We start from the raw sequence: 52776 nt of genomic DNA on the forward strand, positions 1-52776 counted from the left end.
AAAATGATGCTTGAAGCTCATATTGATTGCTAGCGAATAATTATTCACTAATTTTGTTACTGTTGACTTAGCACTGCTAAGTCACCCTCACATTTGGTTCGTCTTACTTTGTTTAGTTTTCAAAGGTCTAAAGCGTGTTGTTTCGTTTGTGACAACTCATTAATAATAGCATCTAGCGAATCATCTGTCAACAACTTTTTTCATTTTCTTTTCCGCTGTGTCGGTTTGTTTCAACCTGTCTCAGCGACATATATTAATATAACAGGGATTCAGAGTATCGTCAATGTTTTTTTTACAAAAAAAACACATTTCTATTAACCACAAACATTAATTCGTTGTTTCTAAACTCTCAACTCTTTTTTTTAAGTAAACACGAACTAATTAAGTCTTTTCTCATTGCATCATCCGCTAGGTCTAAGGAATATTTATTCAATTAAATAAAAATCTATTCATAATTTAAAGTTCAATTAAAAAAAGTAGAATCAAACCCTTTTCAGGCCTATCTGATTCTACTTTTTATTAATTTTTTTTAGTTGATTCTCAATCCATAATACAAATGATCGTGTAACACTCCGTCAAATTCAGCAATTTTTGGCATTCTTCCCCATTGTTTAAAACCAAATTTCCCAAGAATGTATTCACTTGCTCCGTTGCCTTCTACAATCATTGCAATAACATTTTGATAACCAATCTCTTTAGCTTGCTGTAGCGCATAATCAACTAACTTTGATCCAATACCACGATTCCGGTAATCACTATTTACATAGTAACTAATTTCAGCGACCTGATCTACCGCTCTTCTTCCTACTCGGTATCCACTTAAATGACTATATCCAGCAACCTTTCCATCAACTTCATAGACGAACAGCGGATATTTTTCTATTTGATGAGAATCAAACCATGATTTTCTTTCTTCTATTGTAAAAGGATCAAGATCACAGGTGATTCCTCCTGTAAGTATTGCCTTATTATAGATATCTACCATTTCTGGCAAGTCTACTAAACTTGCTTCTCTAATAAGTGCTTTTTGCTTGGTAAAAGTTACCTCTATCATTTAAGCTTCCTCCAATCCTATCTAAAAATCCATTTTATTGTAGCATTCATTGAACCGTTTACATTGCTGTCTCACTAGCTTAAGAAGACATAAATTATCTCTTACAAATTATACGGCAAGCATTATTATATACTTTGAGTTATGCTTCGACAATCTTTTTTTTGAAAATTTTATGTATTGTTTGTGTGTCTTTAAAAATAGTCTGTCTATTACTTTAACGAATGCGTTTCTTTGCATGTTGAAAGGTATCTTTGCTTTACAATTTTATTTACATTCACTAAACTTACAGTATCTAAATAACGAAATTTTTGGAGGTGAAAACGAGATGCAACGAATCTTATTTTGGATTTTCACTAGCTCTTTATTGTTTCTAGGCTATTTCTCTTATGATGTCATCACAATGCAAGGGCCTATTAACGATGCCATTGAAAAGCCTAGCAGTGAAGTCATTATTGAAGAGGGGGATGCTTACCTTAATGAAATAAAAGAACTTATTGGCGATCCATTAGACTTCACATCTGGAGCTCCTACAAAAGCTGGTAGTAACATAGAACAAAATCAAAGTGCTTTAATCCAAAAATCAACTATTGTCACCTACCAAGTAACTAATGATGCTCTTTCCAACGGAATCATCAATACTGCTAATACTAATCAGACTAAATATGCTAGAAATACGATTGCTCATAATCAACTATGGGACACCTTTAGGACTATCATTCCGAAAGATTTACGCACAAACATTTATTCTTTCTCCGTTTTCTCAGATGGAGCTAACAATCTTTTAGGCTACGTTGAACCGTTAGACTACAATGGAGATACTTGGCAACTTGGCGTTGACTTTGTGGACAGCACTGATGAAAAAAACTTTTATTACACTTTAATTCATGAATATGGCCACCTTCTAACTTTAAATAACAAGCAAATGGTCAGCAATTACGATTGGAAAACCTCTAGTCAAAAAGAAACTACTTACTCTTCTTTCTATGGAGAAAGCACTCCTGATTCGTATATGAATTTATATTATGAAGAATTTTGGATTGATTATTACAAAGAGTGGCAACACCTCAATGTCCAATCAGACTCAGAAGCTCAACAAGCCTTTTACCTTGAACATGCTGATGATTTTTTAACAAGTTATGCTGTTACACATCCTGAAGAAGATATTGCTGAATCATGGTCTTTTTTTATTCTTTCTCCTAAGCAAAGTAATGATACCATTGCTCAAAAAAAGCAAAACTTTTTTTATCAATTTCCAGAATTAGTTGAAACACGAACTGAAATTCTAAAGAACCTTTTAACTGAAGCAAAAAAAGACTAAGCCTCAATTAAGGTTTAGTCTTTTTATTTTTAACTTAAAATTCTCTATTACAATTAATCTAAATTTTTATTGTGCTGCAGCTGGTTTCAAACGAGCCCATACATTTTTTACTGAGTTTCTCATTTTTCCAGTCAGTGGAACAGCAACTTCTTTTACTGCACAATATTTATCAACAAACGTTACAATGTAACTTTCTTTATATTTTGGAAGAGCTACAGTAGCTAGCCACATGTGTTTGATAATAATATCGCACTCTAATTCACTTAGTTCCGTTATTTTTTTTGCATTTTCGCAAGCCATGCGAGGATGTACATATGCATGAGTTCCTTCATCAAATTTCGTTGTTCTCCAATCATAATAAAACAAATCATGAAGCAAACCTGCACGAGCTGTGGCTCTAGCATCCAAATTATGTTTTTTAGCAATACAGTAACTGATATAAGATACGCTAATTGAATGATCTAGTCTTGTAGTAAAATGATGTTGAGTATAGTCATTAAGTTTCTTTACTTCTTCACATTCCAATAAATCCTCGATGAGTGCAACGTATTCTAAATCTTGCTTCCATTTTGGTTCGGTCATTAAACAACTTCCTTTTCGAAATAATATATAATGTATTCTAACTGATTTCCATCATACATTGTATGCTTCGGCTTTTAAAGCAGAACACTTCAAATTTAAAGAAATATTAGGAAAGTTCATTTTTTTGACATAGTTTTGTAACACTTATCTTTCAATCTTAGTTAATGAAAACATGACTATCCCAGCAGCTACTGCAACATTTAAAGACTCAGCTTGTCCTACAATCGGGATATAAAGATTTTTTGTTGTACGTTTTAAAAATTCGTCCGACATTCCATTGCCTTCATTACCCATAACTAATCCATATATAACTTGAGGGGCAATTTCTCGATAAGAAATTGCCTCTTCATTTAATTCAGTACCAAAAACTGGAAACTTATGTTCAAAAAATAAATCAAACCATTCATTTAAATCTCCCTGGTATACAGGCAAATGAAAATGACTCCCTTGCATAGAACGCAACACTTTACTATTATAAAGATCGACAGACCCTTTTCCTAAAACTACTCCTCCAAAACCGGCAGCATCTGCTGTGCGGACCATCGTTCCGACATTTCCTGGGTCTTGAACATTGTCCAAAAATAAGAAAGGCTTCGTAAGAACAGGTTTATCTAATGGGTCTATTTTTTTTACAACTGCAAAAATACCTTGAGAAGTTTCAGTTTCACTTAAGAGTTTTGCAATTTCAGCAGAAATTTCAACTTGTTTTGCTTCATCAAATTCAGGAATATCCCCCAAAGCTACTTCTTCACTTATCATGATTTCTAAAACTATCGCTTGATTTTTTATAGCTTCTTCTATTAGATGGAAACCTTCAATTAAATAAGCATTCGCTTTTTGGCGCCCTCTTCTTGATTGAAGTTTTTTCCAATTCTTTACGCGTTCATTTTTTGTGGATAAAATTAGTTCCATTCGTAATCCTCCGCCCATTTCATCTATTGCTTATTCATTCTACTAAAAAAGTCCTCTCTTTGAAAGAGAGGACTAAAGCTATCTGTTTTAAATTCTTAATTTACATACCACTATTATAAAATCTTTCGTTTTATAAATATCCTGCTGGATCAACACGAGAACCATTTACATACACTTCAAAGTGTAAATGAACTCCTGTAGAAGATCCTGTCGTACCCATCGTTCCAATTTGTTGTCCTTGTGACACCTGTTGTCCTGACGTTACTAATAAGCTTCCAGATACCATATGAGCGTATAATGTTTGCACACCATTTCCATGATCAATCTTCACATAATAACCCCAAGAACTATGATAACCAGCAAAAACGACTGTTCCACTTTGCGCTGCTACAATCGGGCCACCGCCGCCAAAGTCAGTACCACCATGTAGTTTGTTTACGCCAGTAATTGGGTGAATACGGTAACCATAAGAAGAAGTAATATATCCGCCACTTGGATTTATAAACCCTGAACTGTTTGAAGATGATGGAGTGCTTGCTTGTGTTTTATTGCTTGATTGAGCTTGATTGCTTGATTGACTTGAAGAACTTGTTGTTTGTTTAATTTCCGCTGCTTTAGCTTCTGCTTGTGCTGCTTTAGCTTCTGCCTCAGCTTCTGCTTTTTTAGCTGCCGCTTGTGCTTTTTCTTCTTCAGCTATAATGCGTTGACGTTCTTCTTGTAATTCGCTAGACAAAACACTTGTTTGAGTCGCAATAACAGCTTGTTCTTTAACAAATTCATTTTTTTCAGATTCAGTCATGTCGTATTTAGTAGCCACTTGAACAATTTTGTCATCTAATTCTGCTTTTTGAGCAACTAAGTTATTTTTATTCACTTCAATTTCTGCTTTTAATGATTCAATTGCAACTTTTTCATCTTGTGCTGCTTTTTCATTCTTTTCTACTTCTTTTTTATCATTTTCTTGCTGAGTCACAATATCTTTGTTTGCAGAAACTAATTGGTTTACAACACCCACACGTCCGATTAAATCTGACAAACTTTCTGCAGATAATACCAAGTCGACCATATTAGAAGTACTGCCATCTGTTTGTACGTTTCTAGCTTGATGTTCTAATTTTTCTTCACGTCTAGCAATAAGATCTTTTAATTTTTCAATCTCTGCTTTTAGTTTTTCAATTTTAGCTTTTGAGTCAGCTAATTTTTGCTCTTGTACTTTCAGTTCCAATACAACAGTATCGATATTCGTTTGTAATTTTTCAACTTCTGATTCAAGATTTGCTTTTTCAGATTCTAGGTTATTTAAGGTTTCTTCTTGAGATTGGATTTTTGAGTTTAAGTCAGCTGATTTATTTTCTAATTCTGCTTTTTGGCTTTCAAGTTCTGAAACGCTCGCTGCTTCTGTCGCAGTCGGCATTACAATTGGAGCTGCAAACAACAATGTTGCAATCATCCCAGTCATCAATTTCTTATTCAAAGCATACCCTCCGTGGTTTTTTATACCCTTTTATTTTCTCACGCCAATTAGTATAGCATAGTAACCATAAGAATTTGATGTTAATTCTTTAACAAAACCATCGGTATTATTACATTTTCATTTCTGCAATCGATTACATATTGTTTTTCATTTAAGAAACGTCCGTTTTGCATATTTAGCCATATTTTGTTCATATTTAATGAGTTATTTAAATAGTTTACATTACTAGCTACTATTTTTTAATAAATAAACTTCTTACTTTTGAGTGCAATCATTCTAAAATACGAAGTGGTTTGATATTCGGTGTTATAATAATTTTATAAATCTATCATAAACGGATTTCCTCTCACTATTGATTGCCTATTTTAGATACTGGAATTTCTAAAGTTTTATTCAAGCATATTTAATAGCGAATCTTGACCTATTATTATATTTGATAGTTGAAAAAGTTAAAAGTTTAATTAGATATTACGGGAGGCGTAACATGTCAAAATTAATTAGTCTATTAATCAGTTTTATCTTTCTTATCTGGTTATTTATGGTGGGATTTCTATTTAATAAGAGTGTAAAAAAAGAAATTGTAGAAATTTTTAGCAAGATAAAACTCAATAGTGACATTGTAACTAAGGAAGATCTAGAAAATCTACCAGAAAATGTTCAAAGATGGCTTGAATATTCTGGAATTAGCGGCCGTGAAAAAATAGTAACTGTACGCTTAAAACAAAAAGCTAAGATGAGATTAGATAAAAATAAACAATGGATATCAGTTCAAGCAGAACAATATTTCACTACAGAAAAACCGAGCTTTATCTGGAAAGCAACCATTAAACCAGCACCCTTAATTCATATTATAGGAAGAGATAAGTATTTGAATGGAAAAGGAAGTATGCTAATTAAGTTTCTTTCATTATTTACTGTTGCCAACTCTGAAGGAAAAGAAATTAATCAGGGGACCTTGTTAAGGTATCTTGCTGAGATGGTATGGTTTACTACTGCAGCACTAAATAATTATATAACATGGAACGAAATTGATGGTAACCATGCACAAGCAACCATGACCTACAAAGGTGTAACTGCTTCTGGACTATTTTCGTTTAATGATAAAGGTGAAGTTATTAAATTTGAGGCCGAAAGGTATGGAGAATTTGATAAAAAATTCAGACTAGAAGTATGGTCAATTTCATTGCGCGATTATAAAGCTTTTGAAGAAATCAGGATACCTTCAAAAGGTGAAGTTACTTGGAAATTAAAATCTGGAGATTTTAATTGGTTTAATTTTGAGGTTACCGAAATTGATTATAATGTGCCCTTACCCTATTAGTGCGTCATCATAATTTTCAGGCTAAAAAATTCAGTATTATTACCACTTAAAATTGTCATGAAAATAAAATCATTGAAAGCTAATCAAACAAAAAAAGGAGCAACAGAAAAACTGTCGCTCCTTTTTTACTAATTAATCTGTCTATTAAAATTATTCGTTTCCTACTTTAATCACAATTTTCCCAACTGCATGATGTGTCTCGCTTAGTGCATGTGCATCATAAACACCTTTTTCAGTTAAAGGGTAGGTCGCTCCAATAATGGACTTAACTTTGCCTTGTTCCATTAATTGAGCCAACTGGCTAAGCTGTTTTCCATCTGGTTCCAACCAAATATTATTAAAGGTAACACCAGTTTTTTTAACTAGTTCTTTATCTGCATCCGCAACAATTGAAATAATTCGTCCCGTATGAGGTTTAACAACTTTAAAACTATTTTCTAAAACTTCTCCACCCATAGTATCAAAAATAACGTCTACATCACTTAGTAATTCAGTAAAGTCTTCATTTCTATAATCAATAAATTGATCTACTCCTAAACTCATTAGTAAGTCACGATTACTTTCACTGGCCGTTGAAATCACAAAAGCACCTTTACTTTTAGCTAATTGGATAGCGTACGTCCCTACTCCACCTGAACCTGCATGTATCAAGACTTTTTCGCCTTCAACAAGTTTGCCATAATCAAATAATGCTTGCCAAGCAGTTAATCCAGCTAATGGAGCTGCTGCTGCTTCTTCATAAGATATATTTTCAGGAATATATGCTAGTAGGTTGTCATCAACTGCAGTATATTCAGCATACGTTCCAAAACGTGTTGTATCTGGACGTGCGAATACTCGATCGCCAACTTTCCAGTCGGTTACTTCACTGCCCACTTCAACAATTTCCCCTGCTACATCCCAACCTAAAATAATTGGGAATTCCCAAGGCATCATTTGTTGTAGATATCCTTCGCGTAATTTCCAGTCAATCGGGTTGATCGAAGTTGCTCTTTCTTTTACGATGACTTGATGCTCTTTAGGCTGTGGCATCGGTACTTCTGCTTCTTTCAACTTTTCTTTTCCACCATATTCTTCGATAACAATTGCTCTCATTATTCTTTCCTCCAAACACTAATATCTTTACATGATTTTTGTTAACATACTTCTTACTAATAATAAGTATATCAAAAAACACAAAGAAATCCTAACAATTTGTTCAGGTTACAAATTTCATCTAGTTTCTTCTTTATTGAAGTGAATAAATGATATGATACTTACAGGGACAAAGAAATACAATTTTGGTTGAATGGGAAAGGAAGAATAACAACTTATGACAACAATTCGTACGCTAACCATAAAATATGCTCTGCTACAAAGCTTATACTGGATGGTATTTTGCTCCATCTATGGATTTGCTTCAGTCTTTTTGCTCTCCCGAAACTTCGAAAATCAAAACATTGGCTTTATTCTTGCCATCTCTAATATCTTATCTGTTATTTTACAACCTACTTTAGGTGTTATAGTTGATAAGTTTGAAAAATTAACATTGAAATGGAGCTTAGTTATCCTTACAATTTTATCTATTGGCTTTCTTATTTCTTTACTTCTCTCTACTGGCGCTCCTGCAATTGAAGCATTACTATTTATAGCTGTAGTTTCCTTAGTCTTATCCATGCAGCCATTCATTAATTCTTTTACCTTTGAACACATTAATAGTGGGGTAAAAATCAATTTTGGTTTAACAAGAGGAGCAGGTTCCCTAGCGTTCGCTCTAACTTCATACACGTTAGGTCTATTGTTAACACGCTTTAGTACAATTATTTTACCTATTGGCTGTATTTTTTTATTATTAGCTTTTTTGGTCCTTATTTTCACCTTTCCCCAAACTACTATTTCTGAAGTGCCATCTGCTCCAAATTTAAAGTCGAATAACCCTTTAACCAAAAAAAAAAGAAACTTTTTTCAAAAGATACCCTCGCTTTGCCTATTTTCTAATAGGAACAGCCTGTTTGTTTCTTTTTCATACTATTGTAAATACTTATTTAGTCCAAATCATTCATTCACTGGGAGGAAATGACAGTGACTTTGGTTTGTCGTTAATGATTACAGCTTTGAGTGAACTACCTGCTATGTTAGGATTCAGCTATTTATTGACTAAACGAAAAAGTGGTATTTGGTTGAAAGTAGCTGCCATCTTCTTTGTAATCAGAAGTATTCTTTTCTTACTATCAGGATCAGTATTTATGATTAATCTTACTCAATTATTTCAAGGATTAGCATTTGCTCTTTACATTCCAGCCTCAACTTATTATGTCAATCAACTAATGCAGAAAACAGATTATGTCAAAGGACAAGCGTTTAACATAGGCGCTGTTACCCTAGGTAGTGTGGCTGGAAGTTTTATAGGCGGATGGTTGCTAGACAATGCTGGTGTTCCAGAAATGTTAAGTGCTGGAATAGCCGCTTCATTTATTGGGTGTTTATTACTGTTTTATTCAGTAAAAACCGATATTTAGACATAGAAAAAAGCAATCAAAAGCTGTAAACATAACGTTTGCAACTTTTGGTTGTTTTTCTGTTACTTTCAATAATGGATAATTATTTTTTTAGTTCTTTCATTAAATACATCAAATCTTTTTCAAAAGCAATTCCATACAAGGGATCAATTTGGTCTTCAATAGTCCGTTTGACAACTCTTGAAATGTAATTTACTGCTACTTCATTAGCTCTTTTTAAGCTGTGTTTTTGAAATAAAAACCCTGCTACTACGCTTGTAAACAAATCTCCTACCCCATCAAAATGCCCCGGATAAACTTCTGAAAAAGCATAATGGATTTTTGAACTTCCTTTGGAAATAAATGCAGCACCTACTTGTCTTTCATTTCCGGTTACACCCGATAAGACAATAGTTTTATTGTTTTTATCCGTTAATTTCCTTAAAATTGGTTCGATTTTTTCTTTAGTATGTGGCTTTTCTGGGTAGTTTGTTTCCGTTAATAAGCAGGCTTCGGTTACATTTGGTATCAAGACATCTGCAAATTGACAAAGTTTACGCATCGCTTCAACATGCTCAGAGGTAAAACCCGGGTATAAAGTTCCGTGATCCCCCATCACAGGGTCTACTACAATTAGAGCTTCTTCTGTTGAAAATTGTTTAATGATGCTTTCCATCAATTTAATTTGTTCTATAGAGCCTAAATACCCAATGACTATCCCATCAAATTTTATTCCTAACGACCGCCAATGGTTTAAGATAGCTGGTATCTCAGCGCTTAAATCTAAAAAAGTATAATCTTCAAAACCTTTACCAGTATGTGTAGACAACAATGCTGTAGGCAAGATACTCACCCAGTTTTCTAAACAACTTAGAATTGGGACAGCCACATTCATTGAAATACGACAACTTGCTGAAATATCTTGGATAACTAAAATTCTGGGCTGCTTCATTTTTTTCTCCTTTTCTGCTCGTTCCTTCTCTTTATCTAGTCTAGCATAATTCTTATTATAGAATCTGTACTTTTTAGTTATTTTAATTAAAAAAATCATGACATTGTTACTAAAAAAAGATAAGATGGCTTTATACATATATATAAAGGATGAGAATTATGCGAAAAATTACTACAAAAGAAATTGTAACAGTTGCTCTATTTATGGCTATGACTATAGTAATGACGATTCTAATTCGTATACCCACCTTTCGTGGATATATTAACTTAGGAGATATGGTTTTACTATTTGCTGCATTATTTTTAGGAAAGAAAGCTGGTTTTCTTGTCGGTGGATTAGGTAGCGCACTTGCTGATATCCTTGCAGGCTATGCTTTTTATGCTCCCATTACTTTTATAGTAAAAGGACTTCAAGGGTATATTTGTGCTTGGATTTTTCAAAAAACAGGTTACCATAGACCTCTTTTAGCTACTATCCCTGCTGGTATATTTATGGCACTTGGCTATTTTATTGCTGAAAGCTTTATGTATGGTTTTGCTGGAGCAGCTATTTCTATTCCTGGAAATTTACTTCAAGGAATAGTTGGGGCATTAGGCGCGGTCCTATTGCAAAAAAGTGTAGGTTCTAAAATAAAAAAATAATTAATTCTAAAAAAAAGTGTTGCTGAGTATACTCAGCAACACTTTTTTCAGATGAATTAAAATTAAAATAACAACTTTGCATAGAAAAAATCACCTCTTTTTATATTAATTCAAAAAGTTTATCATTTATTTAGTTCAGCCGGTTTATAATTGTCTTCCAATTTTTCCATCAGCAATCCTACAGATAACCCAATAAAGAATAATACAACTGCAGCTACTATTCCTCCTGTAGATATACCACTGTATTGTTCGGGCAACGGAGCTATAATGACCGTTGAAGCTATTACAACTCCTAAAATAAAGTGAAAAATAGAAGCATAAGCGATTGCCATTAATTTGCTTACCAATTTAGACAGTAACAAAACACATAAAATCGCACCAATCGCGACAGGAATCAAGATAGAAAAGTTCAAATCTTTTATGCCTTCTGTCATGGGCTCATACAAATGCATATACATCAAAAAATTAGAGGGACTTAATCCTGGAACTATAAACCCTAAGGCAAAAATCCCGCCGGCCATTACCCATGACAATGTGGATTGTTCAACTACTACATTCATATTAAATTTTGCATAAAGTAAACCTACAAAAGCAAGAATCGCAACAACTACAGTAATCACAAGATGATAAGACTTTCGTCCATTTTTTCCAGCTTCTTTATATAAAGCAGGCAATGTTCCCAAAATACAACCAATAAAGCACCATAAAACTTGAATTTCATTATTTTTCAAAAAATAATCAATCGGATATGCCAGCACAAATATACCGAACAAACCACCAATCGCCACGGGAATAAAATAACGTACATTTTTAATAAAATCTTTGCGTATATTTGATAGAAATGCAATCATATTTTCATAGATTCCAAATACAGCTGCTAAAGCTCCTCCGCTTACACCCGGTAAGATAGCACCTGAACCAATAAACATTCCTTTCACAAAACGGAAAAACCAATCAATAATACCTTCATTTTTTTTCATAATAATTAACTCTACCTCCACTCACTTTACAAAAAGTGATTAATATTCTAATTGTACTGCTTTTAATATTATGACATATTTTTTTTTACATTTTGTTTAATTTTTAGTTATGTTTCATTAATTTAAACATATAATTGAATTTAATACCTTAAATAGCTACTAAAAAAGGAGTGAGTCGTAATGTTTTATCGAATTTCCAAACTAATAGGTGAAGAGGATTATTTAGCTATACTTAACATTCTAAAAGATTATTCAGATAAAATTGCCTTAGTTGACTATTATACAATACCGGATGGTAGAGATATGGAAGTAAGAACGACATTAATGAATTTCTATCTTGAAACAGAGTGGCTAAAAAAATGGCCTGGGACTATCAGTAGCAAAAAAGCTAGATCGACTTTTATGCATATAATCAGTCAAGTTATATTTTATTGAAAAAATCTCTTTCTCTCATTAGTGTAGATCAAGAACAGACGATTGATGTATTTTTTTTGTTAAAAGATAAATGTGTGTTTTATTCTGTTATTCATGAAGATATCCATATGATAACAAATCCTGAATTAGCAGAAGTCTTTCGGACATTGGATTATACGTTGATTAAGATATCTCCTTCAAGTTCAAAATTTTTCTAAAATATAATAAATCACGGAAAACGGATACACTAATATTTTACTTAGCTTCTAAAAAAGCATACAATAAGAAAGTAATATCTTTAAAAATGAGGAGGAAATGATTTATGATGAAAGAAAATTCTTTTGTGTTTCACAATGGTGTTGAGATTCCAAATATCGGTTTTGGTACTTGGCAGATCCCAAATGAGGAAGCTTACGATGCCGTAACAATGGCTCTTAAAAATGGCTACACACATATTGATACAGCATTAGCTTACCAAAATGAAGAAAATGTTGGAAAAGCAATCAAAGATTTTGATTTACCGCGTGAAGAAATTTTTATTACTAGTAAATTACCCGCTCAAATTAAAGGTTACGATGAAACCTTAGAGGCTTTCAATACAACCATCACTAATTTAGGTGTGGATTATTTAGACCTTTATCTTATTCATGCTCCCTGGCCTTGGAATGAAAAAGGCGCGGACTATACTGAAGGAAATATTCAGTCATGGAAAGCGATGGAAAAATTATACAATGATGGAAAGATTAAGACTATCGGAGTTTCTAACTTTTCTGTATCTGATATTCAAGCTCTCATTGATGCTTGTGATATTGTACCTATGGCTAACCAAATTCCTTTCTATGTTGGACATGATCAAGAAGAACTTCTTGCTTTTTGTAAAGAACACAACATTGTAGTAGAAGCATATTCACCTTTAGCAACGGGTCAAACATTGAACAGCCCAGAGATTAAAGAAATGGCAGATAAATATGGCGTTACTCCTGCTCAACTATGTATCCGTTATTGTTTAGAACGTGAAACATTGCCGCTTCCAAAATCAACTCATGAAGAACGCATCATTGAAAACAGACAATTAGATTTCACTATTTCACCAGAAGATGTAGAAAAATTGAATGCTGTTGAAGATGTACGTAACTAACTCTTCAACTTATTTTAAAATAGAAAAGCCGTTACTTAGTACATACTAAGTAGCGGCTTTTATTTAGGTTTTATTTTTATATGATTAGGTCTTATTTTAAAACAAATGATTGTATTGATTTATGATTTACGTGGCCTAATAAAAAAAATTAAAAGAGGTTATGATGAATATCGAACGGTAGGAACTATTTGATGAGCAATGGAATCAAATTTAATTAGCAAATATCTCTAGTCAACCTATTACTGGTAGTCTCTTTTTGGTATTGTCACTTAGATTTGGCTAAATCGCTTGAAACTGGTTTTGAGTTAGCCGAATTAGGGCTCATTGCATCTATTCAAATGAGTCTCTACTTTATACCAATCTATAACACCACGGTACGATAACTTCTCAAGTTTTATTTAGCCTTTGTCTATCTAGCGTTTATTTTCCTATTACCGAACTATTTTAACGCTTTCCCACTAATTTTATTAGCATATTCTAATTTTTATATTTTCTTATTCTTAGAATTGTGCTACGCTATTTTTGTCAAGCTATTTGAGAAGAATCTTCAGTGTATCTATTTTCTTATGGCTTTACAAAAAAGAGATAAGGACACGAATTAAATACATATTCTCTGTTCCTTTATTTATTAAGGAGATTATTATGCTATCATCTTTTTCAAAAAATATTCAATCCACATTGATTACTTCATTTTTTAGTAGTTTAGTTTATGCTTGTACAATTCCTTATCTTATCATTTATTTAGCTGGTATATTTAGCAAAGAAACTATCGGATTATTGGTTATGATAAATGTTGTTACCTCTTTTTTAGCCGGAATTATTGGCGGTTATTTAGCAGATAACTTTCAGCGGAAAAAAATTTTATTGATCTTTCAAAATTTATATGGAGTATCTTTACTTCTGGTTGCTGTAAATTTTGCGGGTATCTTACCACAAAATTTTTGGATAATCTTTGGTTACCTTATTTGTGGCATCACTTATAATTTATATTATTCTGCATTTGATGCAGTGTTACTTGATTCTACTGTCCCTAATGAACGTAAAAAGGTTTACCAACTACAATATTGGACATTTAACTTATCAATGGCTTTAGGTGCTTCAATTGGAGGCTTCTTGTTTAAGCATTATCTGTTCTATTTATTTTTAGGTGCTGCTCTTTTACAATTTATTGTTTCTGCTTTTCTGCAAAAAAATCTTAATTATAAAAATAATATTTCTCAAACTAAAGGGAAAACGCTTATGCATGATCTCTTTAACAACTACTACATTGCTGCTAAAGACAAACGATGGGTCATGTTAATTTTAGGTATAGCTCTTTATAGTGCAGCAGAATTTTCATTACAAAATTACACCGGCATTCGTTTATCAAAAGAATTTAAACCGATCACACTTTTATCTGTTTCCATCGACGGAGTGAGAATGCTTAGTATTTTACAAGTGATTAATACTATTATGGTCGTTTGTTTCACTTTCCTTGTTTCGCGATTAACTGAGAAGAAAAAAGAACGCACTGTTGTACTCATTGGATTACTGATTTATGTGACTGGATATGGCTTAATGGCTTCTGCTAATAGTATTTACTTATTGATTCCATTAACTATTTTGGCAACGTTTGGTGAGCTAGCTTCTGCACCTATTCTAAGTGCCCGTCAAGTCAGTTTAATACCTGAAGACAAACAAGCTTCTTATTTAAGTTTCGCCTCTCTTTCCTTTCAAGGATCCCAACTTTTAGCTGCTTTAGGCATAACATTAGGGGGATACTTGGCTGCCGGGTTAATTAGTGGTTACATTATTATTTTAGGAATAGCTGGAGTTTATTTTGTGATTTCTAGCTTGTACGATAATAAAAAAGAGGTTATAAAATATGATTAATGAATCTATTCAATTTTCTATGATTAAATTTCTACTATTTTAGGTTAGTTCAAAAAAACATTGTCAAATTATTTTCCTTGCTCTATAAATTTAATCAGAAAGTTTACGAACTGTTAAATAAAACAGATTCGTAAACTTTTTTGTTTGAGTACTATTATTTCATTATTTACCTTGCAACGTTTATAATTGGTTTATAGTAAAGAACTATTTTTTGGAATTGTTAGGTAGTCTATCCCATCGCTTTAGTCAATCGTTAATTGCTCTATATTATGTTTCAACAAGACGTACTTATTTCTTTACACTATCTTTATTCAAATTAAGATAATTTAGGAAGGAGAATGAAATTTATGATAATAATCGCGATTATTTTATTGGTTTTAGTTGCTATAGTAGCATTCTTAAATATGCAAATGGCTACTTTGAACCTTTACTTTATGTCTTTTGATTTACCTTTATGGTTACTTTTCATCGGCTTTTTATTACTCGGTATGTTGATTGCTGCACTATTTGCAATGTCTAAAGGGGCACGCAATAGACAAGTAATTAAAAATAAAAATGATGAATTGAAAAATGCAGAATCTTCAAGAGATGAAGCCGTTAACAGAGTTAAACAAGAATCCGAAGCACAATTGGAATTACAAAAGAAAGAGACTGAGATTCAAAGTCTTAATGCTCGTTTAGCTTCTTTAGAAGAGAATCAAACAACTCAGCAAAATGGACCAACTTCAACTATACAAACTACCGAAACAACTGGTACAAAAACAAGTCCTTCTACTAGCAAAGACATTCATGTAGAAGAATATCAAATAGATGGCACGAATACAGCTAAACCAAAAGATGACAGATCTCATAAATCTTAATCTTTACTAGATCATCGTTTCATAAACAAAAAAGAAGTCCCAAATAAGACCTCATCTTATTTGGGACTTCTTTTTGTGAAAACTTTTTACTCATTGTTTTTTTTTACTTGTGTTTTGCCGTTTGTGTCAATGATGACATCTTCTTTTTTTACTGTTCTATTAACTTGTTTTTTATCTGTTACTTCCTCTTTATTCAATGATACTTCTTCTTTAACCACTGGGTACTTCGTTACTTCAATTTCCTCTTCTGTGACAGGGATAACCACTTCTTTATTTTTTACTGCATTATCTAAATGTCCATCCTTTAAATTCTGTTGCTCAATAACTATTTCTTCGTGTCTAACAGGAACTTGAATCGTTTTAGTTTCTTCTACTATACGTTTTTTAGCTCGAACTTCTCCTGTCTGAACTTCCTTAGTGGTAACATCTAATTGCTCCTCTTTCAATTGAATCGTTTCACTTTTCGACTTTTGATGTTGTTCTTCATTTTCTGAAACTGGAGTGTCAGAAGATTCAACTGAATCTAAAACTGGTTCAGGATGAGCTAATGGATCTGCTTCTAACATAGAAAGTGGATCTAATGGAGTAACTCGATCTGTCGAATGTGATTTATTACTACTAATTTTTTGGGGTTCACCCTTTACTACAACAATGATATTGCCATTTGCAATATCTTGTTGATAAGCGTCCAAAAGATCGTCATTTGATTGAGAGGAACCGGGTTCATTAGAGTCATTTGAAGAAAAGGATTCTTTTATTTTTTTCCAAATGGAGCGATCATTCTTATCATTTTCCTTATCCACAGTGTCTATATCCGTTTCATTAGTTGTTCCTACTATATCTGTAGTATTGGAAATGGAATTTTTAGATTCTGTGCTAGATATTAAAGTGATATCTTCTTTTTGATAGCCTTCTTCTTGCAATTTATTGACTGCATTTACTGCCTCTTGAGGACTAGCATAGCTTCCTACAACATATCTTTCCATTCTTTTCCCTCCTTAATGATTATCTAAAAAATTAGTGTACCTCTAGGTTTCATCTTGCTCATCTATTTGTAAACACCAAATCGCAATAACAATACCTAACGCTAGTGGAGCATCTTTCTCGTCTTTAGTCTCTAAAATAAATGTATTCCCGTAAGAAAACCGTTTTTTCTTAAAAGAAGCAACTTCGGTAAATCCTTCTTTTATTTCATAATCCTCTTTTTCAACATTTCCTTTAATTTTCCAATTTAATTTTTCAATGTCATAATCTGGACCAAATAGATTCTTCTCTCTTTTTACTTCAGCAATCTTTTCGTTTTGTTGATAAATAACGTATTTAGGTGAAAAACCTATTTTTTTCTCTTCAATAGATACTATTATGTCATTAGTTTCATTGTAAACGTGCACTTTATTTCCTATGGATATCCGTTCACTTTTAACAGTATAAACTTTTTCATCCTGTTCATTTCGTACAACTAATTGGTCACGCCATGAAAATCGTTTTTCTTTGATATATAGTTTCATTAGTCAAACACCTGCTTTCATTTACTCGTATTCTAGTTACATTAATTATAACCATCCATTCCACTGCAAGCTACTCATAAGCAAGATGTGAACATTTATTTACACTATTGGTTCTAGATTTCTTCTTTATTTTAGATGACGTTCTCATTTAAAGTTTGTTATGCTATGATAATCTTATCAAAACTTATTAATACTAGAGGTGAGAATGTTTTGAATTTCGAGCAAAATTATACTCAACTACAAAAACAGCAATTGACTATGACACCTCAATTGCAACAATCTATTCAGATGCTGCAATATAACCGAAAAGATTTAGTCGATTTCTTAAAACAAAAATCGCTAGAAAATCCTTTTATTTCTATTTCTGTAAAGTCAGCACCCAGAACTCAGGGGACTTCTATAGAAAAATATAATAGTAATCAATCAAGAACAAATCAATCAACTAGCGGATCAATCTGGGATACATTGGCAACTACAGCATCGACCACATCTCTTTATTCTGCAGTAATTGAACAAATTCATTTATCTTTCAGAGATACTGCTTTGCGTGATCTGATCATTTGGCTGGCTCAATATATTGATCACAACGGTTATTTAACTCTTTCAATGGATGATGCGGTTACGCTCACTCAAGCAGAACCGTTAAAATTATTAGATGCATTGACACTTTTACAGCAATTGGAACCTGCTGGTGTAGGTGCCAGAAACTTACAAGAATGCTTGATGCTTCAAACAGAACGAAATGATCAAGCACCAAACCTTGCTTATTTGATTCTTGAAGAAGAGTTTGAAGCTTTTGCTAATCGAAAATGGGAACAAATCGCAAAGCATTATGGTATTTCATTAGGTGAAGTTCAAGAGATTTCTGATTTTGTCAAAACACTTACACCACATCCTGGTGCCATCTTTTCAAATGCTCCTACGCAATACATTCGTCCAGATTTATCCGTTAAAGTAACGGATAATCAAGAGATTGTTGTGCATTCTGTTAAGACTGGGCTTCCTGTTATTGTTTTCCAAAAAGAATATTATGAGGAATTAAGCTTGTTGCAGGATAAAGAAGTTTCAAAATTCATTAATGAAAAAAAATCTGAATATGAATGGCTTAAAAGGACACTTATTCAACGTGAAGAAACGATTCTCAGAATTGGCATCGCCATAGTAAATGCACAAAAAGAATTCTTTTTATCTGAAGATCGTCCAATTCAATCCTTAACTTTAAAAACAATTGCTGAAGAACTTGATATTCATGAATCAACGGTCAGCCGTTCCATTAATGGGAAGTACATCACAACAGAATTCGGTGTATTTGAATTGAAAAAATTCTTTACAAACGCTTTGGTGACAACTTCTAAAGAAGGAAATGGTTCCATATCTTCTGACCAAATAAAGAAAAAAATCGAATTTTTCATTCAAGCTGAAGATCCTAAAAAACCATTATCAGATCAAAAGCTTGTTGATCTTTTACAAAAGGACGGTATTGAAATATCAAGAAGGACAGTCACAAAATACCGCGAAGCTCTTTTAATTTCTAGTTCTCCAAAACGCAAGCGATTTGACTAATATCTTGTACTTTTTGGCTTCTATTCGTGTAACAATAGCATATTAAAATAGCTATAAAAGACCAGCTGAGATTTCTTAAGTGAAGTAGCAATTAGTTGGTCTTTATTTGTCATTCCTGTTTATTTTGAACCTATCTTACTATTTTTTCGCTCGACCTAAACCATCTCTTATGTGCACAGCTTATTATTGTACTTAATGAAATGCTTGTGTAATAATCAAATTATAACTCACACTCTTCTGAATGTGTTTTTACCCAAAAAATGAAACCGCATTCTTTTTCTTTCATTCTATTTTATCCTTTGTCAAAACAGTTCTTTTTACTATACTTTTTTTATTTACTTAATTTATAAATAATTAGGGGGAGTAATCATGAAAAAGAAATCTTTTATGTTGGTTAGTAGTCTATTTACAGTTGCAATGTTAACTGCTTGCTCAGGCTCATCTGAATCTGGAGGTGAATCAGATGAATTTGCAAGTCCAGATGATTCAACTTTAACGGTATGGGCTTGGGATGCAAACTTCAACATTCCCATTATGGAACGTGCTGGAGAATACTACATGGAAGATGGTAATGAAGAATTTAATTTAGATGTAGTTGAGATGTCAAATGAAGATACTATACAAAAACTTGTCTCTGGATTTACTTCAGGTGTTTCAGAAGGGTTACCCGATATCGTATTAGTAGAAGACTATGCTGCTCAAAATTTTTTAATCAACTATGAAGGTAAATTTGCTGAGTTATCCGATGAAATCGATTTTTCTCAATTTGCTCCCTATAAAGTTGAGGCGGTTACCCATAATGATGGGGTTTATGCTATTCCGTTTGATTCTGGTTCAGCTGGTCTTTATTACCGCACTGATTATTTAGCGGAAGCAGGATATACCGAAGAAGACATGCAAAATTTAACGTGGTCCAAATTTGTTCAAATTGGTAAAGACGTGAAAGATAAGACCGGGAAGTGGTTTGTAGCCTTTATTCCAAATCGAGGAACACACTACATTCAGATGGCTATGCAATCAGCAGGTGTCTGGTACTTTGATGAAGATGGAACAATATTTCTGAAAGACAATCCTGTCGTTCGAGAAATGGCCGAAATATTAAAAGAAATTGAAAAAAATGATTTAGCCAAACCGGTGGATTACTTTGCACCCGAAGGTATCGGAGCTGTAACGAGTGGCGAAGTTGCTGCAGTTAATTCAGCCGTTTGGTATTCCGCTACCATTAAGTCTGCCGAAGATCAAGTTGGAAAATGGGCTTACACAAATATTCCGTTATTAGAAACTGTTGAAAATGCTACACCTTACTCAAATCTTGGGGGTTCTAGTTGGTTTATCTTAGAAGATTCGCCAAACAAAGAACTTGCTATTGAATTTCTTAAATCTGAATTTGCAGGTAATGATGAATTTTACCAAGAAATTCTTGTAGATAATGGGGCGGTTGGTACTTATCTTCCATCTCAAACAGGTGAAGCCTATCAGTATGAAGACCCCTACTTTAACGATGCTCAAATCTATAAAGATTTTTCTAGTTGGGCGGAAGAAATTCCTGGAGTAGATTATGGAGTTAATACCAGCATAGCTTACGAAGCCTTAAGATCTGTTTTACAAGATTACTTTGATGATAAATTGACCTTAGATGAAATGCTTGAACAAGCTGAAGATTATTACAATATGCAAATAGGAGAATAATTTTTTTAGACTGCAGTCAGTATTATTCTTACTGACCGCAGTCTTTTCTTAATATGTATGGAGGTGAAACTTATGAAATCAAAACAGGAATCAAAAAGATCTGATTTATGGAAATTTATATCTTTTGCCGTTATCTTCAGTTCAGTATTTTTGCTTTACCCTATTTTTTATTCTATTTATATCTCCTTTCACAACTATAAAGGTCTTAATTCAGTCTTTACTGGATTTGGAAATTATATTCGCATGTTTCAAGATGACGTCTTTGGAAAAGCATTAATGAACAATTTTATTTATTTGATTTTCCAAGTTCCTATTATGCTACTATTAGGATTACTTTTAGCTTTCCTTTTAAATTCACCTAATTTAAAAGGAAAAACCTTTTTTAGATTAGCTATTTTTTTGCCTTGTGTTACCTCTTTAGTTTCCTATGCAGTTCTATTTAAAATGATGTTTCAAGTTAGTGGAGTCGTTAATAATTTTCTGCTGACAATTGGATTGATTCAATCTCCCATTGATTGGCTAAATAGTCCTTTTTGGGCAAAAGTTACCATCATTATTGCTTTATGTTGGAGATGGACAGGTTATAATATGGTCTTTTATCTTGCTGGTCTTCAAAATATATCCGTAGATACTTTAGAAGCTGCTGAAATAGATGGAGCAAATGCTTTCCAGAAATTTTTTCGAGTTGTTATCCCACAACTTAAACCTGTTATTGTTTTTACAACTATTACTTCAACTATTGGTACGATACAGTTATTTGATGAAGTAGTAAATTTAACCGGTGGTGGACCATCAAACGAAACATTAACTGCAGCTCAACTGATTTACAACCATTCCTTTGTCTATACTTCCAACTTTGGTTACTCCGCTACTTTATCTTGGGCATTAGTAGTCATCGTAGCTATACTATCCATTATTCAATTAACTATTACAAATCGAAAATAATTTCATATTAGTCAGGGGTGTAGAAGTATGAAATCAAAATCATTAACTTTTTTTAAATATACTTTTTTAATTATCTGTTCATTTATTTCCGTATTCCCTTTTTATTGGATGATTGCAGGAGCAACAAATACCTCTAATCAGATTGCTGAAGGAAAGCTTTCTCTAGGAACTCATTTTTTAAACAATCTTAGTGAATTACTAGGTGCTTACAACATTCCGTTGATTATGTGGAACTCGCTAAAAATTTCTCTCGTCACTGTTGTACTAAGCTTGTTAGTTACCTCAATGGCTGCTTTTGGTTTTGAAAAATTCAACACTCGTAGAAGTGAACTCATCTACTCTATCCTTTTACTGTTTATGATGATTCCATTTGCTACTCTCGTCATTCCATTGTTTAAAATGATGGCTGGACTGAATTTAGTTAACCAACATTTAGCTGTGATTTTGCCTTATATCTCTAATATTTTTCTTATTTTTTTCTTTAGACAAAGCTTTAAATCATTTCCAGATGATATTATGGATTCAGGAAAAATAGAAGGTGCTGGAAATTATACAATTTTCTTTAAGTTGGTTTTTCCAATGATGAAATCAACTTATGCAGCAGCTGCTATTTATGCCTTCATGAATTCATGGAATAGTTACTTATTACCTTTAATCATCTTACAGACTGAAGACAAATACACAATGACTCTTCTGATCTCTGGCCTTTCTTCAGCTTCTTATGTAGCCAATTACGGCGTTCAAATGATGGCCATCGTCATTGCTACTCTTCCAACCTTAATTCTTTTTTTGATGATGCAAAAGAGTTTCGTTGCCGGAATGACAGGTTCTTTAAAAAACTAATTATTTTTCGTTCAGCTCTAATTAATCAACCAAAAAACGTGATCGATTCCTAAAGAATCGATCACGTTTTTCACCTTATTTATTTGATATCAATAAATAGATAAAATTCAGCATCATACTGACTGTCGTAAATATTAATAGAGGTAAATACTATAGTCATTTCAGCTTCTTCATTCTCAGTTTTCACTGTTGCTTCATTAATTGTGAGCATATTCTCAGTTTCACTAGTCGAAGCAACTTCCTCCATTGTTGCTTGAAGATCAATGCTCATAATAGACTCATCACTTTCATCACTTTCATCACTTTCATCACTTAAAATAAGACTTTCTTTTCCATCTATTTCTTCAGTGTATACTGTATATCCCTCATTATCCACTTCAACCTCAATTCTTGGTTGTATGCTGGAATCATAGTAAGAAAAGATAAGCATCTTATCGTACTCTTCAATTGAAATCACAGGACTATCTTCCAAATCTAATGAAGCATAATAAGAGTCTTGCACAGATTGTTCATTCAAAAAACCGTTTTCGTCATAGATAGGTTGAAAACCAAATACCTCTTCAAATTGATAGGATAGTAACTGATTATAGGGCGCCAACCACTCGATTTCTTCATTGTAATCCATACTTATTAAATAATAGACCATTTGACTGATTTTGATTTTATCCTCTTTAGGAATAGCAGCATTTGGAACAATGGAATTTCCTTCCAACATCTGATTTTGTTCAAGTGTGCTTTCTAATAAATTCGTTTGTGACACACGGCTAATAGTGAATGCATCAATTGGCGGTACAATTGAAATCAACGAAAGTATCATAAGTACCACTGCAACCCAGCCATTTTTTCGAATAGGTAAAATACTGAACAGAACTCCAGCTATTGTAGCAAATAAGCCAAACATAATAACGTAATAGCGTCCATAAGTTAATCCTGTCTCTTGAATTCTTAAAACAGATGCAATCGTTTGGAATAAAACAATGGGAATCAAAACTTTCGGAAAAATTTTTCTAAAAAGAATAGCTGACTTTGTTTCTATATTGCTTGCTAAAACATACACTACTATAACCGTAATCGAATAAGAAACCAATATGGGCTCTAGCAAATTATTGATCCAAAATTCTCCCGTAATATTTTGTAAAAGATAGATCAATAAAATAACTGTAAAAATTGTTGTTAACGGAATGATGATATATGAAATCAACAGTTCAAGCATCTTAGGAACTGAAACGTCACTTTTTAGTTGTTTCAGTTTAGCTGTCAGTTCTTTAGGTGTTAAAGATGATTCATCCTTTTTGCTTAAATATAAAGGTGTATAAGATAGAAAAAAGATAGGTGCAAATAACGAAAGCACTAAGTTAACTGCATGCAAATTCACTTTATAATTTACTGAAAATAGTAACTGATTAATTGCTAATAGAATAAATCCAATTCCTGCATACAAAACAAGTGTGAATAAGACTGTCGTAAAAAAAGCTTTAAAAGCGGATAAATAACTTTCATTAAACGTAATTTCATTTTTTATAGTCGGAACCCATATAAATGCAATAGTTAGTATAAAAAAGATAATACCTGTTTTAATAGTCCTCTCAAGATCATAGTCAGCTGCAGAACCAACTGTAAAATAATAAACGATTGTTAAAATAATTGCACCAAACATCAATAGGATGCGTTGCGAATTTTTTTCAAAAAAGCGTTCGTAAATTTGTTGTGCTACCGCACTCAAAAATATACCAACTAGTAAACTATAAACATAGCTTGGATAAGTATCTGTTTCTTGCTGAATCAAATAAGCATTCAGCACTGCAAGAGCAAGTAAAAATACAACTGTTAACGGATACCTTCTGCTCGCTTGAATGATTCCTTGAAACTTATCCTGTATATTCTTTACCAATTTCATCATTCATCACTCCTTTTTTACTTATTGACCCTTATTATGTAGTTAATCTTTATCTTCTGTCAATCATTAGTCCTACTCAATAAGTATACAAAAAAAAAACTGACACCATCGTATCAGTTTTTCCTACATTGCTATTCTTTAATCAACATACTCTGTTTGGTCTTTATTCAACCAAGAGTACAGCAATCCAATCACTAATGCTCCACCAACATAATTACCTAGTAAAGCTAAGATCCAATTTATTGCTACAGCTCCTATGGTCATACCTGGAACCGTTCCGCCAGAAGCAAAGAAAGCCAATGAGAACGATGAAAAATTCGCAATAACGTGTTCAAAACCTAAATAAGCAAAAATAAAGATAATAAAAATCATGGCAATGATTTTTCCAGCATCATCTTTCATTCGTATGGTACAAAAGACAGCTGTATTAACAATAATATTTGCAAATATACCTTCAGAAAAAACTTGTAAAGGAGTTTTAGCTAGTTTTCCAGCCACTGCTGTGAAAAGATAATGATCGCTCGGAAGAGCATGGAACTTATATGTGAAAGATATAACTAAACTTGCAATAATTCCACCAATTAAGTTGAATAAAATACAATAAAATAATATCGCTAACGCTTTTTTAGGCTTTAGCCACTTCCGTTGGACCGCAACTGTCATATACATCATATTTGAAGTCCCTAATTCAGCATTCATATAAATAATCATGACGAGTGACCAACTAAACATAAACGCATAAAGCATTTTACCTAGGCCAGGCACAATCTCTTCACCTGCTTGGCCAATCATCACAGCAACTGCTGTTCCCAATGTTAAGAATAAACAAGCTAACATCGCACGTACAAAATAACGTGATTTACTGTTATCAAATAAATTTTGTTTTTTCATAATACTTTTTTCAATGTTGTACATTAAGCCAGTGTTTTGAGTTTCCATTATTTATTTACCACCTTTAGTTTGTTATCTTTTTAACAATATAATTATTATACCGCATTTAAAATCATTTAAAAGAAGAAATACGCTTTCACAAACTTTTTTTTTGGGATAAACGTCAAATTTTATTCACGACTACTGATTGTTGTTAAAACTATTTACTAATAGGAAATCTAAAAAGAAAAATAAAACGACACTAAATGAATTAGTGTCGTTTTGTTTCTTCAATATTTAAACTTGTTTCTCACCTTCAACTATCCAAACGTATTCATTCATTTGCTCAATAGATACGTTAAATCCTGCTAGATTGAACAGATTTAATAAAGTTGGAATGAGAGTATAATATTCTCGTTCTAAATCATCTGCTAATGTATAAAATTTATGTTCTTTAGCCTGTACAATTTTTTGATTGAGGACTTCTTGTGATTCAAACATCGTATCGGCAAAGACAACTTTGCCTCCTTTTTCAAGTTGATCAGCGTACTTCTTCAAAGCAATTCCTTTTTCTGTATCTGTCAAATGATGGAACACATAGGAACTAACAATGGTATCCACTTGCCTTGTCGGTTTTGGATAGTTTTGTAAATCCCCATCATAAATCATGATTTCACTTGGTAACTTCTTTTTAGCTAATTCACGCATTTCTTTAGAAGGTTCTATTGGGAAAACCCATTTGCCTGACGAGAGTAAACGCTGCGTTAGATTTCCAGTTCCAATCCCAAATTCTAAAACATTCATTCCACTTCTTTGAACAATCTCTTTCAAGATATTACTGTATCCTTCAAAAACAGCTTTGTATTCTGGGTCATTCCCTTCAACAAAATCATCATAGTCACTTGACCAGTCTGTAAAAATATCTAAAAATTCACGTCCCATACTTTTTATTCTCCTTTGTTTTTCGATACAAATGCTAATGCTTGATCCAAGTCATCAATGAGATCTTCTATATCTTCTAAACCAACGGACAAACGAACCAATTCATCTTTTATTCCTGATTTTAAACGAACTTCTTTCGGAATAGATCCATGTGTCATCAAAGCAGGTATTTCAATCAAACTTTCAACTGCTCCCAAGCTTTCGGCTAGTGTGATGATCATTAGTTTTTCGACAAAGTTCTTAGCAGAAAATCCTTCTTTTAATTCAAATGAAATCATTCCACCAAAACCACTCATTTGTTTTTTAGCAATCTCATGACCCTGATGGTTCTCTAATCCGGGGTAATAGACTTTTTCAATACTCGAATGATCGATTAGGTATCGCACTACTTCCTGAGCATTTTTTTCATGTTCTTCCATTCTGATGCCTAACGTTTTAATCCCTCTTTGTAAAATCCAGCTATCTTGCGGCCCTAAAATTCCGCCGATTGCATTTTGTAAAAAGCCAATTTTATCAGCTAGTTCTTCATTGTTCGTCGTAACTAATCCTGCAACAATATCGCTATGTCCGCCTAAGTATTTAGAGGCACTATGAACAACAATATCTGCTCCTAGTGTAAGCGGACGTTGATGATAAGGCGTAGCAAAAGTATTGTCAACAATCGTTATCAAGTTAGATTCTTTTGCAATTTTAGCTACAGCCTCGATATCGGTTATTTTTAGCAAAGGATTGGTTGGTGTCTCTAAAAAAATTGCTTTAGTTTCTGGACGAATAGCTGGTTCAATAGTGCTTAAATCACTTGTATCTACCGTGGTAAATGTTATTCCAAGATGCACAAGTACTTTATTCATTAAACGATACGTTCCTCCATAAATATCATCTCCCACAATGATATGGTCTCCTTTAGAAAATAATGACAGCACCGTATGTGTCCCTGCTGAACCTGACCCAAAAGCAAAACCTCTAACGCCTTCTTCTAAGTCCTTGATTAATTCTTCTACTGCAAAACGAGTAGGATTTCCTGTTCTTGAATACTCATACCCTTTGTGTTTGCCTACTTTTTCTTGTTTATAGGTTGATGTTTGATGAATGGGTACATTTACCGAACCTGTTGCTTCATCATGACTGATACCACCATGGATTAACTTCGTTTTCATTTTCATTTTTGACACTCTCCTATTGATATATTTTTTTGCTTAAATAACGCTCACTACTGTCTGGGAAAATTGTAATGATCGTGCTTCCTTCAGGTAACACTTTGGCTTCTCTTAAACAGGCAGCAAACGCTGCTCCGCTTGAACTTCCAACAAACAACCCATTTTTTGCGGCTAACTGTTTAACATAGTAAAAAGCTTCCTCATCAGAAATCGTATAAACGTGATCAATTAATGAATTATCTAAAAACTTAGGTATGAATTCCATTCCTATCCCTTCTGTTTTATGTCCATGAGGCATTCCACCACCTAGAATCGATCCTTCAGGTTCAACGATAAGTGTACGGGTCAAAGAATTGTTTTCTTTTAAATAAGCTGCAGTTCCAATAAAAGTTCCACCACTACCTGCCCCAGCTACAAAAGAATGAATCACTTGCCCATCCATATCTTTTATAATTTCTGGTCCAAGGGTTTCATAATAAGTTAATGGATTCGCTTGATTTTCAAATTGCATTGGGATATAGCTATTCTTAATTTCTTCAGCCAACGATTGGGCTTTTTTTATTGCTCCAATCATGCCTTTTTCAGTAGGTGTAAAAATTAATTCCGCTCCAAGGGCCTTCATTAATTCTTGTTTTTCTTGACTAAATTTCTCTGGTACTGTAAAAACAACTCTTAATCCAAATTCTTGAGCTGCTAATGCTAACCCAATGCCTGTATTCCCGGCAGTGGGTTCAATAATCGTTGTATTTTTGTTTATTAGCCCTGTATCAAGAGCTGTTTTTATTAATTTGACTCCTAAGCGATCTTTGATGCTTCCACCAGGATTGAACATTTCTAATTTTGCAAATATTTTACTCTTATTTGGTAGGTCGAAACCTTGAATTTCTAACAATGGAGTGTTTCCTATCAAGTCTTGTGTTTTTCTGAATAGCATATTTTTTCTCCTTATCTTTATTCTCAATTTCTAAAAAAGGGACAAAAAAAGTGCATGAGTTTTACACTCATGCACAAATCATCTAATTTAATTTAGTTTCTTCTAATGAAAGCCATTTCAATACACCTACTCATAAACTGTTTCCTAACAGCAATTCATCAAGTATAGCAAATAGTTGTGTTCACAAAAAAGAAGAAGCTTGATTAAAAGATGTCACTTGTCGACATGAGTGGTCTATACAACATAAACAACAACACACGTCTAAACAGTTCATCTTTTTCATTAGGCTTCTTCCTTTCTTAATTTATTTTTTTACTTCAGTGTAAGTGAAGTCTTACATCGGTATAGACACATACTATCAATCCATTTATTATTTGTCAACTAAATAATAAATAAACCTAGACCAATTTCACTATTCTGCCCTACAGTTATTTTAAAAAACATGATTGCAATACGGAGGTTTTTTTGAGAAAATATACAAGGAAGAATAGTTGCAGCGTTTAGTAACACTTCCTATAATCCAAAGCGACAGGAGCTACCTTTATGTGGACATACAAAACGTTTGATGAATTGACCAAAGAAGAACTGTATTTATTTTTAAAAGAACGCAGTGCAATTTTTGTTTTTGAGCAACAATCTCCTTACCAGGACATTGATGGTAGAGATCCTGACAGCATACATATTTCTTATATTGAGGATGGAGATTTACTTGCTTATTCCCGCATATTCGTCACTGATAATGGAAATATTCGTATAGGACGTGTTCTCGTTACAGAAAAGAGTCGCGGAAAAGGCTTTGCTCGTACATTATTCCATAATGCACTAACCTATTGCCAAGAGCATTACCCAGAAAAAGCAATTGAATTAAATTCTGAAGAATACATCAAAGATTTCTATGCTTCATTTGGCTTTAAAGAAATCGCGGATCCTTACCTTGAATCCGGTGTTATCCACGTCACCATGTTACTAGAATAAAATGAGGCTGAACTACACTTACTTAGAGTAGTTCAGCCTCATTTTTTTAAACTAACTGATACAAATCTTCTGCTGTGACAAATCTTTCTATTAATGTTGCTTTTTTTTCGTCACCTGTTGTTATCAATAAACAGGATGGTGTATCTGTTGCTCCCATAGAACTTGAAACATCTTGGTCAAGATCAAATAGATATTGAACAAACGGAGAATGGAAATCAAACAAGAACGTTTCCATATCTAAATTAGCCTGTTCAGCTGACTCAATTAGTAAATCTTTTGAAAGACCTTTTTTTTGAATAATCATTTTTTGTTGAATAGCCAGTAAAAATTCTCTACCTTTTTTCTTTCCTTGGATAGTAGCTGCGATAAAAGCCAACGATAAGTGAAAACTTTCATTATATAGCTTATTCCATACTGCTATTTCAGTTGGAAAATCATTTTCTTTCATATATCGGTAAAGAGTCTGCTTGTTGAGATAAGGATAAATTGTTATTTGTGTGTTTTCTTCATAAGCATCCACAAACTTAAGCACTTCATCTTCCATTTTCAAAGAAGCTTTACAAATTGGATTAACAAATAAGAAAATTTCAACTTGCTTAGTTCTTTCTACCATAAAATGAATCACCTCAATTCCATATCAACCTATGCTTATATAGTAACAGTAATCGGCTTTCACTAAAAATCATTTGCTCAATACTGCATGGAGGGTAGGTTTTTGAGTTCTCTTTTCCCAATTTTGATAATGTTATTCCTCTTCAAAAAGAGTTCCTTTACGTAAGTAGACTTGCTGAGTTTCGTAAATACCTTGATTACCTGAAAAGAGATAACTGATTACACATGTCAAAAAGAGATAAGGCAATGCTCCAGAACCAAAAATTTCTAATCCCATAACAAAACAGGCAACTGGTGTATTGCTTGCAGCTGCAAAAACACCAATAAATCCAAGCCCTGCTAAAAAAGGAATCGAAATATGGAAAAGCTGAGCGAGTGTACTGCCTAAAGTGGCCCCAATCGTAAATAAAGGTGTCACTTCTCCTCCTTGAAACCCAGAACCTAATGTAACAGCTGTAAAAATTAATTTACCCAAGGAATCAAACGGACCACTTCCCCCTAGAAACGCTTGGTCAATTAAAGGCAGACTTAGACCTAGAAACTCTCTAGTATCAACAAGGATAACAAGAAGAATAACGATTATTCCTCCAATAAAACTTTTTATGACCGGATTATTGAACCAGTTAGACATAATAACTTTTGTCATTCGTGTAGTCCAACTAAATAAACGTCCAGTAAATCCAAAAAGAATGGCTGCAATAACTATTTTAATAATAAGACCAGAAGTTGCTTCAGGTATAATCCCCATACTATAATGCGTATGCGAAACACCAAGAAAAGTCGTCACCCAATTGCCGACCAACGCTGCCCATAAGCTTGGAAATAGTGCCTCTTGACGGACAAAACCAATAGCTAATACCTCCATAGCAAATAATGTTCCAGCTATAGGGGTTCCAAAAACAGAACTAAAACCAGCACTCATTCCAGCAATTAATAAAATACGTCTTTCATTTTTTGCCATATGAAACACGCGACCTACCGCATCGGCCAATGTTCCTCCCATTTGGACCGCAGTACCTTCTCGTCCAGCAGACCCACCAAATAGATGGGTAACCAATGTTCCAAAAAGAGTAAGCGGAATCAGTCTTTTGGGAATCGATTCTACTTCCTTATTAGTACCACGAGCTTCTTGAATGATCAAGTTATTGCCTCGTATAGCATTGCCTCCTAGTTTCCAATACAACCCACTAATAACTGCTCCACCCAGTGGCAATAAATAAAGTAGCCAAGGAAATGTCATACGAGTATTTGTTACAAATGTTAAACTGATAAGAAAAAATGCGGATAAACTCCCTACTCCTATCCCTACTAAACTGCTATACCATAACCATTTAAAAAAATAGTACACTATTAGTACAATCTCTGTAGTTTTTAATTTTTTTAGTATAAGTACCATTAAAATCCCTCTTTATTTTCGCATTATATTCACTTTTTCATTTTACCATTAGTCCATAATAGTTTCCTATTTTATTTAAAAAAAGATGGACAGCCAGCCTTGGCGGTCCATCTTTCCTAAAATTAATTAGATTGAATCAAATCTTCATAAAATGCAACTTTTGTAGCATTTTGGTAAGGAAGTAGCCATAATAACCCTATACCTAGAGATAAAATAGATAGTATACCCCAACCTAAAAAACTTAGATCAAGGACAAAAAGACGCCACTTATGACCCTTCATTAAGTTTTTACTTTCCGTAATACAGTCTAGAGAAGAAATTTTTTCATTGGGTGATAGGTTAGAACGATCCTTATATATTAAGTAAGCTTGTGAGTACGCATACGATTTTATAATTCCTGGAATAATAAATAACAAGGTCCATAAAGTAGTAAAAATAGTGGATATAATATAAATCAACAGTACTCTAAGAAAATATTTTTTCGAAAATACTTGTAATCCCATTTTTACTGGTTGAATCTCCATACTGGGATTTCTAAACCAATCTAAAAATGTAAATGAAATACCCACTGTAAAGAGAGTTGATAAAATTCCGCTACCAATATTGCTTGTTCCATTTCCAGTTCCATCGTCAGACATCATAGAATTATTTACCCAATAATTAGAACCTGCATCAGAATAATTAACTAATGCAATTACCAAAGCTGCAAAGAGTAAAGTAATAAGGATTGAAATTATTGTTGGAATAATGTTCAATAGAATAGCATCTTTCCATCTTCCCTTAAGCAACGCTTTTGTATCATTTTTTAATTCACTTCTTGTTTTATAGTTTTGCATTTCTTCCAGCCTCCTCAGGCAGATGATTTCCTATAGTTTACCAAAAATGAATAGTGATTGTTATTTATTTTGAAATTTCAGTCAAAATAAATAACAACTTTTTCTTTTCATTACAAAGACTTATCTTCTGTCTCAGATGAATTTCCTATAATTCGCTTTTTTAGAATAGCTTTATAATTTTCTTTATACAAACTGTTATTATCCTGCAAGAATTTTATGCCAACTTTATAATAAATTGGAATTTTTTTATCGTTAGCTATTTCTTCTTGATAAAGCCGAATGTCTTGTTGAAGCCTTTGTTTAAAGACTTCAGTATCAATATTCTCAGGAGCCTGGCTTAATTTAAACCCTACAGAAATCATACTTTCCATCAGTTTTTGCAAACCTAAATGTTTTAACTGTGGAAAATCTATTTTTAGTAATGCGTATAAATGTTCTGTCTCGGTTAGAATATCATAATATTCTGGTGAAAAACTACTACTGACGATTGTATTCGAACTTCTCACATAATGATAACCAACTTCGCTTGTTATGACAGTTTTACTAGATTTTTTTGCTAATTGATAAGTGGTCACGATATCTTCAAAGATTTTTCCCTCTGGAAAAGCTATTTTTTGAAACAAACTATGATGATAAATTTTATTCCACGTATAGAAAGCTACCCCAGAAGAATTAAAAATCAGTTCAATGAGTTCATTTTTGTCAACGATAACTTTATTTTTATTTTTCTTTTTAGGTAGACTGATATTGCCGTATACTTTATCAAAATTCATGACATACAAAGTCATGTCTTTGTGTTGAACACTCGCTTCATAAAAGTTCAAAAAAGCCTCATTATCAAATCGATCGTCGCTATCAATAAAGGCAATAAAGTCACCTGAAGCTACTTCTATACCTTTATTTCTAGCTGCTGATAATCCTTTATTCTCTTGATGAACAACTTTAATACGCTTATCTGTTTTCGCTAATAGGTCACATATTTCTGGAGAACTGTCTGAAGAACCATCATTAATTAAGATCAGCTCAAATTCAGGATAACTTTGCTGCAATACACTTTTCACAGCATCTCCTAGGGATGAGCTTGTATTATACACCGGCATGATGACACTTATCAGCATTTTAGAACCTCCTTTAAAACGTTCAACTGCTTAAAATCTGTCCAGGTTACACTGAAAGTATAATTCAATAGTTTAAAATTAATCTTTTTGCTAAATCGCTTTGATACTTCCACCGTCGATCATTAAAGATGATCCAGTAACGTACGTATTTACATCTGATACAAGAAAAGCAACAAATTTTGCAAATTCTTCCGGTGTTCCATAACGGCCAAGTGGAATAGCTTCTTGAGCTTTTTTTGTAATTTCTTCCATAGATACATTTTTATTTTTAGCTGTAATTTCATCTAGAGTTGTTATACGATCTGTTGCTATTCGTCCTGGCGCAACCGTATTGATTAAAATATTAAATGGCCCTAACTCTTCTGCTAACGTTTTACTAAGACCAACAATTCCTAAACGAAACGTATTTGAAAGAATCAAATTCGAAATTGGTTGCTTGATGGAAGAAGAAGCAATATTAATAATCTTTCCTCCTTTTTCTTTTAAATCCGGCAAAACTGCTCGTATCGTTCGAATGTAGCTTAATAAATTTAAATGAAAAGCATTTTCCCAATCTTCATCTGAAAAATCTTCAAAAGAACCAGAGGGTGGCCCCCCAACATTATTAATCAAAATATCAATTTTGCCAAAATTTTTGTGTGTTTCTTCTATGAGTTGTTGAATGTCTTCGTTTTTAGTAAGATCAGTGGGGCAAAAGGCAATCTTTCCTTTTCCAAAAGTCATCAATTCCTTTTGAACCTTTTGTAGTTTTTCATAGTTTCGACTAGCGATCATAACATTCGTTCCTTCTTTTACTAATTCTGTCGCTATAGCTTTACCTAATCCTTGACTAGATGCCAATACTAAAGCTGTTTTACCTACCAAATTTAAATCCACTAAAACTCCTCCTGTTCTTTCATTCATCGTTTGTGTACTCTTATGTCATTTTTTCATAACCCAGCAAAAAAGTAAACTCTTTCCTTTTCGTCTCTTTTACATATCTTTCGCTTTTACCAGATAATCATGCTATAATTTTGTCATTTAAGAAAACGTTTTTATAAAATAGACCACTATCTTCGTTTGACATCCTCAATGCTTACTATCTCTTATCTTTTTCCTTGAAAGGACTGTTTACTTATGCCAACTGCTATTGAATTACAGCCTTTTATTCCCATTATTTTAGGAGGCAATCTAGGTGCCTATAGTACAGCAAGGTCATTTTATGAAGCTTACAAGACAACTTCTCTTGTTTTGTGTACGATGATTACTGGGCCTATAGATCATTCTATCTTTATTGACCATATAGTTGAGCCTAACATGATGCAACCAAAAGTTCTAGTTAACTTGTTAACCGATATTGAAGACCGCTACCCCAATAAAAGAAAAATCATTCTGGCCAGCACAGACAATTACGTTGAATTGATCATCAATCATAAAACGCTATTTCCTAATAGTTGTGTTATCCCTTATGTGGATAAAGAACTCTTTTATCCCGCAACAAATAAAGCAAGCTTTTATAAAATTTGTGAACAAGAAGGAGTTCCCTACCCTAAAACCTTAGTAATAACAGATTATGAAGCACAATTGCCATTTGATTTTCCAATTATCATCAAACCTACTGATAGTATGAAATACCATTCAATTGAATTTCCTGGTAAAGAAAAGGTTTATATTTGTAGAAATCAAGAGACTTACAAAAAAATCATCCAAAATATGAAAAATAATGGATACGATGATGAAATTATCTTGCAAGAGTATATTGCAGGAGATGATTCCTTTGTCGGAGTTGCTACTGTCTATTCTTCTCATAGGACAGGTGAAGTGAAAGTTATTTCGTTTGGCCAAACTCTACTTGAAGACCACACCCCATCAGCTATTGGAAATCACCTTGCTATTTTAACAAAAAATGACGATCAAATTGTTCGAGACGTAAAAAAATTGGTCAAAGCTACCGGATGGACTGGATTTTCTAATTATGATGTCAAATACGATTCGCGTGATCAAACATATAAATTTTTCGAACTGAATGCCCGCCTTGGACGCAGCAATTATTATGTGACTGCTGCCGGGGAAAATACCGCTATGTATTATGTTAAAGACTTTATTGAAAATAGTCCTATTGACTATTCTGTAGCAGATAAACAAATTCTGTATTCGACCGTTCCAAAAAAATTATTACTGGATAACATTCAATCAATAGAATTGAAAAAAATCGTCAAACAATTGTACAAATCCAAAGAAGTTTACCATCCTTTAGCAAGTCAAGAAGAACCAAGTATGAAACGAAAATTGTACGTAAATATTGCTACATTAAATTATTTCAAGAAGTTTAAAGCTTATCCTCAACTTACTCAACTTTATGATCCTATCTAATTAATAGAAAGGTCGGTCTTAGTCATGAAGAATTTCTTTGCTATTTTAGGCGGCATGGGTACATTGGCTACCACTAATTTTTTAATTGAATTAAACAAAAGGCACACCCCTACAAAGGATCAAGATTTTTTTAATTACATGTTGTTCAATCACGCTGAAATTCCTGATCGAACATCGTATATTCTTGATAATTCAGCCCCTAATCCCCTACCCGCATTATTAGCAGATATTGAGCAACTGAATGTCTTAAAACCTGACTTTATTGTTATGCCCTGTAACACTGCCCATTATTTTATTAACGATTTGACAGATGCAACCTCTATTCCTATCGTCAATATGATTAAAGAAACAGTAGCCTCGATCCCTTTAAATACTACAAAAAAAATCGGATTAGCGGTAACTCAAGGAACATTAGACAGTCAATTATACGAACGTGAACTTCTCTTTAATGGATATGAGGTTATCCTGCCCAATGCTACCTTGCAACATAAGATCAACGAATTAATTTATACTTATATAAAAGAACAAGCTATCATCAATCTCTTACTCTATGAAGAAATTCTCGAAGAATTTCAGCAATTGGGGAGCGATATTACACTGCTTGGATGCACCGAACTCTCCTTAACTAATAGCCATGATCCATTAAGAAAATTTCCAGTCATTGATGCTGAAAAAATACTCTTGGAACGAACTTATCAACTTGCCCAACAATTAAAAATGAAAGTTTAAAAAAACAAGATCTCTTTTGAGAGATCTTGTTTTTTTTAATTATTTATTTAATCAATTCGTAGATTGCTTCTGCGTATATACTCATTGCATTCATCAAGTCATCAATAGCCATAAATTCATTGGCTTGGTGCATTGTGTCAATACTGTTAGGAAACATTGCCCCATAAGCTACTCCACGCTCTAACAGGCGTCCATACGTTCCGCCACCGATTGTTTGTTCATGAGCCTCTAGACCAGTTTGTCTTTGGTAAACGTCTAGTAATGTTTTCACTAGTGGATCTTCAGCAGATACATAATGCGGCATTTGTTCTTTGCCTCGGCTAAGTGTTACTCCAAATTCAGCAAGCTTGCTTTCCATTTTGATTTCGATTCCTTCAGGTGTCACACCTTTAGGGAAACGAAAATTCACTGCAATCAATCCACCGTCTTCAGGTGTAAACGTAAATACCCCTGAATTCATTGTCACATCTCCCATAATGTCATCAATATAGTTCAATCCTATTTTTTCTGCTTTTGTATCTTCGTGTAAATATTCTGTTGTTAGTTGTAAGAAGTTTTTAGCATCTCCACCAAATGAATAGCGGTTTAAGAATGCAGCTAGATAAGTTCCAGCATTAACACCTAGATGTGGAGCCATACCATGAGCCGCTTTTCCTCCTACTTCAATCGTAACTTGATGACCAACTACTTTTATCGTTCCAGTAATTGGAGAAACTTCAACAAAATCATAAAAGTCTTTTTCAATTTGTTCAGCTTCTTGAGTTGTAAAAATAGCAGTAGCATCTTGTGGTACCATATTTTCACGCAAACCAGCATCAAAACTGATCAACTCATTTTTTCCACCCTTATTATTTCCTTTTGTATTAACATAGACAGTTAAGATTCCTTTTTCACCGTTAATGATAGGAAATTCTGCATCTGGTGAAAAACCAAAATCTGGAATCGGTTCATGTGCTAGATAATGATCCATGCACATCCAGCCGCTTTCTTCATCTGTTCCAATAATAAAGCGAATTTTTTTAGATACTGGAAGTTCTAAATCTTTAATCATTTTCAACGCATAATATGCAGCCACACCAGGTCCTTTATCGTCACTAGAACCACGAGCATAGATACGGTTATCTTTGATTACAGGACTAAATGGGTCAGTTTCCCATCCTGTTCCAACTGGTACTACATCCACGTGAGCAAAAACACCCATTGTTTCGTCTCCACCACCGTATTCAATATGCCCAGCTAAATTTCCCACGTTCTTAGTAACAAAGCCATCTCTTTCTCCTAAAGCCAAGAATGCTTCCAACGCTTTTTTCGGTCCCGGACCTACTGGTGCATCGGATGTAGCTTTTGTATCATCACGGACGCTGTCAATTTTAAGTAATTCTATTAAGTCTGCTAAAAAATCTTCTTTTCGATTAGCAGCTTCTTTTTTCCAATCAATTGCCATTTATACAACACTCCTTAATATTTTATCAACACGTCTATCATATCACTTTTCGATTCTAAGACCAACGACTAGTCTTAATTTTTATTCCACTATTGCTACAAAGAAAGATTCGTGCAAAAAATACCTATTCGTTCTATAATCAATTGGAACATATTACAAATTATTTGTCGTTAATGGAGGGTCTTAAGTGAAAGAAATAAATAGAGAAACAATTCAAGGTATGATCCCAAAAAGAAGTAAAGATAGCTATAAAGCTGATTATGGGCGTGTACTTGTGATAGGTGGGAATGAAGATATGGGTGGAGCAATTATCCTCACAGCTAGCTCGGCTGTCTATAGTGGGGCTGGATTAGTCACAGTGGCCACATCTAAGGTGAACCATGCCGCTTTACACGCTCGGCTTCCCGAAGCAATGGTAATTGACATGTACAATGAAGATCGTTTGCTTAAACAATTGTCAACAGCTACAGTAATCGTCATTGGACCTGGACTGGGTCTCTCTGCAGAGTCACTAAAAATTTTGAAGTCTGTTCTAGAGACTGTCACAAAAGAACAACGGTTGATTATTGACGGCAGCGCCATCGCCTTAATGGCTAAAAATAATTTAAAAACACCTGTAGCTAAAACAACATATACACCTCATTTAGGAGAATGGCAAAAACTCTCTCGCTTAAAACCTGCTGAGCAAAATGAGACTTTAAATATCCAAGCCAGAAAAGAACTAAAAGCGAACGTTGTTTTGAAACAATCTCGAACTGAAATTTATTTTTTAGATGAAGTTTGGAAAAATAGTGTTGGAAATCCTGCAATGGCAACTGGTGGCATGGGAGATACATTAGCCGGCATGATAGCAGGTTGTAGTGCTCAATTTAAAAATTATCGTTTTGCAATCATTACCGCTGTTTTTCTACACAGTAAACTTGGAGATGATTTAGCAAAAAAACAATATGTTGTGCTTCCTTCACAAATTATCGAGTCTATTCCTTTTGCAATGAAAGAATTTTCCACAAAATTTATTTTTTAAGGGTGTTCATCAAGCTAATTAAATTTTTGTCAAATAGTTATTTCTTCATTCTATTTATTCCGATTGGCTAGCCTTACCTTATTAATTGTATTCTCTTTTCTTTACAAGTATACTCACTATAACTAAATAACAGTTAAATTATTTATAGGAGAAAGAGGAGTGATATATATGGCAAAAAGCGTTATTGGAAGTTACTCATCTGAAGCAGCAGCTTTGCAAAAAGTCGATCAACTCTTATCTGAAGGCAGCTTAAAGGAATCTATTACGCTAGTGACAAATGCTAAAACAGGCCAATCGATTCGCACTCAAACCGATATAGATGTATTTATTCAGCCCTCTAAAACAGCTACTGACAACTCACTAGGAGATAAAATAAAAGCTGTCTTTTCTTCAGGTTCTGATGATGATACAAAACTTTATTCACTAAAACATCGTGAAGATAGTTTTGCGGATTATAAAGATGCTATTGCACAAGGTGATATCGTTGTTCTTCTAGATAATGAAGCTTCTATTGCCGGCAGTAGCGTCACACCATACCCTATTGATACAGATACTATGGAAGAAGATGCAGCTGGTATTTTTCCTACAGATTTCTACTTTGAAGATGCTCCTTCTGATTTAGCTCGAGGTGAACGTCAACCGCGTTCCATTAGAAATCAGTATTTAGAATTTGATTATGACGAAACTGATTTAGATCCAGGCATCGTCAAGGATGGCGATTTAGAAATTGAAGATGATTTTCCACCTACGGAATCTCCAGATAGATCTGATTTTTATTAACGAACTTAAAAAGAGGAAGCTGACATGAAAACTCAGCTTCCTCTTTTTTCTTATGCATCAATTAACGACTCTAGTTCTTCTTTTGTTAGAGGCCTATAGTTGCCTAACTTTACTGTTTCATCTAGTTGCAGCTTGCCCATAGACAATCGTTTCAAATAATTGACTGGTTTATCTACTGCTTCAAACATACGTTTTACTTGGTGAAATTTCCCTTCATGTATCGTGACTTGAATAAGAGATTGTTTTTTTTCAAGATCTTTAGATAGAATCTCTAATTTAGCTGATTGACAGATAAACCCGTCATTCAGCGTTATACCATCCTTGAAAAACTGAACGTCTTGTTCATTCACGAGGCCTTCTACAATCGCTTCATAACATTTATCCACATGTTTTTTTGGCGAAAGCAAGTTATGCGCCAATGTTCCATCATTAGTTAATAGCAATAATCCTTCTGTATCTTTATCTAATCTTCCTACAGGAAACGGATCAAACACTTGATCTTGTGGCCGTAACAAATCAATCACCGTTTCATGTAAATTATCTGTTGTTGCACTGACAACTCCTTGAGGTTTATGCATCATGAAGTATACAAATTCTTGATAATGAACAGCTTCTCCAGAAACAAAAATAACATCTTTATCTGGATCCACTTGCGTTTTACCATCTTTTTCAATGGTTCCATTTACCGTGACTTCTTTAGATTTCAAAACATTTTTCACTGTTTTTCTTGTTCCAAAGCCCATATTGGCTAGTAATTTATCTAATCGCATTTACGCTCCTCCAATTTCATATGTTTCAAGTAAAAAGAACTAGTTGAAGCCTTATAAGGGTTCCAACTAATTCCTTTTATTTGATGCGTAGCTTGGTTCTCATACTCGCGACACGAGCTCCTAATAAACGATCCGCTAAACGGGTTTTTAAAGAGGCATACATGTAAACAAATCCACCAAATCCAGCTGATATGGCTATCACAAAAAGTGCACTAGTACGATTTTTTGGATCAATCACTAAGTAAAGAACTTCTTTAACTGCAAATGTTACAGCAGCCATTGCTAAAGTAATGATCAACATCAATAAAACACGTCTTAAAATCAATCCGATATCAAAACGAGTAACCTTGTACATTTTTCTTAGCATCAATAAGACTGTAACGCCAAAGCCAAATATATTAGAAAGAAACATTCCATTCGTACCAGCTAATGCCAGCATTGGATATTGCATGGCTAATTTTACAATTAAACCAACTACAAGAGCCAAAAGTGCAGGTCTTGTTTGATTTGCAGCTTGCATAGTTGACCCCATAAGAACGAATAAACCTAAGAATAAACTCATAAAAGAAGCAACTTGTAGTACTGTAGTGCCAAAAGCACTATACCCATAGAAAACTGTATATAAAGGTTCCGCTACTATCATCATTCCAATAGAAGCAGGCAACATGATAAAGAAAAATAACTGCAAGCTATCACTAATTTGACGGGCAATTTTTTTCAAATCATTTTTTGCGATTAACTCAGAAATCAGAGGCACAGAGGTAATGGCCATTGATCCTCCAAAGGAAATAACGATCATGATTAGCTTATTGACATTACCTGAAGCCACTCCGTAATTATTCACAATTTGTTTTGGCGATAATTCAGAGATAGACGTCATAATTTGTTGGAAAGTAAATTGATCGATCATCTGAAAAAGAGTAATACCTGAACCAATAATAATAAAAGGAACAGCTGTACGAATAATCGATTTAAAAATTTCGGTTGTAGAAATAGAAACTTTATTCAAACTCTGAGCTGCTCTTTCATCCAACTCGGGCTTTTTACGCCAGATAATGTAAAACAAGTACCCAATACTAAATACAGCTCCGATAACGGCTGCAAATGTAGAAGCTGCCACAGCATTTACTACAGAACCATTCCATACTTGACGAATTAAGTAAACAGCCGCAAGCATAAAAATAACACGCGCTAATTGTTCAATAAATTGTGAAATTGCTGAGTACTTCATCACGTGATGCCCTTGGATATATCCACGTGTTACACTCATACAAGGAATAATCAACAATGCCCAGCTTAGCGATCGAATAACTTGTGTTGCATTATCAACAGATATATTTGGACTGCTTGCTGCTATAAATGGTGCCGCAACATACATTATCAACGCTGAAATAACACCTGTAACAGCCATGATTTGTAGCCCTTTTTTGTAAATATTTTGACTTATTTCATATTCATTTAAACTATTGTAATAAGAAACTTGTTTAGCAATTGCTGAAGGTACACCAGCTGTTGCAATATTTAAAAATAATGCATAGGGCGTATATCCAATTGTATAAAGAGCATTCGCAGATTCTGCTATATCTTGATTCCCCATCCAAGCCATCCAAGGAATGATGTAGAGAGCTCCTAATAATCTGGATAAAATACTTCCACCTGTCATCCAAGCTGATCCATTAATCATTTTATCTTTGGAACTTATTTCTTTTATTGGTTGTTCAATTTTATTATCACTGACTGTGTCTTTTGACATGACTCAAAAACCTACTCTCATCCTTTTGTATATCAAGCTCTATTTTACTTCTTAAGTAAGTGGGTTGCAATGCTTAATGCCCCTCTAAAATCGAACTTTAAAGAAAAATTAAAGTCTGTTCAGATTAAATAAGTAAAAAGGAGACAAGACCAAAGTCTCATCCCCTTTCTATACGTGCAATACAACTAAAGTATCATCTATATGAAATAGTTAGTTTGCTACAATATTTACCAATCTTCCAGGAACAACAATAACTTTACAAATTGTTTTTCCTTCAATCGCTTCTTTGATTTTTCCGTTATTCATAGCTAATGTTTCTAAATCTTCTTTAGAAATTTCTTTTGAAGCTTGAGCTTTTGCTTTTAACTTTCCATTTACTTGGAAAACAACTTCGATTTCATCTTCAACTAAGAATTTTTCATCAAACGTTGGCCAAGCAACATAAGAAATACTTTCACCACTATGAGTCAAATTAGCCCATAGTTCTTCTCCCATATGCGGAGCAATTGGTGCTAGCAATTGAACAAAAGATTTAATGTAATCTACTGGTAAAGCAGTTGCTTTATATGCTTCATTAACAAAAACCATCATTTGAGAAATAGCCGTATTGAAACGTAAATTTTCAAAATCTTCCGTTACTTTTTTAACAGTCTGGTGATAAACCACATCTAAAGATCCATCATTAAATGTCGTGATGCGGTCACGTACTTTACCATTTTCATCCATGATCAAACGCCATACGCGATCCAGAAATTTACGACTTCCTTCAAGTCCGTTTTCACTCCAAGCAATCGAAGCATCTAATGGTCCCATAAACATTTCATACATACGCAATGTGTCTGCCCCAAATTTTTCGACAACATCATCAGGGTTTACAACATTTCCTTTTGATTTAGACATTTTTTCATTGTTTCCACCTAATATCATTCCTTGATTGTATAACTTTTGGAATGGTTCTTTTGTTGGAACTACACCGATATCATAAAGGAATTTATGCCAAAAACGTGCGTACAGTAAGTGCAATACCGCATGCTCAGCCCCACCAATATAGATATCAACAGGAAGCCACTGTTTCAATTTCTCAGGATCAGCCAACATTTCTTTATTTTTAGGATCGATAAAACGCAAGAAGTACCATGAACTTCCAGCCCATTGCGGCATTGTATTTGTATCGCGACGGCCTTTCATTCCTGTTTCAGGATCTACTACATTTACCCATTCAGTAATGTTTGCTAATGGAGATTCTCCTGTTCCACTTGGCTTGATTTCATCTGTTTTAGGCAATATCAATGGCAATTCTGATTCAGGTAATGTTGTTGATGTGCCATTTCCCCAATGTATAACGGGAATAGGTTCACCCCAATAACGTTGACGAGCAAATAGCCAATCACGCAAACGATACGTCGTTTCTTTTTTACCAACACCATTTTCTTCTAGCCATTCATTCATTTTATCGATTGCTTCTTCTTTGCCAAGCCCGTTCAAAAAGCCAGAGTTGATGTGTGGACCATCTTCTGTAAATGCAGCATGTGCTACATCTCCACCTTCAAGTACTGGGATGATTTCTAGTCCAAACGTTTTAGCAAATTCATAATCGCGTTCATCATGAGCTGGAACAGCCATAATCGCTCCTGTTCCATATGAAGCCAAGACATAATCTGCAATCCAAATCGGGATTTCTTTCCCATTTACTGGATTAACTGCATAGGCACCTGTAAACACTCCTGTTTTGTCTTTGTTTAAGTCTGTACGATCTAAATCGCTTTTTAAGCTAACTTTTTCAATATAAGCGTTAACTTCTGCTTCTTGTTCCGGAGTAGTAATTTGTTTAACTAAATCCAGCTCTGGAGCCATTACACTGTAAGTTGCTCCAAATAATGTATCAGGGCGTGTCGTAAAGACAGTAAATTTATGATCCGTTCCTTTAACTTTAAAGTCAACATTTGCTCCAATTGATTTCCCAATCCAATTGCGTTGCATATCTTTGATACTTTCAGGCCAATCCACTAAGTCAAGATCATCCAACAAACGGTCAGCGTAAACCGTAATTTTCAGCATCCATTGTTTCATTGGTTTGCGGTAAACTGGATGTCCTCCACGTTCACTTTTCCCATCAATCACTTCTTCATTAGCTAGTACCGTTCCTAAAGCCGGACACCAGTTAACAGCTACCTCTGCTTCATAAGCTAAACCTTTTTCATATAATTTAGTGAAAATCCATTGTGTCCATTTGTAATAGTCAGGATCTGTTGTATTTATTTCGCGCTCCCAATCATAGCTGAATCCCAATGAATTGATCTGACGGCGAAACGTTTCGATATTGTGAGCTGTAAATTCCGCTGGATCATTTCCAGTATCCAATGCATACTGCTCAGCTGGAAGCCCAAATGCATCCCATCCCATTGGGTGCAATACATTAAATCCTTGAGCCCGTTTCATACGAGAAAGAATATCAGTCGCAGTATACCCTTCTGGATGTCCTACATGTAATCCTTGTCCTGATGGGTAAGGAAACATATCCAATGCATAGAAATTTTTCTTCTCAGCATCTTCTGTTGTACGGAATGTATTATTAGAAGCCCAATATTTTTGCCATTTTTTTTCAATCGTTTTATGATTAAAGCTCATATTTATCCCTCTTTCATCTCTTTTTAAAAACAAAAAATCGCCCTATGAATGCAGATTACTATCTGTACTCATAGGACGACTAAATAATTAATTATTCGTGGTACCACCTATGTTTTCTCCAATCATTCTTTTGTTAACAGAATGATTGCAGACTCCTCATACCCTTAACGCAGGTGCTACGTCTTTGTCTACTTTAATTTCAACAAAGCAACTCTAAAGGCGAGTTCGAAAGTCTTTTTTATGCATTCCCACCAACCATGCACTCTCTCAAAAAAAATCGTTTCTACTATTCCTTTTCACTGTTTTTTTCTATTGACTTCATTTTAACAAAAAATTGCTCCTGGAGCAATAAGAAAAGTAATCTGTTCGGTTCAACTTTTCTGTTAAAATTTTTATTTAAGTAAAATTTTTCAGTTTTACTGCTGTTCCACTACAAGTCACCATAATCATTCCATTATCTGATCCTAAGGTTTCATAATCCATTTTCACTCCAACAATAACATATGCCCCAACGCCTATATCCTTTCATTAAGTTAATAACAGAAATAACTTTGCCAAATACAAATCCTTCATAAAATGAAATTTCAAAACCTTTAATGATTGTTGTTGTAACAATCTTTGTCCTCGCTCCCTATCATTTATCATGGAAATCGATTTTGGTGATGATATAAAATTTTATTGGAAAACAAAAACGAAGACCCAACTTTTGTCGAGTCCCCGTTATTATTATTTGATAATCAAAGTTTGGTCAACAAATATAACATCTGATTTTAAATAGTTGGCTGTTTTTATTTCTGAAATAGACATACCATATTTTTGAGCAATATCCCATAGAGTGTCGCCACTTACAACTTTATGCGTTCTTGATGTAGTTGGTTTAGTTATTTGGACAGAACTAGAAGCTGTAACATTTTTTACTACTAATGTTTGACCAATACTGATTGCATCTGTTGATAGTTTGTTCCATGTTTTCAAGTTTGAAACAGTTACACCGTATTTTGAACTGATTCCAGTCAACGTGTCGCCTGATTTTACTGTGTATGACGTACTACTTGTATTTCCAGTGCTTGGTGCTGGTGTTGTTGTTCCACCTGACGTTGATCCACCTTTAATCGTTAAAGCTTGATTCACGTAGATTGTATCTGATTTTAAGTTGTTCCATGATTTCAAGTTCGAAACTGATACGCCATATTTTGACGCGATAGCTGTCAATGTATCGCCTGATTTCACTTTGTAAGACGTACTGCTTGTATTTCCAGTGCTTGGTGCTGGTGTTGTTGTTCCACCACCTGACGTTGATCCACCTTTGATCGTTAAAGCTTGATTCACATAGATTGTATCTGATTTTAAGTTGTTCCATGATTTCAAGTTTGAAACAGTTAAACCGTATTTTGAACTGATTCCAGTCAACGTGTCGCCTGATTTTACTGTGTATGACGTACTGCTTGTGTTTCCAGTGCTTGGTGCTGGTGTTGTTGTTCCACCTGACGTTGATCCACCTTTGATCGACAATGTTTGGTTCACATATATCATATCTGACTTTAAGCTGTTCCACGATTTCAAGTTCGAAACTGATACGCCATATTTTGATGCAATAGCTGTCAATGTGTCGCCTGATTTCACTTTATAAGATGTACTGCTCGTATTACCTGCATCTGGTGTTGAAACGTTATTATTATCATTTGATACCGGAGTACTCGGCGTTGTTGGTGCTGTTTCTCCAGAAGACTTCGTGTCATATTGCGTTAAGTTATAAGTTTTTATGATAGCATTTAACTTAGAAGCATAGCTAGGATCCGTTGCGTATCGTCCTTGTAACCATGCGGTCGCTTCATATGCACTGTTTGAATTACTGGCCCATGCACCTGAGTAATAGCCATTATCCCAAGAAGTTCCTCTTTTTAAGAGGTTAGCGTTATCTTGCAATGATTCAGCATACGATGGATACTTCTTGAAGTTTTGCGGGATATAAATCCAACCTGTTGAAGAACTCCATTCAGATGTATACATTGTAACAGTATTGCCATTGTAACTTCCTTTTATACCAAATAAATTATAGTTTGGACTAGTTGATAATTTACTAGTACCATAACCGCTCTCTAATGCTGCTTGAGCAATCATAACCGAAGCATACAAATTATTATCTGCAGCTACTTGTTTTGCATATGATGTAATGGCATTAACAAATCCAGCAGGTGTTGATGCATCTGCAATGGCATTATTAGTATTGGTTGGCGTTGCTGTTGGTGTACTTTTTGACGCAGTTTCATTTAAAGCTAAAACTTGTCCAATTTTAATAAGATCTGTTGATAGTTTATTCCATTTTTTTAATTGTGCTACTGTGACGTTATTAGCTCTACTAATTTTGTTTAATGTATCACCAGACTTAACGGTATATGTTTTAGCTTTTTCTACAGCCGTTGTTGCTACTGTAGTTGCTGTAGTTGCTGTAGTTGCTAATTTTTTAGGCGAAGTCGTATCTGCTATTTTAGCTGAAGTTGTTGCTACTTTAGGAGTTACGACTTTAGCTTTTTCTACAATACTTTCTTCTTTAGCTGGTTCTGTTACTGGTTTTGTTACTGGTTCTGTTACTTTGTCTTCTGTTACTTTGTCTTCTGTTACTTCATCTTCTGAAGTAGTTTGTTCTTCTATAATTTCTGATTCAATAGGTTCACTATTAGCCTCATCATTATTATCTACTACTTCTATTTCGGGCTCTTCTATAACTACTGCAGCAGTATCTTCAGCTTGTTCATTGACAGTTTCTTTTTCGGGTACAGCAACTTCAGATTCGTCTAACTCTTCTGAGTTGTCCTTTTCTAATGTATCATTAGTTAGATTTTCAGTTTCTTCACTATCAGGGTCATTTGATTCATCTATTGGTTCAAAAGATGTAGATGTTTCTGTCTCTTTGTTTAATTCTGCTTTTTCTATAGCTATTGTAAGTAATTCATCAATTTCTTCGATTGATAACTCGTCAAATGATAAAGGCTCAAAATCTTCAGGTGACAGAACTGATTTAAGTTCATTGATAAGTTGTTGTTTTTCAGTGGCATCTTCTGGTATGTAATCGCTATTGTCTGCTTCTATGGCTTCTTTTTGGCCTTCTTCAGATGCAGTATCATTCTGTCCAATTGTTTCTTCCAATTTTTTGCTACTGGTCTCAGCTAATTCATTTGCACTAGCTGATGCAGAGAATGTTGGAAATGCTAGTAAACTCACTAATAAAGTCGTACTGAAAACAGCTGTTCCTTTTTTGATCAATCCATTAGCGTTTTCTGATTGAACAAAGCTTTTTTGATTTTTTACAGCTGAAATTCTTTCTTTTCTTGTTTTTTCCAAAGTGAGTACCTCCTATTTTTATTTTTCACCATTTTTAGGGGTAAATTTCATAATACTATTGCTATTTTATTATATCTTTACCACACTTATAATGAAAGCTTAACTTAAGCAGATGATGGATTTTTAATAAACGTTACACAAACGTAATATACTGCAATTACTTGTTTTATGTATACCGTAAGAAAATAGATCATTCTTTAAATACTTGATTTTTTTCATTATCTTTCTTAAATGATCTCTGTTCCTTTTAGTTTATTCTACTCAATAAATATGCTAAACTTATTCTTCAAGAGTACACGAGTTTTTGATGTGCTTATTTTATAGAAAGTATGAGAAAAAATCATGAAATCATCTACTAACAAGCCCTTTTACACCTCCGCTAATTTTTTGACCAGCATACTGTTATTACTCCCATTTGGTGTATTTGCTTTTGGAGTAGCCCAACAGTCAGAATGGCTAAACTCATTTGATCAATTTTTCGCTTCTCCATTTTTAGTCAATCGTTCTTCTGTAAAAACAACATTTTATTCTTTAATAACCGATTTAGGAGGTACTTTTTGCATTTTACTACTGACTGTTTTAGTGAGTCTTTACTTTTTAGGACAAAAAAAAGATTCCAAAACCGCTTATTGGTTTATTTTTAATGTTGCTCTTGGAGCAGGGTTGTTAAATCAACTGGTAAAGTTTCTTTTCCAAAGAACACGTCCTACTATTGAACACCTTATCTTACAAGATGGATATAGCTTTCCTAGTGGTCATTCTATGGCTTCCTTGATTTGTTACGGTGGAATCGCCTTTTTAATTATTCAGTTCACGAGTAAAAAATGGACCAAATGGGTAGTTGGTCTATTAGCAGCTTTACTCATCATAATTATTGGGATCAGTCGAATCTATTTAGGCGTTCATTTTCCATCAGATGTCATTGGTGGTTTTTGCTTAGCAGGTTCTTGGTTATTACTTTCTACTGCTTTTTATTTTAATAAAATAAGAAGTCACACTTAATTAACCAATTTATTTTGTAAAGATTGTTTAATCAATCTAGAAAGTAACTTGTAATCTGAGAGACAGAGTTGAACCAAACTCTGTCTCTTTTTTATAGTTAGATATAAATAAGTACATGTTAAAATTGAATAAACTAATTTATTTAACTGTACATAGGAGGAATTAGCTATGCTTGATAATGCACTACACTATAGTCGCACATTGTTAACAAACACTCTACTACCTGGAGATAGTGTCATTGATGCAACTGTTGGAAATGGAAATGATACCGTTCTCTTGGCAACATTGGTCGGTAAAAACGGAAAGGTCTATGGTTTTGATTTACAAAAAAAAGCTATTGAAAAAACAAAAGAAAAACTTTTATTAACTGGACTCTTCAATCAGGTAAAGCTTTTCAATCAAGGGCATGAAAAAATAGGATCTGTATTACCACAAGATACTCTTATAGCAGGAGCAATTTTTAATTTAGGCTACCTACCTAACGGAGACAAAACAATTATTACCACAGCAGAAACTACTTTGATAGCTATTAAAGAAATACTACCCCGACTAAGAAAAGGAGGATTACTCCTACTAGTTGTCTATTCTGGTCATATTGGAGGAAAAGAAGAAAAAGATACCACTCTAACTTATGTCCAAACACTCTCTCAAGCTGACTATACTGTTTTACGTTACGACTTTCTAAACCAAAAAAACAACCCTCCTTTACTCATTACTATTGAAAAAAAATAAAAAAAGGGAACTAAGGTTGGCCCCTCGTTCCCTTTAATTTCTAGTTAGCATGTTTATTCAGCTAAAAATGCTTTTAAACTTTCAACTTTATCTGTATGTTCCCAAGTCAAATCAATGTCCGTACGTCCAAAATGTCCGTACGCTGCTGTTTGTTTATAAATAGGTCTTTGTAAATCTAGCATTTTGATAATACCAGCTGGTCTTAAATCAAAATTAGCACGTACTGCCTCAATTAAACGAGATTCAGCAACTGAACCAGTATCAAATGTATCTATAGCAATTGATACTGGATGAGCAACTCCTATTGCATAAGCTAACTGTACTTCACATTTATCTGCAAAACCTGCAGCTACAATATTTTTAGCGATATAACGAGCTGCATAACTTGCTGATCTGTCCACTTTTGTAGGATCTTTCCCAGAAAAAGCCCCTCCACCATGACGAGCATATCCGCCATAAGTGTCGACTATAATTTTTCGTCCTGTTAATCCGGCATCTCCTTGAGGTCCACCAATTACAAAGCGACCAGTTGGATTGATAAAATATTTAGTATCTTCATCTAATAATTCACTAGGAATTTCATGATTGATTACTAATTCAATCATATCTTTTTTCAATAATTCATATGTGACATCTGGATGATGTTGAGTACTAATAACTATTGTATCTACACGCAATGGCTTATTATTTTCATCATATTCAACTGTAACTTGAGCTTTTGCATCCGGTCTTAAGTAAGAAACAAGCTTTTCCTTTCTAACTACAGCTAGACGCTTTGTTAAACGATGACTCAATGAAATTGGCAATGGCATTAATTCTGGTGTTTCATTTACAGCAAAACCAAACATTAACCCTTGATCACCCGCACCAATTTTATCCATTTCATCTTGATTGGTTTCTTTAGACTCTAGCGAATCATCAACACCTTGAGCAATATCTTTTGATTGTTCATCAATAGATACAATCACTGCACACGTGTCAGCATCAAATCCGTATTTAGCTCTTGTATATCCAATTTCACGAATTGTATCACGCACCGTCTTTTGAATATCTACATAAGTTGAAGTAGATATTTCCCCAGCTACTAATACTAATCCTGTTGTTACAATTGTTTCGCATGCTACTCTAGCATCTGGATCCTTTGATAAAATTGCATCCAATATAGCATCACTAACTTGATCTGCTATTTTATCTGGATGTCCTTCTGAAACAGATTCAGAAGTAAATAATTTTCTTTCAGTCATTACTTTGTTCCCCCTTTAATTTTTCGGTTACAAGGCTTCTCCACTTTTAAAGTGAATCCTCTCGGGAATCCGATTTGCAAACCTTATACATTTTACCATAATTCGTACTTTATTAGTATTAAATCTACAAAAAATAGTTAATTTGATCAAAACCACCATGCTTTCTAGTCAATCAACCTATTTATTCTTCTTTTCTCTATACCATTACCCCTTTTTTAGGTAAAATAAGATTAGACAAATCATTAAAAGGAGTTTTTTCATTGGTGCACTCTATTTATAAATCATTCACACATTATCTTTATCATCCTTTATTTTTAGTTCTCGTTATTCCTTTATCTTATTTATTAATAGGTACACTCTATGCTGGTCAATATAGTTCCTTTAATGTTATACGTTTTCTTCTATTATATAGTTTTATTTTTTTAAATCATTTATTAGGAAATTTTTTATTTAAAACAATCAAATCGTCTTTTTCATTTAATCATATTCCATTTCTTCTATTTGAACTATTAAATCTACTGCTCATCTATTACTTTGCTTACAACATTCATTACTTAGTAGGGTTATTATGTTTCTTCTATAGTTTGGTAATTCATTTGCAATTTTATCTCGTTAAACAAGGTTATCCATGGCTGATGTTATTTTTTTCGAGTGTATTTAAGGGTGGCATATTAACCTACCTGAGTTTTTTTGTTCAAGCAAATTTCATCCCTAACACACTTTTTTATTGGAGTATACCTTTAATACTAATGGTCTTCTTAGTTGAGCTAGGAAAACTTCAATTAAATTATACAAAAATTAATGAACAGTTAAACGATCATAATCCAAATAACTTTTTTTTAGACCACAAACACTTTCAACGTATTGTTTTATATTTACTCATTCTGATTTATGTAGTCAGTTTCGTCCTTTTTATTCCTACTTTCAAGAGCCTATCGTTTATCTTTATACTTACCTTACCTTTTACTATCAAGGTGGTTCAATTATTTTTTTCCACAAAAGAATCTATTTCAGCTCAATTAACACAAAGAACTTTGCAACTCTGTGCCATTTCTTTTTTTATCTCTATTAGTATTATGCTCTTCATTTATACTTTTTAAGGATATTCTCGTAAAGGCATCACTCGTCATGCGAGTGATGCCTTTACTTGTTTATTACACTAAAAAAAGGATAAGAGAAAAATTCTCTTATCCTTTTTTTCAGCTTATTTTTATGACCCGTACGGGAATCGAACCCGTGATACCGCCGTGAAAGGGCGGTGTCTTAACCGCTTGACCAACGGGCCAATCTATAAATTTTAGTACAATGGGCCTAAATGGACTCGAACCATCGACCTCACGCTTATCAGGCGTGCGCTCTAACCAGCTGAGCTATAGGCCCAAAAAAAAAAGCGGGTGACGAGAATCGAACTCGCATCAACAGCTTGGAAGGCTGTGGTTTTACCACTAAACTACACCCGCATTAAAAAAGTGGCCCGGGACAGAATCGAACTGCCGACACCTTGAGCTTCAATCAAGTGCTCTACCAACTGAGCTACCGGGCCAAGTATTCAATTAACGGTCTCGACGGGAATCGAACCCGCGATCTTCTGCGTGACAGGCAGACATGTTAACCCCTACACCACGAGACCTTTACTTTTAAAACTATCTTTTTCTCAAAAGATAAATTGCGGGGACAGGACTTGAACCTGTGACCT

Annotated in this window: 46 protein-coding genes, 5 tRNA genes, 1 riboswitch and 1 other annotated feature; of the genes, 20 read left to right on the top strand and 31 right to left on the bottom strand. The window is 33.8% G+C overall.

The genetic code is table 11. From position 1 onward, the window contains the following. Positions 1-529: 529 nt before the first annotated feature. Positions 530-1054 carry a GNAT family N-acetyltransferase gene (locus tag ACKI3H_RS09280; RefSeq protein WP_407371970.1) on the bottom strand — a complete coding sequence of 175 codons (525 nt, stop codon included), beginning with the start codon at positions 1052-1054 and terminating at the stop codon, positions 530-532. 325 nt (positions 1055-1379) lie between these two features. Between ACKI3H_RS09280 and ACKI3H_RS09285 the strand changes: the two genes are divergently transcribed. Next, positions 1380-2372, top strand: coding sequence for a hypothetical protein (locus ACKI3H_RS09285; RefSeq protein ID WP_407371971.1), 993 nt, complete (start codon positions 1380-1382; stop codon positions 2370-2372). A gap of 66 nt (positions 2373-2438) precedes the next feature. Here the strand turns inward: ACKI3H_RS09285 and ACKI3H_RS09290 are convergent, their stop codons facing one another. The 3 genes from ACKI3H_RS09290 to ACKI3H_RS09300 all read right to left on the bottom strand — a co-directional run bounded on the left by ACKI3H_RS09290 (position 2439) and on the right by ACKI3H_RS09300 (position 5340). Further along, a complete protein-coding gene (locus ACKI3H_RS09290) occupies positions 2439-2954 on the bottom strand; it encodes an HD domain-containing protein (RefSeq protein ID WP_407371972.1) in 516 nt (171 codons plus the stop codon). A gap of 144 nt (positions 2955-3098) precedes the next feature. Further along, entirely contained in the window at positions 3099-3866 is a 768-nt protein-coding gene (locus ACKI3H_RS09295; RefSeq protein WP_407371973.1) for a TrmH family RNA methyltransferase, read from the bottom strand. Positions 3867-3996: 130 nt separating this feature from the next. After that, a complete protein-coding gene (locus ACKI3H_RS09300; RefSeq protein ID WP_407371974.1) occupies positions 3997-5340 on the bottom strand; it encodes a murein hydrolase activator EnvC family protein in 1344 nt (447 codons plus the stop codon). A 484-nt stretch (positions 5341-5824) separates the two neighbouring features. Here ACKI3H_RS09300 and ACKI3H_RS09305 point away from each other — a divergent pair, with 484 nt between their 5' ends. After that, entirely contained in the window at positions 5825-6661 is an 837-nt protein-coding gene (locus ACKI3H_RS09305; RefSeq protein ID WP_407371975.1) for a DUF6544 family protein, read from the top strand. A gap of 150 nt (positions 6662-6811) precedes the next feature. Here the strand turns inward: ACKI3H_RS09305 and ACKI3H_RS09310 are convergent, their stop codons facing one another. Beyond that, positions 6812-7756, bottom strand: coding sequence for an NADP-dependent oxidoreductase (locus ACKI3H_RS09310; RefSeq protein ID WP_407371976.1), 945 nt, complete (start codon positions 7754-7756; stop codon positions 6812-6814). A 274-nt stretch (positions 7757-8030) separates the two neighbouring features. On the opposite strand from ACKI3H_RS09310, the gene ACKI3H_RS09315 reads away from it, so the two are divergent. Continuing rightward, the gene (locus ACKI3H_RS09315; protein ID WP_407372014.1) at positions 8031-8720 is read left to right on the top strand and encodes an MFS transporter; all 690 of its coding nucleotides are present in this window, start codon (positions 8031-8033) and stop codon (positions 8718-8720) included. Next, positions 8653-9159: an MFS transporter gene (locus tag ACKI3H_RS09320; RefSeq protein WP_407371977.1), complete on the top strand. Its 507-nt coding sequence runs from the start codon at positions 8653-8655 to the stop codon at positions 9157-9159. The genes ACKI3H_RS09315 and ACKI3H_RS09320 overlap by 68 nt, the downstream gene beginning before the upstream one ends. An 82-nt stretch (positions 9160-9241) precedes the next feature. Here ACKI3H_RS09320 and ACKI3H_RS09325 read toward each other — a convergent pair whose 3' ends face one another. Next, entirely contained in the window at positions 9242-10090 is an 849-nt protein-coding gene (locus ACKI3H_RS09325) for a pyridoxamine kinase (RefSeq protein ID WP_407371978.1), read from the bottom strand. A 158-nt stretch (positions 10091-10248) separates the two neighbouring features. On the opposite strand from ACKI3H_RS09325, the gene ACKI3H_RS09330 reads away from it, so the two are divergent. Beyond that, the gene (locus ACKI3H_RS09330; protein WP_407371979.1) at positions 10249-10731 is read left to right on the top strand and encodes an ECF transporter S component; all 483 of its coding nucleotides are present in this window, start codon (positions 10249-10251) and stop codon (positions 10729-10731) included. 122 nt (positions 10732-10853) lie between these two features. Here ACKI3H_RS09330 and ACKI3H_RS09335 read toward each other — a convergent pair whose 3' ends face one another. After that, positions 10854-11711 (bottom strand): DUF368 domain-containing protein, encoded by an 858-nt coding sequence (locus tag ACKI3H_RS09335; protein WP_407371980.1) that lies wholly within the window; start codon positions 11709-11711, stop codon positions 10854-10856. A 180-nt stretch (positions 11712-11891) separates the two neighbouring features. On the opposite strand from ACKI3H_RS09335, the gene ACKI3H_RS09340 reads away from it, so the two are divergent. The 4 genes from ACKI3H_RS09340 to ACKI3H_RS09355 all read left to right on the top strand — a co-directional run bounded on the left by ACKI3H_RS09340 (position 11892) and on the right by ACKI3H_RS09355 (position 15995). Next, the gene (locus ACKI3H_RS09340) at positions 11892-12146 is read left to right on the top strand and encodes a hypothetical protein (protein WP_407371981.1); all 255 of its coding nucleotides are present in this window, start codon (positions 11892-11894) and stop codon (positions 12144-12146) included. Between the two features lie 301 nt (positions 12147-12447). Beyond that, positions 12448-13263: an aldo/keto reductase gene (locus ACKI3H_RS09345; protein ID WP_407371982.1), complete on the top strand. Its 816-nt coding sequence runs from the start codon at positions 12448-12450 to the stop codon at positions 13261-13263. Between the two features lie 642 nt (positions 13264-13905). After that, positions 13906-15135, top strand: a complete 1230-nt coding sequence (locus tag ACKI3H_RS09350) for an MFS transporter (RefSeq protein ID WP_407371983.1) — start codon at positions 13906-13908, stop codon at positions 15133-15135. A 347-nt stretch (positions 15136-15482) separates the two neighbouring features. Continuing rightward, complete coding sequence (locus ACKI3H_RS09355) at positions 15483-15995, top strand: lipopolysaccharide assembly protein LapA domain-containing protein (RefSeq protein WP_407371984.1); 513 nt, start codon at positions 15483-15485, stop codon at positions 15993-15995. 86 nt (positions 15996-16081) lie between these two features. On the opposite strand, the gene ACKI3H_RS09360 is transcribed toward ACKI3H_RS09355, so the two are convergent. Beyond that, positions 16082-16981, bottom strand: a complete 900-nt coding sequence (locus ACKI3H_RS09360; protein WP_407371985.1) for a YsnF/AvaK domain-containing protein — start codon at positions 16979-16981, stop codon at positions 16082-16084. A gap of 42 nt (positions 16982-17023) precedes the next feature. Further along, entirely contained in the window at positions 17024-17503 is a 480-nt protein-coding gene (locus tag ACKI3H_RS09365; protein WP_407371986.1) for an LURP-one-related/scramblase family protein, read from the bottom strand. 210 nt (positions 17504-17713) lie between these two features. Here ACKI3H_RS09365 and rpoN point away from each other — a divergent pair, with 210 nt between their 5' ends. The 4 genes from rpoN to ACKI3H_RS09385 all read left to right on the top strand — a co-directional run bounded on the left by rpoN (position 17714) and on the right by ACKI3H_RS09385 (position 22543). Continuing rightward, positions 17714-19066, top strand: a complete 1353-nt coding sequence (rpoN, locus tag ACKI3H_RS09370) for an RNA polymerase factor sigma-54 (RefSeq protein WP_407371987.1) — start codon at positions 17714-17716, stop codon at positions 19064-19066. A gap of 369 nt (positions 19067-19435) precedes the next feature. Further along, on the top strand, positions 19436-20755 hold the full coding sequence (locus ACKI3H_RS09375) for an ABC transporter substrate-binding protein (protein WP_407371988.1): 1320 nt from the start codon (positions 19436-19438) through the stop codon (positions 20753-20755). A gap of 72 nt (positions 20756-20827) precedes the next feature. Continuing rightward, positions 20828-21700 (top strand): carbohydrate ABC transporter permease, encoded by an 873-nt coding sequence (locus ACKI3H_RS09380; protein ID WP_407371989.1) that lies wholly within the window; start codon positions 20828-20830, stop codon positions 21698-21700. 27 nt (positions 21701-21727) lie between these two features. Next, positions 21728-22543, top strand: coding sequence for a carbohydrate ABC transporter permease (locus ACKI3H_RS09385; protein WP_407371990.1), 816 nt, complete (start codon positions 21728-21730; stop codon positions 22541-22543). A 79-nt stretch (positions 22544-22622) separates the two neighbouring features. Here ACKI3H_RS09385 and ACKI3H_RS09390 read toward each other — a convergent pair whose 3' ends face one another. From ACKI3H_RS09390 to ACKI3H_RS09410, 5 genes are all read right to left on the bottom strand, one after another. Then, a complete protein-coding gene (locus tag ACKI3H_RS09390) occupies positions 22623-24440 on the bottom strand; it encodes a DUF4153 domain-containing protein (RefSeq protein ID WP_407371991.1) in 1818 nt (605 codons plus the stop codon). A 138-nt stretch (positions 24441-24578) separates the two neighbouring features. Further along, on the bottom strand, positions 24579-25379 hold the full coding sequence (locus tag ACKI3H_RS09395) for a formate/nitrite transporter family protein (protein WP_407371992.1): 801 nt from the start codon (positions 25377-25379) through the stop codon (positions 24579-24581). A gap of 228 nt (positions 25380-25607) precedes the next feature. Further along, a complete protein-coding gene (locus tag ACKI3H_RS09400; RefSeq protein WP_407371993.1) occupies positions 25608-26252 on the bottom strand; it encodes a class I SAM-dependent methyltransferase in 645 nt (214 codons plus the stop codon). A 5-nt stretch (positions 26253-26257) separates the two neighbouring features. After that, the gene (locus ACKI3H_RS09405) at positions 26258-27415 is read right to left on the bottom strand and encodes a cystathionine gamma-synthase (RefSeq protein WP_407371994.1); all 1158 of its coding nucleotides are present in this window, start codon (positions 27413-27415) and stop codon (positions 26258-26260) included. A 13-nt stretch (positions 27416-27428) separates the two neighbouring features. Beyond that, positions 27429-28343: a PLP-dependent cysteine synthase family protein gene (locus ACKI3H_RS09410; protein WP_407371995.1), complete on the bottom strand. Its 915-nt coding sequence runs from the start codon at positions 28341-28343 to the stop codon at positions 27429-27431. A gap of 543 nt (positions 28344-28886) precedes the next feature. Between ACKI3H_RS09410 and ACKI3H_RS09415 the strand changes: the two genes are divergently transcribed. Continuing rightward, complete coding sequence (locus tag ACKI3H_RS09415; protein ID WP_407371996.1) at positions 28887-29318, top strand: GNAT family N-acetyltransferase; 432 nt, start codon at positions 28887-28889, stop codon at positions 29316-29318. A 46-nt stretch (positions 29319-29364) separates the two neighbouring features. On the opposite strand, the gene ACKI3H_RS09420 is transcribed toward ACKI3H_RS09415, so the two are convergent. The 5 genes from ACKI3H_RS09420 to ACKI3H_RS09440 form a co-directional block, all read right to left on the bottom strand. Next, the gene (locus tag ACKI3H_RS09420; RefSeq protein ID WP_407371997.1) at positions 29365-29931 is read right to left on the bottom strand and encodes a DsbA family protein; all 567 of its coding nucleotides are present in this window, start codon (positions 29929-29931) and stop codon (positions 29365-29367) included. 132 nt (positions 29932-30063) lie between these two features. Beyond that, positions 30064-31326: a chloride channel protein gene (locus ACKI3H_RS09425; protein ID WP_407371998.1), complete on the bottom strand. Its 1263-nt coding sequence runs from the start codon at positions 31324-31326 to the stop codon at positions 30064-30066. A gap of 122 nt (positions 31327-31448) precedes the next feature. Beyond that, positions 31449-32162, bottom strand: coding sequence for a DUF975 family protein (locus tag ACKI3H_RS09430; protein WP_407371999.1), 714 nt, complete (start codon positions 32160-32162; stop codon positions 31449-31451). Between the two features lie 110 nt (positions 32163-32272). Then, complete coding sequence (locus tag ACKI3H_RS09435) at positions 32273-33280, bottom strand: glycosyltransferase family 2 protein (RefSeq protein ID WP_407372000.1); 1008 nt, start codon at positions 33278-33280, stop codon at positions 32273-32275. A 90-nt stretch (positions 33281-33370) separates the two neighbouring features. Next, positions 33371-34156 carry an SDR family oxidoreductase gene (locus tag ACKI3H_RS09440; RefSeq protein WP_407372001.1) on the bottom strand — a complete coding sequence of 262 codons (786 nt, stop codon included), beginning with the start codon at positions 34154-34156 and terminating at the stop codon, positions 33371-33373. Positions 34157-34396: 240 nt separating this feature from the next. Between ACKI3H_RS09440 and ACKI3H_RS09445 the strand changes: the two genes are divergently transcribed. Beyond that, positions 34397-35632 (top strand): carbamoyl phosphate synthase-like protein, encoded by a 1236-nt coding sequence (locus ACKI3H_RS09445; RefSeq protein WP_407372002.1) that lies wholly within the window; start codon positions 34397-34399, stop codon positions 35630-35632. A gap of 24 nt (positions 35633-35656) precedes the next feature. After that, positions 35657-36361, top strand: a complete 705-nt coding sequence (locus ACKI3H_RS09450) for an amino acid racemase (RefSeq protein ID WP_407372003.1) — start codon at positions 35657-35659, stop codon at positions 36359-36361. 43 nt (positions 36362-36404) lie between these two features. On the opposite strand, the gene pepV is transcribed toward ACKI3H_RS09450, so the two are convergent. Further along, positions 36405-37805: a dipeptidase PepV gene (gene pepV / locus ACKI3H_RS09455; protein WP_407372004.1), complete on the bottom strand. Its 1401-nt coding sequence runs from the start codon at positions 37803-37805 to the stop codon at positions 36405-36407. 187 nt (positions 37806-37992) lie between these two features. Between pepV and ACKI3H_RS09460 the strand changes: the two genes are divergently transcribed. Both ACKI3H_RS09460 and ACKI3H_RS09465 read left to right on the top strand, forming a co-directional pair. After that, complete coding sequence (locus ACKI3H_RS09460) at positions 37993-38829, top strand: NAD(P)H-hydrate dehydratase (protein ID WP_407372005.1); 837 nt, start codon at positions 37993-37995, stop codon at positions 38827-38829. 168 nt (positions 38830-38997) lie between these two features. After that, a complete protein-coding gene (locus tag ACKI3H_RS09465) occupies positions 38998-39609 on the top strand; it encodes a general stress protein (RefSeq protein WP_407372006.1) in 612 nt (203 codons plus the stop codon). 50 nt (positions 39610-39659) lie between these two features. On the opposite strand, the gene ACKI3H_RS09470 is transcribed toward ACKI3H_RS09465, so the two are convergent. The 5 genes from ACKI3H_RS09470 to ACKI3H_RS09490 all read right to left on the bottom strand — a co-directional run bounded on the left by ACKI3H_RS09470 (position 39660) and on the right by ACKI3H_RS09490 (position 48102). Continuing rightward, complete coding sequence (locus tag ACKI3H_RS09470; protein ID WP_407372007.1) at positions 39660-40379, bottom strand: pseudouridine synthase; 720 nt, start codon at positions 40377-40379, stop codon at positions 39660-39662. A 76-nt stretch (positions 40380-40455) separates the two neighbouring features. Further along, positions 40456-42132 carry an oligosaccharide flippase family protein gene (locus ACKI3H_RS09475; RefSeq protein ID WP_407372008.1) on the bottom strand — a complete coding sequence of 559 codons (1677 nt, stop codon included), beginning with the start codon at positions 42130-42132 and terminating at the stop codon, positions 40456-40458. A 210-nt stretch (positions 42133-42342) separates the two neighbouring features. Beyond that, positions 42343-44760 (bottom strand): leucine--tRNA ligase, encoded by a 2418-nt coding sequence (gene leuS / locus ACKI3H_RS09480; protein ID WP_407372009.1) that lies wholly within the window; start codon positions 44758-44760, stop codon positions 42343-42345. 68 nt (positions 44761-44828) lie between these two features. After that, positions 44829-45069 (bottom strand) — a binding site (T-box leader). An 87-nt stretch (positions 45070-45156) separates the two neighbouring features. Further along, positions 45157-45243, bottom strand: a complete 87-nt coding sequence (locus tag ACKI3H_RS09485) for a hypothetical protein (RefSeq protein WP_407372015.1) — start codon at positions 45241-45243, stop codon at positions 45157-45159. 243 nt (positions 45244-45486) lie between these two features. Continuing rightward, complete coding sequence (locus ACKI3H_RS09490) at positions 45487-48102, bottom strand: LysM peptidoglycan-binding domain-containing protein (RefSeq protein WP_407372010.1); 2616 nt, start codon at positions 48100-48102, stop codon at positions 45487-45489. 342 nt (positions 48103-48444) lie between these two features. On the opposite strand from ACKI3H_RS09490, the gene ACKI3H_RS09495 reads away from it, so the two are divergent. Together ACKI3H_RS09495 and ACKI3H_RS09500 are read left to right on the top strand one after the other, a co-directional pair. Beyond that, positions 48445-49104 (top strand): phosphatase PAP2 family protein, encoded by a 660-nt coding sequence (locus ACKI3H_RS09495; RefSeq protein WP_407372011.1) that lies wholly within the window; start codon positions 48445-48447, stop codon positions 49102-49104. Between the two features lie 168 nt (positions 49105-49272). Next, complete coding sequence (locus ACKI3H_RS09500) at positions 49273-49836, top strand: class I SAM-dependent methyltransferase (RefSeq protein ID WP_407372012.1); 564 nt, start codon at positions 49273-49275, stop codon at positions 49834-49836. Positions 49837-49889: 53 nt separating this feature from the next. Here ACKI3H_RS09500 and metK read toward each other — a convergent pair whose 3' ends face one another. The 6 genes from metK to ACKI3H_RS09530 all read right to left on the bottom strand — a co-directional run bounded on the left by metK (position 49890) and on the right by ACKI3H_RS09530 (position 52710). Beyond that, the gene (gene metK / locus ACKI3H_RS09505) at positions 49890-51080 is read right to left on the bottom strand and encodes a methionine adenosyltransferase (RefSeq protein ID WP_407372013.1); all 1191 of its coding nucleotides are present in this window, start codon (positions 51078-51080) and stop codon (positions 49890-49892) included. Beyond that, positions 51078-51166: riboswitch (SMK box riboswitch) on the bottom strand. (Overlaps the previous gene by 3 nt.) A 1127-nt stretch (positions 51167-52293) precedes the next feature. Beyond that, positions 52294-52365: transfer RNA gene (locus tag ACKI3H_RS09510), tRNA-Glu, on the bottom strand. Between the two features lie 21 nt (positions 52366-52386). Further along, positions 52387-52460 (bottom strand) — tRNA-Ile (locus ACKI3H_RS09515). Between the two features lie 9 nt (positions 52461-52469). After that, positions 52470-52540 (bottom strand) — tRNA-Gly (locus ACKI3H_RS09520). A 10-nt stretch (positions 52541-52550) separates the two neighbouring features. Then, positions 52551-52623 (bottom strand) — tRNA-Phe (locus ACKI3H_RS09525). A gap of 14 nt (positions 52624-52637) precedes the next feature. Further along, positions 52638-52710, bottom strand: a tRNA-Asp gene (locus ACKI3H_RS09530). Positions 52711-52776 lie beyond the last annotated feature (66 nt).

It is taken from the genome of Carnobacterium sp. (genome assembly GCF_045617425.1).
GTDB lineage: Bacteria > Bacillota > Bacilli > Lactobacillales > Carnobacteriaceae > Carnobacterium_B.

Coding starts and splice junctions, on each gene's coding strand:
- leuS (WP_407372009.1), bottom strand. CDS start 44,760: ATGAGCTTTAATCATAAAACGATTGAAAAAAAATGGCAAAAATATTGG.
- ACKI3H_RS09335 (WP_407371980.1), bottom strand. CDS start 11,711: ATGAAAAAAAATGAAGGTATTATTGATTGGTTTTTCCGTTTTGTGAAA.
- ACKI3H_RS09375 (WP_407371988.1), top strand. CDS start 19,436: ATGAAAAAGAAATCTTTTATGTTGGTTAGTAGTCTATTTACAGTTGCA.
- ACKI3H_RS09425 (WP_407371998.1), bottom strand. CDS start 31,326: ATGGTACTTATACTAAAAAAATTAAAAACTACAGAGATTGTACTAATA.
- ACKI3H_RS09400 (WP_407371993.1), bottom strand. CDS start 26,252: ATGGGACGTGAATTTTTAGATATTTTTACAGACTGGTCAAGTGACTAT.
- metK (WP_407372013.1), bottom strand. CDS start 51,080: ATGACTGAAAGAAAATTATTTACTTCTGAATCTGTTTCAGAAGGACAT.
- ACKI3H_RS09325 (WP_407371978.1), bottom strand. CDS start 10,090: ATGAAGCAGCCCAGAATTTTAGTTATCCAAGATATTTCAGCAAGTTGT.
- ACKI3H_RS09485 (WP_407372015.1), bottom strand. CDS start 45,243: ATGGATTATGAAACCTTAGGATCAGATAATGGAATGATTATGGTGACT.
- ACKI3H_RS09310 (WP_407371976.1), bottom strand. CDS start 7,756: ATGAGAGCAATTGTTATCGAAGAATATGGTGGAAAAGAAAAGTTGAAA.
- ACKI3H_RS09385 (WP_407371990.1), top strand. CDS start 21,728: ATGAAATCAAAATCATTAACTTTTTTTAAATATACTTTTTTAATTATC.
- ACKI3H_RS09450 (WP_407372003.1), top strand. CDS start 35,657: ATGAAGAATTTCTTTGCTATTTTAGGCGGCATGGGTACATTGGCTACC.
- ACKI3H_RS09420 (WP_407371997.1), bottom strand. CDS start 29,931: ATGGTAGAAAGAACTAAGCAAGTTGAAATTTTCTTATTTGTTAATCCA.
- ACKI3H_RS09500 (WP_407372012.1), top strand. CDS start 49,273: ATGCTTGATAATGCACTACACTATAGTCGCACATTGTTAACAAACACT.
- ACKI3H_RS09305 (WP_407371975.1), top strand. CDS start 5,825: ATGTCAAAATTAATTAGTCTATTAATCAGTTTTATCTTTCTTATCTGG.
- ACKI3H_RS09365 (WP_407371986.1), bottom strand. CDS start 17,503: ATGAAACTATATATCAAAGAAAAACGATTTTCATGGCGTGACCAATTA.
- ACKI3H_RS09405 (WP_407371994.1), bottom strand. CDS start 27,415: ATGAAAATGAAAACGAAGTTAATCCATGGTGGTATCAGTCATGATGAA.
- ACKI3H_RS09445 (WP_407372002.1), top strand. CDS start 34,397: ATGCCAACTGCTATTGAATTACAGCCTTTTATTCCCATTATTTTAGGA.
- ACKI3H_RS09435 (WP_407372000.1), bottom strand. CDS start 33,280: ATGCTGATAAGTGTCATCATGCCGGTGTATAATACAAGCTCATCCCTA.
- ACKI3H_RS09315 (WP_407372014.1), top strand. CDS start 8,031: ATGGTATTTTGCTCCATCTATGGATTTGCTTCAGTCTTTTTGCTCTCC.
- ACKI3H_RS09380 (WP_407371989.1), top strand. CDS start 20,828: ATGAAATCAAAACAGGAATCAAAAAGATCTGATTTATGGAAATTTATA.
- ACKI3H_RS09355 (WP_407371984.1), top strand. CDS start 15,483: ATGATAATAATCGCGATTATTTTATTGGTTTTAGTTGCTATAGTAGCA.
- ACKI3H_RS09290 (WP_407371972.1), bottom strand. CDS start 2,954: ATGACCGAACCAAAATGGAAGCAAGATTTAGAATACGTTGCACTCATC.
- ACKI3H_RS09280 (WP_407371970.1), bottom strand. CDS start 1,054: ATGATAGAGGTAACTTTTACCAAGCAAAAAGCACTTATTAGAGAAGCA.
- ACKI3H_RS09415 (WP_407371996.1), top strand. CDS start 28,887: ATGTGGACATACAAAACGTTTGATGAATTGACCAAAGAAGAACTGTAT.
- pepV (WP_407372004.1), bottom strand. CDS start 37,805: ATGGCAATTGATTGGAAAAAAGAAGCTGCTAATCGAAAAGAAGATTTT.
- ACKI3H_RS09390 (WP_407371991.1), bottom strand. CDS start 24,440: ATGAAATTGGTAAAGAATATACAGGATAAGTTTCAAGGAATCATTCAA.
- ACKI3H_RS09340 (WP_407371981.1), top strand. CDS start 11,892: ATGTTTTATCGAATTTCCAAACTAATAGGTGAAGAGGATTATTTAGCT.
- ACKI3H_RS09465 (WP_407372006.1), top strand. CDS start 38,998: ATGGCAAAAAGCGTTATTGGAAGTTACTCATCTGAAGCAGCAGCTTTG.
- ACKI3H_RS09410 (WP_407371995.1), bottom strand. CDS start 28,343: ATGCTATTCAGAAAAACACAAGACTTGATAGGAAACACTCCATTGTTA.
- ACKI3H_RS09345 (WP_407371982.1), top strand. CDS start 12,448: ATGATGAAAGAAAATTCTTTTGTGTTTCACAATGGTGTTGAGATTCCA.
- ACKI3H_RS09285 (WP_407371971.1), top strand. CDS start 1,380: ATGCAACGAATCTTATTTTGGATTTTCACTAGCTCTTTATTGTTTCTA.
- ACKI3H_RS09295 (WP_407371973.1), bottom strand. CDS start 3,866: ATGGAACTAATTTTATCCACAAAAAATGAACGCGTAAAGAATTGGAAA.
- ACKI3H_RS09475 (WP_407372008.1), bottom strand. CDS start 42,132: ATGTCAAAAGACACAGTCAGTGATAATAAAATTGAACAACCAATAAAA.
- ACKI3H_RS09350 (WP_407371983.1), top strand. CDS start 13,906: ATGCTATCATCTTTTTCAAAAAATATTCAATCCACATTGATTACTTCA.
- ACKI3H_RS09330 (WP_407371979.1), top strand. CDS start 10,249: ATGCGAAAAATTACTACAAAAGAAATTGTAACAGTTGCTCTATTTATG.
- ACKI3H_RS09495 (WP_407372011.1), top strand. CDS start 48,445: ATGAAATCATCTACTAACAAGCCCTTTTACACCTCCGCTAATTTTTTG.
- ACKI3H_RS09430 (WP_407371999.1), bottom strand. CDS start 32,162: ATGCAAAACTATAAAACAAGAAGTGAATTAAAAAATGATACAAAAGCG.
- ACKI3H_RS09360 (WP_407371985.1), bottom strand. CDS start 16,981: ATGGAAAGATATGTTGTAGGAAGCTATGCTAGTCCTCAAGAGGCAGTA.
- ACKI3H_RS09470 (WP_407372007.1), bottom strand. CDS start 40,379: ATGCGATTAGATAAATTACTAGCCAATATGGGCTTTGGAACAAGAAAA.
- ACKI3H_RS09395 (WP_407371992.1), bottom strand. CDS start 25,379: ATGGAAACTCAAAACACTGGCTTAATGTACAACATTGAAAAAAGTATT.